Origin of the sequence: Paraburkholderia tropica (assembly GCF_014171495.1) — a bacterium.
Classification (GTDB): Bacteria; Pseudomonadota; Gammaproteobacteria; order Burkholderiales; family Burkholderiaceae; genus Paraburkholderia; species Paraburkholderia tropica.
The window spans coordinates 968,579-1,025,774 of record NZ_CP049135.1 but is presented as its reverse complement, the minus strand read 5'-3'; the positions used below and the strand labels follow the sequence as shown (position 1 = coordinate 1,025,774).

At 64.9% G+C, this 57,196-nt stretch carries 48 protein-coding genes, 2 tRNA genes, 4 rRNA genes and 1 pseudogene (2 of these 55 cut by a window edge); 36 read left to right on the top strand and 19 right to left on the bottom strand.

Going from position 1 to position 57,196, the window contains the following annotated elements:
- From G5S35_RS19405 to G5S35_RS19390, 4 genes are all read right to left on the bottom strand, one after another.
- A protein-coding gene (locus G5S35_RS19405) for a xanthine dehydrogenase family protein molybdopterin-binding subunit (RefSeq protein WP_183038869.1) crosses the window boundary here: on the bottom strand, positions 1-980 show its start. The gene continues 1,297 nt to the left of window position 1, outside the view; only the first 980 of its 2,277 coding nucleotides appear in the window; the start codon lies at positions 978-980; its stop codon lies off the left edge, out of view.
- The gene (locus G5S35_RS19400) at positions 977-1,978 is read right to left on the bottom strand and encodes an FAD binding domain-containing protein (RefSeq protein ID WP_110329657.1); all 1,002 of its coding nucleotides are present in this window, start codon (positions 1,976-1,978) and stop codon (positions 977-979) included. The genes G5S35_RS19405 and G5S35_RS19400 overlap by 4 nt, the downstream gene beginning before the upstream one ends.
- Positions 1,979-1,993: 15 nt before the next feature.
- A complete protein-coding gene (locus G5S35_RS19395) occupies positions 1,994-2,698 on the bottom strand; it encodes a (2Fe-2S)-binding protein (RefSeq protein WP_124261852.1) in 705 nt (234 codons plus the stop codon).
- A 370-nt stretch (positions 2,699-3,068) separates the two neighbouring features.
- Positions 3,069-4,109, bottom strand: coding sequence for an alpha/beta fold hydrolase (locus G5S35_RS19390; RefSeq protein WP_183038868.1), 1,041 nt, complete (start codon positions 4,107-4,109; stop codon positions 3,069-3,071).
- Between the two features lie 104 nt (positions 4,110-4,213).
- On the opposite strand from G5S35_RS19390, the gene G5S35_RS19385 reads away from it, so the two are divergent.
- Complete coding sequence (locus G5S35_RS19385) at positions 4,214-4,882, top strand: glutathione S-transferase family protein (protein ID WP_065063313.1); 669 nt, start codon at positions 4,214-4,216, stop codon at positions 4,880-4,882.
- Positions 4,883-5,060: 178 nt separating this feature from the next.
- Here the strand turns inward: G5S35_RS19385 and G5S35_RS19380 are convergent, their stop codons facing one another.
- Positions 5,061-6,353 (bottom strand): aspartate carbamoyltransferase, encoded by a 1,293-nt coding sequence (locus tag G5S35_RS19380; protein WP_065063311.1) that lies wholly within the window; start codon positions 6,351-6,353, stop codon positions 5,061-5,063.
- Between the two features lie 298 nt (positions 6,354-6,651).
- On the opposite strand from G5S35_RS19380, the gene G5S35_RS19375 reads away from it, so the two are divergent.
- The 5 genes from G5S35_RS19375 (at position 6,652) to dapA (ending at position 9,781) form a co-directional block, all read left to right on the top strand.
- A complete protein-coding gene (locus G5S35_RS19375) occupies positions 6,652-7,698 on the top strand; it encodes a M23 family metallopeptidase (protein WP_183038867.1) in 1,047 nt (348 codons plus the stop codon).
- Positions 7,691-8,110 (top strand): hypothetical protein, encoded by a 420-nt coding sequence (locus tag G5S35_RS19370; protein ID WP_065063307.1) that lies wholly within the window; start codon positions 7,691-7,693, stop codon positions 8,108-8,110. The genes G5S35_RS19375 and G5S35_RS19370 overlap by 8 nt, the downstream gene beginning before the upstream one ends.
- Positions 8,111-8,193: 83 nt before the next feature.
- A complete protein-coding gene (locus G5S35_RS19365; RefSeq protein ID WP_110329675.1) occupies positions 8,194-8,634 on the top strand; it encodes a bactofilin family protein in 441 nt (146 codons plus the stop codon).
- A 43-nt stretch (positions 8,635-8,677) separates the two neighbouring features.
- Complete coding sequence (locus G5S35_RS40030; protein WP_272904505.1) at positions 8,678-8,800, top strand: hypothetical protein; 123 nt, start codon at positions 8,678-8,680, stop codon at positions 8,798-8,800.
- 126 nt (positions 8,801-8,926) lie between these two features.
- Positions 8,927-9,781: a 4-hydroxy-tetrahydrodipicolinate synthase gene (dapA, locus tag G5S35_RS19360; protein WP_110329653.1), complete on the top strand. Its 855-nt coding sequence runs from the start codon at positions 8,927-8,929 to the stop codon at positions 9,779-9,781.
- 231 nt (positions 9,782-10,012) lie between these two features.
- On the opposite strand, the pseudogene G5S35_RS19355 reads toward dapA, so the two are convergent.
- The 4 genes and pseudogenes from G5S35_RS19355 to G5S35_RS19340 all read right to left on the bottom strand — a co-directional run.
- Positions 10,013-10,222, bottom strand: a pseudogene (locus G5S35_RS19355) (DUF2866 domain-containing protein); the annotation flags it as partial.
- A 301-nt stretch (positions 10,223-10,523) separates the two neighbouring features.
- Positions 10,524-10,721, bottom strand: coding sequence for a DUF3562 domain-containing protein (locus G5S35_RS19350; protein WP_065063299.1), 198 nt, complete (start codon positions 10,719-10,721; stop codon positions 10,524-10,526).
- A 261-nt stretch (positions 10,722-10,982) separates the two neighbouring features.
- Positions 10,983-12,044: an alkene reductase gene (locus G5S35_RS19345; protein ID WP_124261849.1), complete on the bottom strand. Its 1,062-nt coding sequence runs from the start codon at positions 12,042-12,044 to the stop codon at positions 10,983-10,985.
- 85 nt (positions 12,045-12,129) lie between these two features.
- A complete protein-coding gene (locus tag G5S35_RS19340) occupies positions 12,130-12,453 on the bottom strand; it encodes an ArsR/SmtB family transcription factor (protein ID WP_065063295.1) in 324 nt (107 codons plus the stop codon).
- 505 nt (positions 12,454-12,958) lie between these two features.
- On the opposite strand from G5S35_RS19340, the gene G5S35_RS19335 reads away from it, so the two are divergent.
- The 6 genes from G5S35_RS19335 to G5S35_RS19310 all read left to right on the top strand — a co-directional run bounded on the left by G5S35_RS19335 (position 12,959) and on the right by G5S35_RS19310 (position 18,712).
- Positions 12,959-14,491, top strand: a 16S ribosomal RNA gene (locus G5S35_RS19335).
- Positions 14,492-14,556: 65 nt separating this feature from the next.
- Positions 14,557-14,633 (top strand) — tRNA-Ile (locus tag G5S35_RS19330).
- Between the two features lie 38 nt (positions 14,634-14,671).
- Positions 14,672-14,747 (top strand) — tRNA-Ala (locus G5S35_RS19325).
- A gap of 306 nt (positions 14,748-15,053) precedes the next feature.
- Positions 15,054-17,933 (top strand): 23S ribosomal RNA (locus G5S35_RS19320).
- A gap of 196 nt (positions 17,934-18,129) precedes the next feature.
- Positions 18,130-18,243, top strand: a 5S ribosomal RNA gene (gene rrf, locus G5S35_RS19315).
- Together the 16S, 23S and 5S rRNA genes with 2 tRNA genes alongside form the textbook arrangement of a ribosomal RNA operon.
- A gap of 211 nt (positions 18,244-18,454) precedes the next feature.
- Positions 18,455-18,712 (top strand): hypothetical protein, encoded by a 258-nt coding sequence (locus G5S35_RS19310; RefSeq protein WP_065057738.1) that lies wholly within the window; start codon positions 18,455-18,457, stop codon positions 18,710-18,712.
- A 99-nt stretch (positions 18,713-18,811) separates the two neighbouring features.
- Here the strand turns inward: G5S35_RS19310 and G5S35_RS19305 are convergent, their stop codons facing one another.
- Positions 18,812-20,872, bottom strand: a complete 2,061-nt coding sequence (locus tag G5S35_RS19305; protein ID WP_176082067.1) for a glycoside hydrolase family 28 protein — start codon at positions 20,870-20,872, stop codon at positions 18,812-18,814.
- A 552-nt stretch (positions 20,873-21,424) separates the two neighbouring features.
- Between G5S35_RS19305 and G5S35_RS19300 the strand changes: the two genes are divergently transcribed.
- The 6 genes from G5S35_RS19300 (at position 21,425) to G5S35_RS19275 (ending at position 32,373) form a co-directional block, all read left to right on the top strand.
- Positions 21,425-23,314, top strand: coding sequence for a DUF2138 family protein (locus tag G5S35_RS19300; RefSeq protein WP_183038866.1), 1,890 nt, complete (start codon positions 21,425-21,427; stop codon positions 23,312-23,314).
- Positions 23,311-24,006, top strand: a complete 696-nt coding sequence (locus G5S35_RS19295) for a DUF1175 domain-containing protein (protein ID WP_065057741.1) — start codon at positions 23,311-23,313, stop codon at positions 24,004-24,006. The genes G5S35_RS19300 and G5S35_RS19295 overlap by 4 nt, the downstream gene beginning before the upstream one ends.
- A gap of 146 nt (positions 24,007-24,152) precedes the next feature.
- The gene (locus G5S35_RS19290; RefSeq protein ID WP_237181455.1) at positions 24,153-28,895 is read left to right on the top strand and encodes an alpha-2-macroglobulin family protein; all 4,743 of its coding nucleotides are present in this window, start codon (positions 24,153-24,155) and stop codon (positions 28,893-28,895) included.
- Positions 28,896-28,903: 8 nt separating this feature from the next.
- Positions 28,904-30,682 (top strand): DUF2300 domain-containing protein, encoded by a 1,779-nt coding sequence (locus G5S35_RS19285; protein ID WP_420874526.1) that lies wholly within the window; start codon positions 28,904-28,906, stop codon positions 30,680-30,682.
- Entirely contained in the window at positions 30,683-31,513 is an 831-nt protein-coding gene (locus tag G5S35_RS19280; protein ID WP_373681726.1) for a YfaP family protein, read from the top strand.
- Between the two features lie 53 nt (positions 31,514-31,566).
- Positions 31,567-32,373, top strand: coding sequence for a YfaP family protein (locus G5S35_RS19275; RefSeq protein ID WP_080180304.1), 807 nt, complete (start codon positions 31,567-31,569; stop codon positions 32,371-32,373).
- Between the two features lie 37 nt (positions 32,374-32,410).
- Here the strand turns inward: G5S35_RS19275 and G5S35_RS19270 are convergent, their stop codons facing one another.
- Positions 32,411-33,244, bottom strand: a complete 834-nt coding sequence (locus G5S35_RS19270) for an isocitrate lyase/PEP mutase family protein (protein WP_124262526.1) — start codon at positions 33,242-33,244, stop codon at positions 32,411-32,413.
- Positions 33,245-33,440: 196 nt separating this feature from the next.
- Between G5S35_RS19270 and G5S35_RS19265 the strand changes: the two genes are divergently transcribed.
- Positions 33,441-34,442, top strand: a complete 1,002-nt coding sequence (locus G5S35_RS19265) for a LacI family DNA-binding transcriptional regulator (protein ID WP_065057764.1) — start codon at positions 33,441-33,443, stop codon at positions 34,440-34,442.
- 153 nt (positions 34,443-34,595) lie between these two features.
- On the top strand, positions 34,596-36,380 hold the full coding sequence (locus G5S35_RS19260) for an IlvD/Edd family dehydratase (RefSeq protein WP_183038864.1): 1,785 nt from the start codon (positions 34,596-34,598) through the stop codon (positions 36,378-36,380).
- A gap of 31 nt (positions 36,381-36,411) precedes the next feature.
- On the opposite strand, the gene G5S35_RS19255 is transcribed toward G5S35_RS19260, so the two are convergent.
- Positions 36,412-37,158 carry an IclR family transcriptional regulator gene (locus G5S35_RS19255; protein ID WP_065057746.1) on the bottom strand — a complete coding sequence of 249 codons (747 nt, stop codon included), beginning with the start codon at positions 37,156-37,158 and terminating at the stop codon, positions 36,412-36,414.
- A gap of 118 nt (positions 37,159-37,276) precedes the next feature.
- Between G5S35_RS19255 and G5S35_RS19250 the strand changes: the two genes are divergently transcribed.
- Entirely contained in the window at positions 37,277-38,464 is a 1,188-nt protein-coding gene (locus tag G5S35_RS19250; RefSeq protein ID WP_183038863.1) for a fumarylacetoacetate hydrolase family protein, read from the top strand.
- A gap of 167 nt (positions 38,465-38,631) precedes the next feature.
- The gene (locus G5S35_RS19245) at positions 38,632-39,807 is read left to right on the top strand and encodes a pyridoxal phosphate-dependent aminotransferase (protein WP_065057748.1); all 1,176 of its coding nucleotides are present in this window, start codon (positions 38,632-38,634) and stop codon (positions 39,805-39,807) included.
- A gap of 40 nt (positions 39,808-39,847) precedes the next feature.
- Here the strand turns inward: G5S35_RS19245 and G5S35_RS19240 are convergent, their stop codons facing one another.
- Genes G5S35_RS19240 through G5S35_RS19230 form a run of 3 tightly spaced genes read right to left on the bottom strand, consistent with a single transcriptional unit; the run spans position 39,848 to position 41,022 of the window.
- Entirely contained in the window at positions 39,848-40,261 is a 414-nt protein-coding gene (locus G5S35_RS19240) for an NUDIX domain-containing protein (RefSeq protein ID WP_234775092.1), read from the bottom strand.
- Positions 40,262-40,281: 20 nt separating this feature from the next.
- Positions 40,282-40,515, bottom strand: coding sequence for a hypothetical protein (locus G5S35_RS19235; RefSeq protein WP_065057749.1), 234 nt, complete (start codon positions 40,513-40,515; stop codon positions 40,282-40,284).
- A gap of 42 nt (positions 40,516-40,557) precedes the next feature.
- Complete coding sequence (locus tag G5S35_RS19230; RefSeq protein WP_080180309.1) at positions 40,558-41,022, bottom strand: Lrp/AsnC family transcriptional regulator; 465 nt, start codon at positions 41,020-41,022, stop codon at positions 40,558-40,560.
- A 136-nt stretch (positions 41,023-41,158) separates the two neighbouring features.
- Here G5S35_RS19230 and G5S35_RS19225 point away from each other — a divergent pair, with 136 nt between their 5' ends.
- Complete coding sequence (locus tag G5S35_RS19225) at positions 41,159-41,785, top strand: LysE family translocator (RefSeq protein WP_065057751.1); 627 nt, start codon at positions 41,159-41,161, stop codon at positions 41,783-41,785.
- 44 nt (positions 41,786-41,829) lie between these two features.
- Here the strand turns inward: G5S35_RS19225 and G5S35_RS19220 are convergent, their stop codons facing one another.
- Positions 41,830-42,336 carry a DUF1993 domain-containing protein gene (locus tag G5S35_RS19220; protein ID WP_065057752.1) on the bottom strand — a complete coding sequence of 169 codons (507 nt, stop codon included), beginning with the start codon at positions 42,334-42,336 and terminating at the stop codon, positions 41,830-41,832.
- 102 nt (positions 42,337-42,438) lie between these two features.
- Positions 42,439-42,846 carry a hypothetical protein gene (locus G5S35_RS19215; protein WP_183038862.1) on the bottom strand — a complete coding sequence of 136 codons (408 nt, stop codon included), beginning with the start codon at positions 42,844-42,846 and terminating at the stop codon, positions 42,439-42,441.
- Positions 42,847-42,925: 79 nt separating this feature from the next.
- Here G5S35_RS19215 and G5S35_RS19210 point away from each other — a divergent pair, with 79 nt between their 5' ends.
- The 3 genes from G5S35_RS19210 (at position 42,926) to G5S35_RS19200 (ending at position 45,525) form a co-directional block, all read left to right on the top strand.
- Positions 42,926-43,429, top strand: coding sequence for a hypothetical protein (locus tag G5S35_RS19210; protein WP_065057766.1), 504 nt, complete (start codon positions 42,926-42,928; stop codon positions 43,427-43,429).
- Between the two features lie 359 nt (positions 43,430-43,788).
- A complete protein-coding gene (locus tag G5S35_RS19205) occupies positions 43,789-44,073 on the top strand; it encodes a hypothetical protein (RefSeq protein WP_065057753.1) in 285 nt (94 codons plus the stop codon).
- 261 nt (positions 44,074-44,334) lie between these two features.
- Positions 44,335-45,525 (top strand): L,D-transpeptidase, encoded by a 1,191-nt coding sequence (locus G5S35_RS19200; protein WP_080180310.1) that lies wholly within the window; start codon positions 44,335-44,337, stop codon positions 45,523-45,525.
- A 93-nt stretch (positions 45,526-45,618) separates the two neighbouring features.
- Here the strand turns inward: G5S35_RS19200 and G5S35_RS19195 are convergent, their stop codons facing one another.
- Entirely contained in the window at positions 45,619-46,524 is a 906-nt protein-coding gene (locus G5S35_RS19195) for a DMT family transporter (protein ID WP_080180311.1), read from the bottom strand.
- Positions 46,525-46,841: 317 nt separating this feature from the next.
- Positions 46,842-48,416, bottom strand: a complete 1,575-nt coding sequence (locus G5S35_RS19190; RefSeq protein ID WP_183038861.1) for an ABC1 kinase family protein — start codon at positions 48,414-48,416, stop codon at positions 46,842-46,844.
- 236 nt (positions 48,417-48,652) lie between these two features.
- Between G5S35_RS19190 and G5S35_RS19185 the strand changes: the two genes are divergently transcribed.
- The 10 genes from G5S35_RS19185 to G5S35_RS19140 form a co-directional block, all read left to right on the top strand.
- On the top strand, positions 48,653-49,408 hold the full coding sequence (locus G5S35_RS19185; RefSeq protein ID WP_065057756.1) for a DeoR/GlpR family DNA-binding transcription regulator: 756 nt from the start codon (positions 48,653-48,655) through the stop codon (positions 49,406-49,408).
- A gap of 292 nt (positions 49,409-49,700) precedes the next feature.
- Positions 49,701-49,910, top strand: coding sequence for a hypothetical protein (locus G5S35_RS19180; RefSeq protein WP_080180313.1), 210 nt, complete (start codon positions 49,701-49,703; stop codon positions 49,908-49,910).
- A gap of 1 nt (position 49,911) precedes the next feature.
- Positions 49,912-50,997, top strand: a complete 1,086-nt coding sequence (gene phnS, locus G5S35_RS19175; protein WP_080180314.1) for a 2-aminoethylphosphonate ABC transporter substrate-binding protein — start codon at positions 49,912-49,914, stop codon at positions 50,995-50,997.
- 102 nt (positions 50,998-51,099) lie between these two features.
- On the top strand, positions 51,100-52,179 hold the full coding sequence (gene phnT, locus G5S35_RS19170; RefSeq protein WP_110329961.1) for a 2-aminoethylphosphonate ABC transport system ATP-binding subunit PhnT: 1,080 nt from the start codon (positions 51,100-51,102) through the stop codon (positions 52,177-52,179).
- Positions 52,157-53,089, top strand: coding sequence for a 2-aminoethylphosphonate ABC transporter permease subunit (locus tag G5S35_RS19165; protein WP_065057759.1), 933 nt, complete (start codon positions 52,157-52,159; stop codon positions 53,087-53,089). Before phnT ends, G5S35_RS19165 begins: the two co-directional genes overlap by 23 nt.
- The gene (gene phnV / locus G5S35_RS19160; protein ID WP_080180319.1) at positions 53,079-53,954 is read left to right on the top strand and encodes a 2-aminoethylphosphonate ABC transport system, membrane component PhnV; all 876 of its coding nucleotides are present in this window, start codon (positions 53,079-53,081) and stop codon (positions 53,952-53,954) included. The genes G5S35_RS19165 and phnV overlap by 11 nt, the downstream gene beginning before the upstream one ends.
- Positions 53,955-54,135: 181 nt before the next feature.
- Positions 54,136-54,756: a GntR family transcriptional regulator gene (locus G5S35_RS19155; protein WP_237181453.1), complete on the top strand. Its 621-nt coding sequence runs from the start codon at positions 54,136-54,138 to the stop codon at positions 54,754-54,756.
- 84 nt (positions 54,757-54,840) lie between these two features.
- A complete protein-coding gene (locus G5S35_RS19150; protein WP_080180316.1) occupies positions 54,841-55,395 on the top strand; it encodes a phosphonate degradation HD-domain oxygenase in 555 nt (184 codons plus the stop codon).
- Positions 55,392-55,700, top strand: a complete 309-nt coding sequence (locus G5S35_RS19145) for a hypothetical protein (RefSeq protein ID WP_183038860.1) — start codon at positions 55,392-55,394, stop codon at positions 55,698-55,700. Before G5S35_RS19150 ends, G5S35_RS19145 begins: the two co-directional genes overlap by 4 nt.
- A gap of 172 nt (positions 55,701-55,872) precedes the next feature.
- Positions 55,873-57,196 (top strand): 16S ribosomal RNA (locus G5S35_RS19140) (it continues 209 nt past the right edge of the window).

Genomic DNA, 57,196 nt, shown 5'->3' with positions numbered 1-57,196 from the left:
CAGTCCTCGAACGTCGAGGTGTGCGAAAAGGTGTCGTGACGCAGGCCGGTCAACGTGCCGTCTTTGCGCGCCGCGATCGACAGATGCTGCTCGGTGTGCGGGCGCGAGCCGACCGGGCCGAACATCTGCGGACGCGCGAGCGCGAGACGCACGGGGCGTCCGGTCTGCTTCGCGGCCATCGCGCACAGACTCACATGCGACCACGACGAACCCTTGCAGCCGAAGCCGCCGCCGATGAACGGCGAGATCACGCGCACGTTCGCGGCGGGCACGCCGAACACGGCGGCGACGGCGGTGCTCGCGCCGGAGACGCCTTGCGTCGAGTCGTAAAGCGTGAGTTCGGGGCCGTCCCAGCGCGCCATCGTCGCGTGCGGTTCCATCGGATTGTGGAATTGCACCGGCGTCGTGTAGATGGCGTCGATGCGCACCGCGCCTTCGCGCAGTCCCGCTTCCGGATCGCCGCGCGACGAATCGGCGGGACGGCCCGGCGGCGAGGGCGGCGTGTGCGCCTCGCTTTTCGCGCGCGCGAAATCGAGCGTGCCGGGCGTGGCGGCGTAGACCGGCTTGACGTGCTGCGCGGCGTCGATGGCGCGCTCCAGCGTGTCGGCGACCACGACCGCGACCGGCTCGTTGCTGTAGCGCACGACGTTGTCTTGCAGCAGCGTGAGGCGGCGGCCCGCGGGCGGCGCGAGCGGCGTCTGGCCGTTGTTGGGCAGGCGCATCGCGTTTTGCCACGTCATCACCAGCAGCACGCCGGGCATCGCCTGCGCGCGGCGCGTGTCGATCGACGTGATCGTGCCGCTCGATATCGTGCTCGTCACGATCACCGCGTGCGCGAGCCGCGCCTCGGGAAAGTCCGACGCATAGCTCGCACTGCCCGTGACTTTGAGCATGCCGTCGATGCGATCGACGGGCTGGCCGATCAGCCGCTTCGTGTCGTGATTCGTGTCGTGATTCGCGTCCTGGTTCGTGTCGCTCATGCGAAGTCTCCCGTGGCGCCCGCCGCCAGCAAAGTCGCGCGGACGATCGCGCGCTGCGCCAGTTCGACCTTGAACGCATTGCCCGGCAGCGGCCGCGCCTGCGCGAGTTCGGCGGCGGCGGCCGCGCGTAACGTTGCGGTGTCGAGCGTGCGGCCAGTGAGATGCTGCTCGGCGACACTCGCGCGCCACGGCTTGTGCGCGACGCCGCCCAGCGCGAGGCGCACGCTGCGCACGGTCCGGCCGTCGAGTTGCAGCGCCGCCGCCACGGACACGAGCGCGAACGCGTAGCTCGCGCGGTCGCGCAGCTTCAGATAGTGCGCGTGATCGCTGAAGGCGGGCGGCGGCAGATCGACCGACGTGATCAGTTCGCCAGGCGCGAGCGTGGTGTCGAGATCGGGACGCTCGCCGGGCAGTCGATGAAACTGCGCGAAGGCAATCGCGCGCGCCCCGTTCGGACCGCGCACCTGCACGACGGCGTCGAGCGCCGCGAGCGCCACGCTCATATCGGACGGATTCACGGCCACGCATTGCGTGCTCGCGCCGAGGATCGCGTGCAGCCGGTTGAAGCCGCCGAGCGCCGCGCAGCCGCTACCGGGCGCGCGCTTGTTGCATTGGGCAAACGCAGTGTCGTAGAAGTAATCGCAGCGCGTGCGTTGCAGCAGATTGCCGCCGACCGTCGCCATGTTGCGCAATTGCGGCGACGCGCCCGCGAGCAGCGCTTGCGAGAGCAGCGGATAACGCGTGCGCACGAGCGTGTGATTGGCGGCGTCGCTGTTACGCACGAGCGCGCCGATGCGCAGGCCGCCATCGGGCAAGGCGTCGATCTGATCGAGCGGCGCGAGGCGCGTGATGTCGATCAGCGTGACGGGATGCGCGAGGCCGCCTTTCATCAGATCGAGCAGATTCGTGCCGCCGCCGATGAAGGCCGCGCCCGGTTGCTGCGCGGCGGCGATGGCGGCGTCGATGCTGGCGGCGCGCTGGTAGGAGAGAGCGTCCATGAGCGGCTCCGTGCGTCACGCGCCGGCGCTGTGCGCGTCGCGCACGGCGGCCACGATGTTCACGTACGCGCCGCAGCGGCACAGATTGCCGCTCATGCGCTCGCGGATTTCGGCGTCGCTCAGTTGCGCGGGGCGCGTGCGCACGTCGGCGGTCGCGGCGCTCGCGGTGCCCGCTGCGAATTCGCTGAGACACGCCGTCGCCGAACACAACTGCCCCGGCGTACAGAAGCCGCACTGCAACGCGTCGCGCTCGACAAAGGCGCGCTGGAGTGGACTCGGTTGCGTCGCGCTCGCGAGACCTTCGACCGTGGTGATGCGCTGGCCTTCGTGCATCACCGCGAGCGTCAGGCACGCGTTGATGCGGCGGCCTTCGACGAGCACGGTGCACGCGCCGCACTGGCCGCGATCGCAGCCTTTCTTCGTGCCGGTGAGACCGGCGTAATCGCGCAGGGCGTCGAGCAGCGTCACGCGCGGTTCGATATGCAGCGCGTACTCGCGGCCGTTGATGCTGAGTTGAACCGGTTGCGCGGGCACGACAGGCGGCGCGCTTGCGGTGTCGTTCGCGGGCGCGTTTGGCTGGGCGTGCAGATGCGGCGTCGCGCCGAGCGCGGCGGCTGCGGCGGCCGATTGCAGGAAGCGTCGGCGCGAGGTGTCGGCGGGCGGGGTGGGCGCGGGCGTGTCGGCGGCAGCGGGCGCGTCGTGAGAGCGATCGTGTGACATGGCGTTCGGCGGGCTCCATCAAGGATGGCAAGCGCACGCGAATCGCGATGCCGCGTGAGACGTCGCGCAGCGTGCGGACCTCGGTCTACGAAACAACGGCGGGAGCAAATTCAGTGCCGCGCGTGCGGCGGCGACACGGTGTCCAACCCGGCGGCCAACCTGGCGCACCGGCGGGATCAGACCTGCACGTTGCACGCGAGCGCGACGAAAGTAAAGCGCGGAAAAGCGAAAAACGCGTGACGATCCGGCTTCTGGCGCGGACCTGTCGTGCGGCTGACATCGGGCCGTCGCGAAGCTGGCGGCGCGGACAGCCGTCATCGAATTTGCCTTCCGCCCGATGCTTTTCGCGCGATGTCTTTCGCGCGATGCGTCAGACCACGCTGGCCGCGCCGGCCGCGACGCGCTGCGTGTCGCCGTCGTCCGGTTGGGCGGCGAGCCATGCCGCCACGGCGGCGATCGCCGGCTCGCGCGTGAACACGCCGAAGTGATTGATATCGGGAAGGATAGCGAAGTAAGTTTCAGGCGAAGCGCGCGCGACGAGTTCGCCGAGCAAGGGCGCATCGACGGCTTCGTCGTGCGCGCCGACCAGCACCGCCGATTGCGCGCCGAGCTTCGCCACATCGCGGTCGAAACGCGCGCGCGGATGGTACGCGCTATTGAGCCGATACGAATACGCGAGCGTTTCGCTGCCGTCGCGAAACCGCGCGGGCTTGTTGAAGGCGATCACCGGCAACGCATCGAAGCCATGCACGCCGAACAGGTTCAGCAGCGCGAGCCCGATGATCCGCCGCAAATGCAGGCTTGCCCAGCCGCTATTGGCCTTGAGCGAACGCGAGCGCGCAATGGCCGGACTCAGCGCAAGAAAGCGCGCGACCAGCGCGGCATGCGCGCCGCCCGCGAAACGAATCACGAGACCGCCGCCGCTCGAATGCCCGCCGAGCACGATCGGTCCGGACTCGCCGCGATTGCGCAGGTGCGTGACGAGATCGGCGAGATCGTCCTCGAACTGGCCGATATAGTCGATGTCGCCGCGCCGCGTGCCGGAAAGATAGTGACCGCGCAGATTCGGCAGCACGACGCGCGCGATGCCGCGCTGGCTCAGATGCGCCGCGAGCGCGTGATACGACGCGCCGTGATACGACGAGCCGTGCACGAAGATCAGCACCTGCGAGGCCGTGCTGTCGTAGAAGCGGAACGCGAGCGGCTCGCCGTCGCGCGCCGCGTAGCGCTGCACGGGCGGCAAGCTCGCGGCCGGCGGCGCGTCGAGCGATTCGAATCCGAATACATCCTCGGATTGCGCCGCCCTGGGCCCGGCGGACGCTACCATCACGAGCGCGGCGACGAGCGTCGCCAGTGCGATCGCCGCGACGATCGCCACGCCATCGATCAGCGTGAAAAGAACGGCATGCACGGTAGTCTCCTGTTCTGTTTTCCGTGCATGCTAGCAGTTAATCGCAATGATTCATTTCGCATACAAGGCGATGACGTTTCGCCGACAAAACTGGAGGAGTCCTGATGCTGACGGTTCACCACCTCGACAATTCGCGTTCGCAGCGCGTGCTCTGGATGCTCGAAGAACTGGGCGTCGAGTACGACATCGTGAAGTATCAGCGCGACAAGGAGACAATGCTCGCGCCGCCCGCGTTGCGCGCGGTGCATCCGCTCGGGAAATCGCCGGTCGTGACGGATGGCGAACACACGCTGGCCGAGTCGGGTGCGATCCTCGAATATCTGGTGGAGCAATATGGCGATGGCCGCTTCGTGCCCGCGCGCGGCACGCCGGCGCATTTGCGCTACCGTTACTGGATGCATTACGCGGAAGGGTCGGCGATGCCGCCGTTGCTGCTCGCGCTGGTCGCGCAGCGCATCGCGGGCGCGAAGGTGCCGTTCTTCGTGAAACCGGTCGTGCGCAAGGTGGCGGCCTCGCTGGAGAGCGGCTTTGTCGGGCCGCAGCTCGCGCTGCACTTCGGCTATATCGCGAAGGAACTCGACGCGACAGGCTGGTTCGCCGGCGACGCCTTCACGGCCGCCGACGTGCAGATGAGCTTTCCGCTCGAAGCCGGTGCGAAGCGCGCGGGCGCGCAAAAGCATCCGTCGATTCGCGCGTTTCTGGAGCGCATTCACGCGCGGCCCGCGTATCAGCGCGCGCTCGCGCGGGGCGGCGAGTACACGTTGTTTGGCTGAATCCGCGATTGAAATCCGCGATTGAAATTCGCGATTGAAGCGTGCGGCCGTGCGGCGTGGTGTGCATCGACGGATCATCGACTGATTGCGCCGTCGAACTCTCCACGCGCAAAAAAAGCCGGGAAGCAGCACGCTTCCCGGCTTTTTTCATGAGTCGCTGACGGCGCGACGCGCGCCTTCAGTCGATGCCGTGAAACGTGGCGTCGTCCGGGCCGAGGTATGCAGGCGGACGCCACACGGCGTCGCGCATCGAATGCTGCACGAGATTCTCGACGCCCAGCAGCACCGCGAAGATCGCCATGCGCACGGGAATGCCGTTGTCGGTCTGGCGGAAGATCGCGAGACGCGGATCGTGGTTCAGGTCGGTCGAGAGATCGTTCGCGCCCGGACGGCTGTCGCGCGGCAGCGGGTGCATCACGAGCGTTTCGGGGGTGCAGAAAGCGTCGAGCAGCGCCAGATTGATCTGGAAATCGGGCGTGTAGCCTTCGAAGGACTCGTCGGTGAAACGCTCCTTCTGGATGCGCGTGGCGTACACCACGTCCGCGCCGCGCAGACCTTCCTTAAGGTCGGTCGTCTGCTCGACCACGTGGCCGTTGGTCGAGATCTTGTCGACGATGTACTGCGGCATTTCGAGCATCGGCGGCGAAATGAGCGTGAACTTGATGCCGCGATAGAGCGCGAGCAGCTTCACGAGCGAGTGCACCGTGCGGCCGTATTTCAGGTCGCCGACGAGCGCGATGTGCGCGCCGTCGACGATCTTGCCCAGGCGCGAGAACTCGCGCTGGATCGTGTAGAGGTCGAGCAGCGCCTGACTCGGGTGCTCGCCGGGACCGTCGCCGCCGTTGATCACGGGGATGTTCACGGCGCGCGCGAATTCGGCCACCGAGCCCTGGTCGGGGTGGCGGATCACCATCGCGTCGACGTAGCCGGCCATCACGCGGCTCGTGTCGTAGATCGATTCGCCCTTGGCCATCGACGAGAACGTGAAGCCGGTCGTATCGCAGACCGAACCGCCCAGGCGGCAGAACGCGGCGCCGAAGCTCACGCGGGTGCGCGTGCTGGCCTCGAAGAACAGGTTGCCGAGCACCGCGCCTTCGAGCACGCGCGAGATTTTCCGGCGGCGCGCGATGGGCTGCATGATGTCGGCGACGCGGAACAGCGCTTCGACGGAGTCGCGCGAGAACTGGTCGACGGACAGCAGTTGCGGCTTGCCCTCGAATTGCATCTGGCTGGCCAGCGAGCGCGGATCTACGCTTTGCGTATAGCTTTCACGCGGCTCGCCGCCACCGACGATTTCCGAGACGAAACGCTCGACGATCTCGGGCATGGCACGCGATTCCTGCGATTCCTCGGGCAGCAACCACGTGTCGAGCGCGCGGCGCGTGACGCCGATGCGGCTCGCGAAGGCGTCGCGGGTCATGTTCAGGCGACGCATGGCGTCGCGGAGGAAGGCTTGTTGCGGAACGCTCATGCTGGCACCCGTGTTGGCTGGTTTATGTACGCGGTGCGTATATTAGTTCGGCGGGGCGAGAAGTCAAGCGATTTTCGCGGGGCAGGGCGTCGCGATTGTCGCGGCGACGTTCGGTTTGCCTGTTCAGGCGGACTTTTTATCGGGATGGGTATTTTTCAGACGCCACGATAATCGCCGTTTCGTTTTCAGGAAGGGCGGGCGCAGGCCGGCCCCGGCAGACTGAGATGGCTATTCGGATCGTGTTCATCGGCGTGAGGGCTTCACCTTTGTGGGCGAAATTGCGCTTGCGGGGGCGATCATGAAATTGCCGTGGTCCAGCTCCAACGACGAGCTTTCCCGTGGCGGCACCCGCTTCGTCACGCAGCGCGCCGCGCGCCGTACGCTGATCGCGACCGCCGGCGCCGCGGCGCTGGTCTCGCTGGCGGGCGGCATCGCCATCGGCCGGTTTAGCGGCGCCGCCGGGGCGGCCGCGCCGGGCCAGACGGGCGCCGCGCAGCATCACTATGTGGTGGGCGAGATCGGCCGGATGAACGCGTCGATCGCCTTGCTCGATCCGCGTATCGAGCGCCTCGCCGCGCAGCTCGCGCAGTTGCGCCAGTTCGACGAGCGTCTGCGCGCGCAGGCGCCGCGCGGCACGGCCACGGCGCCCGCCGCCGCGCACGAGCATTCCGGCGACGACGATGACGGCGAGGGCGGTCCCGCGCTCGCGCCGCGTCGCTGTGCGGAGTCGTCGGCGGCGCGCGCCAACACGCACGCGGTGGCCGGCGAGGTCGATTGCATGAGCGCGACGCTGAGCGCGCTCGAACACGCGGTCGCGCTTCACGAGGTCGCCTTGCAGGCGTATCCGGGCCGCAGGCCGACTGACGGCGGCCGCATGGGCTCGCCGTTCGGCAATCGCATCGATCCGTTCTCGAAACGGCTCAGCTTCCATCCGGGCGTCGATCTCGTCGCGCCCACCGGCACGCCGATTCTCGCCGCCGCGGGCGGCCGCGTGATTTTCGCGGGGCAGAAGGCGGGCTACGGCAACGCCGTGGAGATCGATCACGGCAACGGCTTCATCACGCGCTACGGCCACGCTTCGAAACTCGACGTGAAGGCGGGCGACGTCGTGCTGCCGGGCGAGCATATCGCCGACGTCGGTTCGACGGGGCGCTCGACCGGCCCGCATCTGCATTTCGAAGTCATCGTGCGCGGCGCGCAGGTCAATCCGTCCGATTACCTCGCGCTGTTCGGCGCCTATCGCGTGGGCGCGGCCAACGGCGCGGGTCAAAGTGCCAGCGCCGAGCGAGCCAATGCTGCCAATGGTGCCGAGGGCGCCGATCACGGCGGGCGGGCGAATGGCTGACGCGCGTCCCTCCGCGCGTGTGCGCACGGACGCGAAGCGCGCGTTCGAACTCCAGCCGGTGCGCTCGCGCGCGTCGCGCTGGGCGATAGCGATTGCGTGGACGGCGCTCGCGGGCGGCGCGGGCGCGGCGGCGTCGGCGTGGGCGCTGCGTGGCGGCGCGCCGGCCTGTCCCGTGATCGAGCCCGATGTGCTGCAAACCCAGCTCACGACCGCCCAGCTCGCGCTTGAGCAGGAGCGCGCGGCGCGGGCGGCTTTGCAGCAATCGGCGGACGCCGCGCAGGCGCAGGCGGCGAAAGTGCAGGCCGAACTGCTGTTTCTGCGCAGCCACGGCGCGGTTGGTGGCGCCAACGGCAACGGTAGCGGCAACGCCGGCAACCGCGCCAACGCCAACGGCGGCAGTCCCGCGCAGTAAGCGCTTGCGCCGGTTTCCCGAGTTTCGTGCCGTGAGCCGAGCCACGGCATCTTTTCAGCAACACAAACGCAACGGTGGTGTTCATGTTCAACAAGAAGAAGCCCCAGCCGGGCATCCAGCAGACCAAGCTCGCGACGCTGATCGCCGAGGATGTGCGCATCACGGGCAACCTCGAATTCGCCGACGGCTTGCGCCTCGACGGCCAGGTGACCGGCAACCTCAGCGGCAAGACGGGCGCGCAGACGCTGCTCGTGCTGAGCGAGCGCAGCGCGGTGCAGGGCAACGTGCATGGCTACGACATCGTCGTGAACGGGCGCATTGTCGGCGACGTCATCGCGGATCATTTCATCGAGCTGCAATCGAATGCGCACGTGGTCGGCAACATCTACTACCAGCAGTTGCAGATGGATTGCGGCGCGAGCGTGGACGGCAAGCTCACGAGGCGCGATCCGGCCGATGCACCGAATCTGCTGCTCGACTCGCCGATTGTCGATGTGGAAGTGCACGGCGAGGCGCGCCGCTAGATTGGCGGCGCGCGGGCGGACGATCTCGGTTACACTTCAGGCCATGTCACGTCAGCCGAATACCTTCGCCCAGCCTATCGCCGCCGCTACGCGCGCGGTGTTGGCGCGCGCGCAGGCCGCGTCGGTCAGCGTGAAAGCCAAAGCCAAAAAACAGCCGCTCATCTGACCGGAGCTTGCTGTTCCGTCGGATGTTGCGATGGAACAGCTTGCCGCCCCCGCCTTTCTCCAGGCCAGCCCGACTTCCCCGCACCGCTCGACGGACCTTCCACTCGGTCGCGTTCAAGGGAAAGTCATGTCTTCGTTTTCGGGTATCTGGATTCCGCTCGTCACGCCGTTCAACCAGGGAGCGGTCGATCACGAGGCGCTCGACGCGCTGGTGCGCCACTACGCGCATGCGGGCGTGGCGGGCTTCGTCGCGCTCGGCACGACCGGCGAGCCCGCCGCGCTCGACGATCGCGAGCAGGACGCCGTGCTCGCCACGGTGCTGGCCGCCGCCGGGATGCTGCCGGTCGTGGCGGGCGTGAGCGGCAATCACACGGCCTCGGTGCGCGAGCGTATCGAGGCGCTCAACGACGCGCCCATCGCGGGCGTGCTGGCGGCGGCGCCGTATTACATTCGGCCGTCGCAGGCAGGGGTGATCGGCCATTTCGCGGCGCTCGCCGACGCGAGCCGCAAGCCGGTGATCCTTTACGACATTCCCGCGCGCACCGGCGTGCGCCTCGAACTCGCGACGCTGCTCGAACTGGCGGGGCACGAGCGCATCGTCGCGGTGAAGGATTGCGGCGGCTCGCTCGACAAGACGCTCGCGCTGATTCTCGACGGCCGCCTGCAGGTGCTCTGCGGCGAGGACATCGAGATGTTCGGCGCACTCTGCGCGGGCGCGAGCGGGGCGATCGCGGCGTCGGCGCATCTGCTGCCGGCGCGTTTCGTGGCGATGGCGCAAGCCGTGCGCGAAGAACGTCTCGGCGATGCACGCGCACTCTGGCACGGCCTCGTGCCGCTCGTGCGCGCTGCGTTCGCGGAACCGAATCCGGGGCCGGTGAAGGCCGCGCTCGCGCAACGCGGATTGATCCGCAACGAACTGCGCGCGCCGATGACGGTCGTCAGCGCCGAACTGGAAGCGATGTTGGGAAGGATGGTGGCGTAACGCGTCGGCGGCTGGCGCGTCGCGCGATGGGTTCTGCGTGTGGGTTGTGCGTGTGCGTTTTGCGTGCGTGGAACGCGGGCGCAACGAAAAGCGGCGCGCCCCGGCTGGCGGGACGCGCGGTTTCGTCAGGCAGTATCAGCTCACCGCGCGTGCGCTCGCGCGGCTGCTGCGCGAGCGTCGGCGCGTGCGCGGACGCTCTGTATCGACGGGTTCGCCGTTGAGCAGAATGCGGCGACCCGGCACGTGTTCGGCGACCAGACGCGCGATTTCGAAGGCCGAGCTTTCCGCCGGCACGACCTGGCGGCGCGCGCCGTCGTCGAGCGGCGTGGTCCACTCGACGAGGCGATAAGCGCGGCCCCAGGGATGCTGCAGCGGCGTGGAGACGCGGCAAGAGGCGACGCGTCCGGGCGAGCCGTCGCGCAGCAGGGATTGCAGGTGCATCAGCACGTCGTCGTCTTCAACCATGACTTCGCTCCTCCTCGGCTTGCCGCATAAAAAAACGCCGCCGATGTTCCGGCGGCTCAACAGGGGTGAGCATATGGTTACAGTGAAGAATTAAACGAACCTTAAGAGTCAACGCGGAATAACGGCGGAGGCGCGGCGCGTAAAAAACGCGAGGCGAATGCGGCGATGTAAAAACGGTGCGCGAGCGAATACGCGCGGCGCCGCTTGAAAAGCGGTACTCGCGCGTACTTTTTCGGCGACGGCGGAAAGGGAAGCGGCGTGGGGTTGAAGTCGGCTATCAACCCGGCTTTGCGCTGTTTTGCCGCAGGGTCGCACGAACCTTGCGCGCGGCGAAGAGCGGCAGGTAGTCCTGAATACGGGCGTCGATGCGGTATTCGGCGAGCGCGTCGGCGTAAATGCGCGCGACGGTTTCCTCGGGCGTGTGGGTTTCCTCGGCAATGCTATGAACGATTTGCTCGGCGTCCACTTGGGGCATGACGAATCTCCGATCGGCGGTTGCGGTTGGATGGGCAGACAGGATTCGAATTCAAGGACAGTCTCGCGCGCGATGCCAATTGAAACGCGCTATCGGCGGCGATGCGCGGCGAATGGGGCGCGCGCCTGGTTCAGTTCTATCTTCAGTTTTATCGCGCGATGTTAATCGTCGATGAAAAAACCCCGGAAAGGCGGTGTACCTTTGCCGGGGCTTTTTTTCGTGCGCCGTTTTTGTGCGCGCGGGTGGCGTGCCGGAGCGCGCTTAAGCGACGTTATCGAGCGACGGGTAGTCCGTGTAGCCCGTTTCGCCGCGTGCATAGAACGTGGACGGCACCGGCGCATTGAGCGGCGCATTCGTCGCGAAGCGGCGCGGCAGATCCGGATTGGCGATGAAGAGCTGGCCCCACGCGATGGCGTCGGCCTCGCCTGCCGCAAGCACCTGTTGCGCCGATTCCAGCGTGAACTTCTCGTTCGCGATGAACGGGCCGCCGAATTCGGCCTTCAATTGCGGGCCGAGGCGGTTCTCGCCGAGCGATTCGCGCGCGAACAGGAACGCGAGCTTGCGCTTGCCCAACTCACGCGCGACATAGCCGAAGGTGGCCGCCGGGTCCGAATCGCCCATCGTGTGGGCATCGCCGCGCGGCGCGATGTGCATGCCCACGCGGTCGGCGCCCCAGATTTCGATGCACGCGTCGGTGACTTCGAGCAGCAGGCGCGCGCGGTTCTCGATCGAGCCGCCGTAGGCGTCGGTGCGCTGGTTGGTGCTGTCCTGCAGGAACTGGTCGAGCAGATAACCGTTCGCGCCGTGAATCTCGACGCCGTCGAAGCCCGCGGCCTTCGCGTTGATCGCGCCCTGGCGGAACGCGGCAACCACGCCGGGGATTTCGTCGATACCGAGTGCGCGCGGCGTCACGAACGGCCGCGGCGGGCGCACGAGGCTCACGTTGCCCTGCGCGGCGATGGCGCTGGGCGCGACGGGGAGGGCGCCGTCGAGGAACATCGGATCGGAGATGCGGCCGACGTGCCACAGTTGCAGGAAGATGCGCCCGCCCGCGGCGTGCACGGCCTCGGTCACGATCTTCCAGCCCTCGACCTGCTCCTGCGACCAGATGCCGGGCGTTTCGGCGTAACCGACGCCCTGCGGCGTCACCGAGGTCGCCTCGCTGATGATGAGGCCGGCCGAAGCGCGTTCGGCGTAGTACTTCGCCATCAATGCGTTCGGCAGGCGCACGTCGTTAGCGCGAGCGCGCGTGAGCGGCGCCATGATGATGCGGTTGGGCAGAGTGAGATCGCCGATCTGGATGGGGTCGAAAAGCGTTGCCATAGGTTCACCTCGTACCGCGAGCCAAAAAGCTGAGCGGATTAGCGGAAATATCGGAAATGAAACGGACGATTGCGCTGACGCGCCGTCACAACTGCTGGCTCATGTGGGCGAGGAACGCCTCGATGACCGGCTCGTTGCGCTTGAAGAACACCCATTGACCGACTTTCTTCGACGTCACGAGGCCGGCCTTCTGGAGCGCGGCCAGATGCGCCGAGACGGTCGACTGCGAGAGCGCGCAGTGCGCGTCGATCTTGCCCGCGCAGACGCCGTGATCGAGCGGAAGCTCCTGATCGGCGAAATGCACGTGCGGCTCCCGCAGGCACGCGAGGATCTCGCGACGTACGGGATTGGCCAGCGCCTTGTAGATGGCGTCGAGATCGAGCTGCGGGGTCGGTTGAGATTTCTTCATGGAAATTGCATCGTCACTATGCGAATCTTATATCGCATTTCTACGATATAGGCGAAGCCTGCGTTTGCAATAGGGTGACGGGCTTTTCTTTTTGCGGGGAGAGATGTGTGAGGAATGGCTGCGCAGACGCGCAGATCGTGCAGGCCGGTTGGGCTGTGCGCGCGTCGCGTTCGCGGTTCACAAAATGGGTATTTTCCGGCCCGAAAACTTTTTTCGCAAAAGCGCTTGACGGCATCCGGAATGACCCGCATAATTCGCCTCCTTCGCTGATCGCTGCGAACGAAAACGAAGCGATTGAGACGAAATTGTTCTTTAAAAATTTACAGCCGATAAGTGTGGGCGCTTGATAGGTGATGCGACCTGGCGGGTTCTTCGGAGCACGTCAGGAGAAGCAAAAGTATCAAGAGTCTCACACTAAAGTAAGTCAGGTTTTTGAAGTAATTCAGATACCTGTCAGCTTTGAGTGAGCGACCGGTTCGAGAGAACCGAAAACAGTAACAGGTTTAAACTGAAGAGTTTGATCCTGGCTCAGATTGAACGCTGGCGGCATGCCTTACACATGCAAGTCGAACGGCAGCACGGGTGCTTGCACCTGGTGGCGAGTGGCGAACGGGTGAGTAATACATCGGAACGTGTCCTGTAGTGGGGGATAGCCCGGCGAAAGCCGGATTAATACCGCATACGATCTACGGATGAAAGCGGGGGATCTTCGGACCTCGCGCTATAGGGGCGGCCGATGGCGGATTAGCTAGTTGGTGAGGTAAAGGCTCACCAAGGCGACGATCCGTAGCTGGTCTGAGAGGACGACCAGCCACACTGGGACTGAGACACGGCCCAGACTCCTACGGGAGGCAGCAGTGGGGAATTTTGGACAATGGGCGAAAGCCTGATCCAGCAATGCCGCGTGTGTGAAGAAGGCCTTCGGGTTGTAAAGCACTTTTGTCCGGAAAGAAATCCCTGGTCCTAATATGGCCGGGGGATGACGGTACCGGAAGAATAAGCACCGGCTAACTACGTGCCAGCAGCCGCGGTAATACGTAGGGTGCAAGCGTTAATCGGAATTACTGGGCGTAAAGCGTGCGCAGGCGGTGATGTAAGACCGATGTGAAATCCCCGGGCTCAACCTGGGAACTGCATTGGTGACTGCATCGCTTGAGTATGGCAGAGGGGGGTAGAATTCCACGTGTAGCAGTGAAATGCGTAGAGATGTGGAGGAATACCGATGGCGAAGGCAGCCCCCTGGGTCAATACTGACGCTCATGCACGAAAGCGTGGGGAGCAAACAGGATTAGATACCCTGGTAGTCCACGCCCTAAACGATGTCAACTGGTTGTCGGGTCTTCATTGACTTGGTAACGTAGCTAACGCGTGAAGTTGACCGCCTGGGGAGTACGGTCGCAAGATTAAAACTCAAAGGAATTGACGGGGACCCGCACAAGCGGTGGATGATGTGGATTAATTCGATGCAACGCGAAAAACCTTACCTACCCTTGACATGTACGGAATTCCGCTGAGAGGTGGAAGTGCCCGAAAGGGAGCCGTAACACAGGTGCTGCATGGCTGTCGTCAGCTCGTGTCGTGAGATGTTGGGTTAAGTCCCGCAACGAGCGCAACCCTTGTCCCTAGTTGCTACGCAAGAGCACTCCAGGGAGACTGCCGGTGACAAACCGGAGGAAGGTGGGGATGACGTCAAGTCCTCATGGCCCTTATGGGTAGGGCTTCACACGTCATACAATGGTCGGAACAGAGGGTTGCCAAGCCGCGAGGTGGAGCCAATCCCAGAAAACCGATCGTAGTCCGGATCGCAGTCTGCAACTCGACTGCGTGAAGCTGGAATCGCTAGTAATCGCGGATCAGCATGCCGCGGTGAATACGTTCCCGGGTCTTGTACACACCGCCCGTCACACCATGGGAGTGGGTTTTGCCAGAAGTGGCTAGTCTAACCGCAAGGAGGACGGTCACCACGGCAGGATTCATGACTGGGGTGAAGTCGTAACAAGGTAGCCGTATCGGAAGGTGCGGCTGGATCACCTCCTTTCCAGAGCTCACGCACTCGCGTATCAAAGCGCTCACACTTGTCGGCTGTAATAAAGACAGACTCAGGGGTCTGTAGCTCAGTCGGTTAGAGCACCGTCTTGATAAGGCGGGGGTCGATGGTTCGAATCCATCCAGACCCACCAACTGGTCTGACGGGCAGTTCCCTGAAGTATGCATGACTGGGGGATTAGCTCAGCTGGGAGAGCACCTGCTTTGCAAGCAGGGGGTCGTCGGTTCGATCCCGTCATCCTCCACCAATCCTCAATGCCTAGTGTCCGGTGAAACACAAGCCGGGTATTACGCATTGGCGATTGAGCCAGTCAGAGCGATGTGAGTAAAACCATGTCGGCTGTCGTTCTTTAACAATCAGGAAGAAGTAGTAAAGAGATTCATCTGAAAGCACTTAGAGATGGGTGCAAGTAAGTGAATCAGGGTTGTGATTGTATCAATGTATTTTTAAGTGATCGAAAGATTGCCTTGAAATACGGCGCAACACGAATACTCAACCTGTAGCGAGTGGATTGAGTGGTTCCTCCGGGGATCATGAGACACACCCGTTATAGGGTCAAGCGAACAAGTGCATGTGGTGGATGCCTTGGCGATCACAGGCGATGAAGGACGCGGTAGCCTGCGAAAAGCGGTGGGGAGCTGGCAAACAAGCTTTGATCCACCGATATCCGAATGGGGAAACCCACTCCGTATGGAGTATCCATGACTGAATACATAGGTCATGCGAAGCGAACGCGGCGAACTGAAACATCTAAGTAGCCGCAGGAAAAGAAATCAACCGAGATTCCCAAAGTAGTGGCGAGCGAAATGGGATCAGCCTGTACTCTTTATCTTCGTTGTTAGCCAAACGCTCTGGAAAGTGCGGCCATAGTGGGTGATAGCCCCGTAGGCGAAAACAGCGAGGAAGAACTAGGTGTACGACAAGTAGGGCGGGACACGTGAAATCCTGTCTGAAGATGGGGGGACCATCCTCCAAGGCTAAATACTCGTGATCGACCGATAGTGAACCAGTACCGTGAGGGAAAGGCGAAAAGAACCCCGGGAGGGGAGTGAAATAGATCCTGAAACCGCATGCATACAAACAGTCGGAGCCTCGCAAGGGGTGACGGCGTACCTTTTGTATAATGGGTCAGCGACTTACATTCAGTGGCAAGCTTAACCGAATAGGGCAGGCGTAGCGAAAGCGAGTCCGAACAGGGCGTTCAGTCGCTGGGTGTAGACCCGAAACCAGGTGATCTATCCATGGCCAGGTTGAAGGCACGGTAACACGTGCTGGAGGACCGAACCCACTAACGTTGAAAAGTTAGGGGATGAGCTGTGGATAGGGGTGAAAGGCTAAACAAACCTGGAAATAGCTGGTTCTCTCCGAAAACTATTTAGGTAGTGCCTCGTGTATCACCTTCGGGGGTAGAGCACTGTCATGGTTGATGGGTCCATTGCGGATTACGTCGCCATAGCAAACTCCGAATACCGAAGAGTGCAATCACGGGAGACAGACATCGGGTGCTAACGTCCGGTGTCAAGAGGGAAACAACCCAGACCGCCAGCTAAGGTCCCCAAATATGGCTAAGTGGGAAACGAAGTGGGAAGGCTAAAACAGTCAGGAGGTTGGCTTAGAAGCAGCCACCCTTTAAAGAAAGCGTAATAGCTCACTGATCGAGTCGTCCTGCGCGGAAGATGTAACGGGGCTAAGCCATATACCGAAGCTGCGGATGCACATTTATGTGCATGGTAGGAGAGCGTTCTGTAAGCCTGCGAAGGTGCGTTGAAAAGCGTGCTGGAGGTATCAGAAGTGCGAATGCTGACATGAGTAGCGATAAAGGGGGTGAAAGGCCCCCTCGCCGTAAGCCCAAGGTTTCCTACGCAACGTTCATCGGCGTAGGGTGAGTCGGCCCCTAAGGCGAGGCAGAAATGCGTAGCTGATGGGAAGCAGGTCAATATTCCTGCACCATTGTTGAATGCGATGGGGGGACGGATCGCGGAAGGTTGTCCGGGTGTTGGAAGTCCCGGTCCTTGCATTGGAGAAGGCGCTTTGGCAAATCCGGGCGCGGAATTCAAGGGTGCGAGGCCATGCTCTTCGGAGCAGAAGCAACTGGAAGTGGTTCCAAGAAAAGCCTCTAAGCTTCAGTTCAACAGTGACCGTACCGCAAACCGACACAGGTGGGCGAGATGAGTATTCTAAGGCGCTTGAGAGAACTCGGGAGAAGGAACTCGGCAAATTGGTACCGTAACTTCGGGATAAGGTACGCCCTTGTAGCTTGACTGGCCTGCGCCAGGAGGGTGAAGGGGTTGCAATAAACTGGTGGCTGCGACTGTTTAATAAAAACACAGCACTCTGCAAACACGAAAGTGGACGTATAGGGTGTGACGCCTGCCCGGTGCCGGAAGATTAAATGATGGGGTGCAAGCTCTTGATTGAAGTCCCGGTAAACGGCGGCCGTAACTATAACGGTCCTAAGGTAGCGAAATTCCTTGTCGGGTAAGTTCCGACCTGCACGAATGGCGTAACGATGGCCACACTGTCTCCTCCCGAGACTCAGCGAAGTTGAAGTGTTTGTGATGATGCAATCTCCCCGCGGCTAGACGGAAAGACCCCATGAACCTTTACTGTAGCTTTGCATTGGACTTTGAACCGGTTTGTGTAGGATAGGTGGGAGGCTGTGAAGTGTGGACGCTAGTCTGCATGGAGCCGTCCTTGAAATACCACCCTGATCTGTTTGAGGTTCTAACCTTGGTCCGTAATCCGGATCGGGGACAGTGCATGGTAGGCAGTTTGACTGGGGCGGTCTCCTCCCAAAGGGTAACGGAGGAGTACGAAGGTACGCTAGGTACGGTCGGAAATCGTGCTGATAGTGCAATGGCATAAGCGTGCTTGACTGCGAGACTGACAAGTCGAGCAGGTGCGAAAGCAGGTCATAGTGATCCGGTGGTTCTGTATGGAAGGGCCATCGCTCAACGGATAAAAGGTACTCTGGGGATAACAGGCTGATACCGCCCAAGAGTTCATATCGACGGCGGTGTTTGGCACCTCGATGTCGGCTCATCTCATCCTGGGGCTGTAGCCGGTCCCAAGGGTATGGCTGTTCGCCATTTAAAGAGGTACGTGAGCTGGGTTTAAAACGTCGTGAGACAGTTTGGTCCCTATCTGCCGTGGGCGCTGGATATTTGAAGGGACCTGCTCCTAGTACGAGAGGACCGGAGTGGACGAACCTCTGGTGTACCGGTTGTCACGCCAGTGGCATCGCCGGGTAGCTATGTTCGGAAGAGATAACCGCTGAAAGCATCTAAGCGGGAAACTCGCCTTGAGATGAGATATCCCCGGGGCTTCGAGCCCCTTGAAGGGTCGTTCAAGACCAGGACGTTGATAGGTCAGGTGTGGAAGCGCAGTAATGCGTTAAGCTAACTGATACTAATTGCCCGTAAGGCTTGATCCTATAACAGGTGTGTTTTGCGATGATCGTTAGTGCTTCAGCACTTACGGGCATCCCACCCCCGCAGGGGGCAAAGCGCACGGTTGAGAGATCAGTGTTGTGCCGATATAAACAACACAACCCGAATTCAGTAAAAACTCTTTACGCTTCTTCCAGATTGGCTGTGGCGCCCCCAAAGGCGACGCAGCAACCCGTCATGCCTGATGACCATAGCGAGTCGGTCCCACCCCTTCCCATCCCGAACAGGACCGTGAAACGACTCTACGCCGATGATAGTGCGGATTGCCCGTGTGAAAGTAGGTAATCGTCAGGCTTCTTATGCAGTACGTCCAGAACCCCGGCTTCTCCAGAAAGAGAGCCGGGGTTCTGGCGTTTGGGCGTGGGAAAAACACCAGCGCCAAAATCCGTCTCGTTCGCAAACCTCGCGGCTTAGCCAGTTTGCTGGCACGATGTTGCACTGCACATTATCATCGTCATACGAACGATGAACGTGCTGTCGATGTCGACAGCGAAGAGAGGGCATCATGGCCGACCTGCTGCTTGGCAATGTAGAAGAAAACATCGCCGACGAAGAGATCAACGCGTTTTTGCAGAAGTACGGTTTCCCGTCCTTCGATCATATTCAGCGCGTGACGGGCACCGGCGCGCATCCCGCCGCGCTGTTGCACTACGCGAGTGCCAGCGAGGAAATACTGCGGACATTGCAGCCTCGCGTGCATCACATCTTCTGGAATAATCGCACCATCACCGCGCAAATCATTCCCACGCGCGAAGTCGATTGAATCCCACTGAATCACTGCCGAATCTCAGCTCCGAATCCCAGCTAATTCGCATGCGCCCGACGCAATGCCGGGCGCAATACTGGCTGCAATCAATCGACGCTATCCCACCAGCGACGTGTTATACGTCGTTCCGCCGATTACGACGTTATTCAACGTAATCGCATTCACGTTGTTCACGTAGATCACCCCCGGATTCGTCGCCGATGTCGTGCCACTACAGACCGGCGTGCCGAGATTGCAGTTCGTGATCGTCACGCCGCTGATCGGCAGCACGGTCGGCGCGGGCGCCGGGCCGTTGTAGTCGGCGGCAACCGGCCCTTGCGCGACGATGGCCTGAAAGCACGAAGCCGTCGTGCCGCTCGAAGTCACGTTGCCCGCCGTCACATTGGAGATGTTGATGTTCTTGACCACCGGCGGGCTGATACGCACGGCATCGCCGGCTGGACTGTAATCGCAATCGAAGGTGATCAAACCGCCCTGCGAGGCCGCCGGATTCGATCCCGCCGAACTCGTGGTCCCCACCGGCACCGACGCGGTAATCGGACTGCCCGCAATCATATTGCTCGCGCCATAACCCTTGCCGACCAGCGTGACGCCGTTGGGCAGCGTCACGCCGTCGATCCACACATCCTGCACCGCGCCGCCACGATTCATATTGGTCTTGATACGAATCGCGATATTCAACGGATTGGTCGCCCAATTCTCATTGAGCATATTCAGATTGCGCGCATAGATGTTCTGGACTCCTGCGCTCATTTCGCTGCCGAGCGTGAGGCCGCCATGCCCGCTATTCATCGTGCAATTCTGGATCACGTGATATTGCGCGGGACCATATTCGATATCCAGCGCCTTGCCCGATTTGATGGCAATGCAGTCGTCGCCGGTATTGAACGTCACGCCATCGGCGAGCACGTAACTGCACGCATCCGGATCGAAGCCGTCGTTGTTCGGGCCGATGCTGTCCGCGAATACGCCCTGAATCACCACGTTCTTGCAATCGGTCGGATGATGCTGCCAGAACGGCGTGTTCTGCGTATGGTAGTTCTGCATCAGCACGTTGGTGCAGCCGATGAATTCCACCATGCATGGGCGCAGATAGTGCCCGTTGCCAAACACGCGCTGCGCGACCGTCACGCCCAGTTCGGCGAGCGCGGGCAGATAGTTCTGATCCTGCGCCCACGAGGTGCCCGTATCGAGCAGCGGCAGCAGGGTGGCGGCCTCGGGATTCGTCATCGCCGAACTGCTCAAGGTGGTGAGCGCGGCATTGTTCGGATTCACATAAGCCTGCGAAGGCGTCGACGAACTCGCGCAGCCATACGCGCCATTCGTGCCCTTGAAGGTCCACCAGCAAAACGACGGCGTCACGCCATTCGCCTGCGCGGGCGTCATCGATTGGCCGTTGAGAATCGAGCTGTCGCCTTCGCCGGTGAGGCCGATATTCTGCTGCTGATACGCGTAAATGGGCGAGCCGAAATTGAGGCAATCGTTGGCCTGCCAGCGCGTCCAGTAGAGATGGCCGTTCGCCGTGGCGTGCGGGCCATCGACGGCGTAATCAGCGGGATTCGGGCTGAAATAGATCGTGCAATTGGCGCTCAGATGAAAATTCACGTTGCTAAGCAGTACGATCGGTCCGCCGCAATACCAGTTGCCCGCGGGCACGACCACGCGGCCGCCGCCCGCTGCATTAGCCGCCACGATCGCCTGGTTGAATGCCGTGCGCGAATCGTACGCCGTACCCGTGATCGACGACGACACCATCTGGTCGGCGCCGGGGCTAGTCGGCGAGGCCGTCTGGCCGAGCCAGGGAATGGCCGGGCTCCAGGCTGTCGCGGCCACGACCTGCGTGGTGAGCGGCTGCGCGCCATAGTTCGTGACCAGATAATCGGTCGACGGGAACAGGGAGAGCGCCACGTGCTGGACTGCGTCGATGATCTGCTGCGCCGCGCCGCCGGTGCCCCAGATCGGATCGACCGATGCAGCCGTGCCGGTGTCCGCGGTGCTCGCTGCGGTCGTCGAGCCGCCGCAGCCGGGCAGCGTGCCCAGCAGGCTTGCGCCCGCCGTGGCGCCCGCGAAAGCCATGAAACTGCGGCGGGCGGGAGAGGCCGGTGCGCCGGATGCGCGCGCCGGGGCGAGGCCGTTTTCGTTGTTCTGCGTTGGCATGGGTCACGCCTCCTGTTTTGTCTCGCTAATGGACTTGGGTGTCTTCTCGTTGTGCTTGAGCCTCGATTCCGACGAGGTTGCCATCGCGGAATCGAGCAGGAATTGTTGTTAGACAAGATGCAAAGTGTCAAGCAACTATCTCCAGGGAATGACCCTGATCGGCTTTTTATGCGATGTTGATTGACGACCTCACGCGTAGCCCCGATGAACGTCGGGCGACCGCGCCGTGGCGCATCCGGGCAATACGGCGGCCGATGCGCATCTGTCCGTATGGGAAATTTCGAATCGCTAATGACGTACATCACAGTGAAATCGAAATCGATTAATCGCTGATTTCTTCTGCTTATTAAATCTGATAAGCGATACGCATAATCCGAATTGTCAAAAATCACAAATTCAACATGCTTTTAAAACAGCTTTCAGTTAATATTCGGCCTGCTGCATAAAGCCGTTTGTGGAAATAGGGAGACGCGCGGCGATTAATTCTCGCCGCCGAGGCTGGCGCAACGGCGCAGGACAAGACCATTATTCAATTTCAGGGCGATTGATCCCATGAAGTTAACGCGCAAAAAGATCGCCATAACGGCCGCGGTTTTAATCGTTGCGCTGGTCGCCATTCAGGCGATCTGGCGGCCATTCGGCGGTAAAGGGGCGTTTCGTTCACACGAAGTCGCGTTCGATATTCGTTATCCCGACGCCATCGTCGACAGCGTGGCGCTTTCCCGCCTGCCGCGCGACATGATTCGCGTGCCTTTGCTGCATAGCCTGCTCACACGCGATTTCGTCGACTACTACGAATCGAATTCCACGCGGCTTTCCGCCGAAGGCGCGGTGCGTCGTCTCGCGTTCGAACACGATCTCGATTGGCGCGATGAACTCATCAAGCGCGTATTCGACGAACCGTCGCGCGTATTGCTGTGGCGTTCGCCCGATGGCCGGCTCGGCTATTGGGTGATGACCATGCGCCGTAACGGCCTCGCGAAGCTGATGCAGGCCATGGCCAATGTCGCCGCGAGCGATACGCAATTGAGCCAGGCCGGCACGCTGTCCGGCGACGTGCCCGTTTACGCGCTCAAGCTCGCGGTCGGCCACACGCTGCTGTTCGCGGCGAAGGGCGACCGGCTTATCGTCATGTCGGAGCCGGGCATGCTGTTCGATGCGGATGGCAAGGCCATCGGCGAACGGTCGAAAGCGCTCGCGCAGATGCTCGACGACGGCGGCGCGGACGCGCTGCGCACCTATCGCCTCGACGACGCCTCGGCCGACGTGAGCGGCCATCGCGTGATCGTCTCGGTCAACTATCTCTCGTTTGGTTATCAGGCCTTTTTCTCGGGCATCAACGCGCTGCGCTTCGACTTCGCCGCCTCGCACGCGGCCGCCAAAAGCGCGCCCGCGAGCGATGCCAACGCCGATGCTGATACCAGCGGCGCATGGAGCACGGCCGCGCTGATCGATCCCGCGCATCTGCCGCAGCACTGGAACAGCGCCGACATCTGGCGCGCCTTGCCCGCGAACGCCGCGGCGTGCGCGAGCCTGCCGGTCGACTGGAACGACGCCGCCGATCTGCTCGGCAAACTGGGCGACGCCGAACAGGGCGCAGCGAAAATCCTGCGCGAGCAGTTCGCCGGTCCGGCGGGCGTGTGCTGGTACGCGAAGTCGACGCTCGTGGCGCCCGTGTTCGTCGCGCGCCTCAAACCGGAGGCCACGCAGGACGCCACGCAACTCGCCGCACTCAAGGGCGCGCTCGCGAGCGTGTTCGGCGACGCGATCGGCGCTTACGAAGCGAAGGCCGGCAACGAAGCGGGTTATCGCCGCTTGCCGGTGCAATCGCGCGACGTGTCCGCGGGCGTCACGCTTTGGACGCGCGCCGTGAGCGCACGTTCGGGCACGGCGCAAAGCGCGGGCTCGCCGTACGCGGCGCAGCTTTCCGCGCCGCGCTACTTCCCGGTGACGCTCGCGCTCGCCCACGGCTATGTGGTGTTTTCGCCCGATGCGCGTCTCGTCGACGACACGCTGGCCGTGCTCGACAAGCGTTATCCCGCGATCGCCGACACGATTGCGCCGCAGCGTCTGTCGAGCACGATGATGTCGGTGACGCCGTCCGCCGCCGCCGCGCTGGTCGAGCGCGAGGCGGGCCGCGCGCTGCCGGCCGATCAGGAAGCGATCTTCCGCAACGCCGCGCGCACGCATCTGCTGCCGAAGCTGCACGCGGTCGCGAGCTATCCTCCGCTCGCGCTGAGTCTGCCCGATTCGCTGCCGTCGTCGCTGGGCTGGGTGCCGGTCGAATGGCACTTCGAGCCGCGAGCAAGCACCGCACCGCGCGGCGACGCGGCGGCGGGGCGTCCGCTCGGCGCCGCGCAAAACGATGCCGGAAGTAGCGCAGACGAAGGCTCCGACAACGCCGCCGATCAACCGGCGCAACCCGGCACGAGCGGCGAATGACGAGCCGCCGCGAGTTCCTCGTGCGCTGCTCGACGGCGAGTGCGACGCTGCTGGCCGCCGCGCTCTCGCAGCCCGCGCACGCACTCATGCCGACTCAGGCCGCGCCCGATCCCGACGCGCTCACGCCCGAGCAGTCGGCCGTGTTCCGCGCGTGGTTCGTGCGCATCGTCGATCAGCAGATGCGCAGCGGGCCCACGCCGCGCTGGACGCAACGCGATTGCGCGGGACTCGTGCGCTTCGCCGCCATGGAAGCGCTGCGCGAGCACGACGCGCGCTGGCTCAAGGCGAACGGCATGAACAGCGTCGCCGACGCGAGCCGCCTGCCGCCCGAGCTGCAACTGAACGAGCAGCAACGCGCGCTCGCGAACCGCTGGACGCGCATCGACGGCAGCGTCGGCGCGTACGCATCGGCCATCGCGCTCGTGCAACGCAACAGCCGTTTCGTTTCGCGCGACGTCAATCAGGCGCTGCCGGGCGATCTGCTGTTCTTCGATCAAGGCGACGACCAGCATCTGATGATCTGGCTCGACCGCTACATCGCTTATCACACGGGCACCGTCACGCCGACCGACAACGGTCTGCGCGCCGTGGCCGTTTCCGACCTGATGCAATGGAAAGATTCCCGCTGGCAGCCGTTCGACGGCAATCCGAATTTCGTCGGTGTGTTTCGTTTCGCGTTTCTGACGCCATGAGTGCCGCCATGCAACGTCTGCTCGCCCGCGTGTTCGCACGCTCTGTGTTTTCCGGTCTTTTCGCGCGCGTTCGCGCTGCGAAATCGGGTGTGAAATCTAACGCGCGATGCGCGTCGCTGATCGCGTTGCTCGCCGTGTGTGTCGGCATGAGCGCGATGCCCGCCTGGGCCGACGACAGCGACGCTGCGAACGCCGCGCAACAGAATATCGACGCGAATCCCACGCTCGGCGCACCCACTTCCAGCGGCTACGACAGTCAGGTCGTGCGCGGCCAGCCGTTCTTCCTGCTGTCCGATGCGAGCTACGGCAGCAATCAGGTGGCGCAGGTGCGTCTGGAAGCGCCGGGCCGCGAATTCCAGTCGGAACTCGAAGCGTATGGCGGCGCGGATGTGGTCGTCTACAAGGTGCCGAAGCCGCTCGAATTCCTCAAGGCGCAGAAGAATCTGCATCGCCTGAATATCAAGCCGAATTATCAGGGCGAAGGCCTCGCGAATACGCTCGCGTATCTGTGGGATCGCTGGGTCAGCGACGCGCGCCGTGCATGGCAACGCGTGTTGTCGTTCGCGACGCGCACGAAGGTGACCGAAGCGAAGCCCGAATTCAAGCTCGGCGATCAGACCGGCGCGCCGACGCATTTCGAGCCGCAGTCGCATTTCGCGCCGCTGCGCGGCTACGATCTCGTCGCGCGCTTCCGCTATCCGATCTGGAATGCGAAGACCATTCAGCCGCCGAAGGGCGTGAATCTCGCGGGGAGCAGCAGCAATTTCATCGAGGCGTCGTCGGGCAACGTGATGATTCCGGTCGGCAAGCTGCCGCCGGGCCTTTATCTCGTCGAGGCGATCATCGGCAATTACCGCGCGCATACGCTGCTGTTCGTGTCCGATACGGTCGCGGTGGTGAAGGCCGCGTCGAGCGGCATGCTGGTGTGGACCGCGCGCCGCGACAACGGCAAGCCCGTGGCCAATACCGATGTGAGCTGGACCGACGGCGTGGGCGTGCTGCAAAGCGGCGCGACGGGCGCGGACGGCGCGCTCGTGCTCCAGCACGTTTCGCCGGAGCGCAGCTATGTGATCGGCAGCGATCCGCAAGGCGGCGTGTTCGTATCGGAAAACTTCTATTACGACAGCGAGATCTACAACACCAAGATCTACGCGGTCACCGACCGTCCGCTTTATCGCCCCGGCGACGCCGTGCATGTGAAGTTCATCGGCCGCACGTTCCAGAGCGCGAATCAGTCGACGCCCGCCGCGCCCGCGCAGCTCAAGCTCGACGTGCTCGATCCGAACGGCGCGCCCATCGCCACGCGCAACGTGGATTTCGCCTCGGAAACGGGCGGCGAAGCCACGTTCACGCTGCCGTCCACGGCGCAAGGCGGCGGCTACACGCTGCGCTTCGACTACAACGGCGACAGCTACGGCGGCGCGTTCCGCGTGGCTGAATACGTGAAGCCGCACTTCGACGTCAACCTCACGATGGACAAGCCGGACTACGCGACCGGCGACACGCCCAAGGGCAAGATTTCGCTGCGCTATCCGGATGGTAAGCCGGTGAAGAACGGCAAGGTGTCGGTGACGCTGCGCGCGCAGAAAGTGGCGATCGTCGACGGCGAATTGCGTTACGCCGGTCTCTTTCCGGTGAAGCTCGAACAGCAGGAACTGGAAACCGACAGCAACGGCGACGTCACGCTCACGCTGCCCGCCGCGAAGGATCCGAGCCGCTACGCTTTGACGCTGTTCGCGCAGGACGGCGCCGCGTATCGCGTGCGTGTGACGCGCGAAGTGCTGATCGCGCGCGGCGCGACGCCTTATCGCCTGACCACGGCGAAGTCGTTTTCGCAGCCGCACGAGCGGGTGACGTTCACGCTTGCGGCGCTCGCGAATTCCAACACCAACGCCAACGCCAACGCCAACGCCAACGCCAACGCCACCGCCACCGCCACCGCGCACAAGCCCGCGAAGTGGGAATGGCTGCGCCTCGAATCGCAGACCAAGGCGGAGGGCACGCTGCCCGCCGCCGGCGCCGAGGGCCGCGTGAGCTTCCCGCTCGAATTCGCCGAGCCCGGTTCGTACATGCTTTCCGTGAAGGACGACGCGGGCAATCTGCTCGCGGCGTCGAGCCATTGGGTCGCGGGCGACGGCCTCAAGGCGATTCCGGGCAGCGTCGAGATCGTGTTCGATCGTGACCGCTATCGCATCGGCGATACGGCGGAGGCGCTCATCACGTTCCCCTACGCCGTCGACGACGCATTGCTCACGCTCGAACGTGACAGCGTCGAAGCGCGCGCGCTGCTTTCGGCCGGCGCCGACTGGCTGAGCCTCACGCGCGTCGCGCCGACGCAATGGAAGGCGCGCATCAAGGTCGGTCCCGAGTTCGCGCCGAACATAACGTTCTCGGTGCTCTACGTGCACGACGGCGAATACGTGTTCCAGAACGCGGGCATCGTGGTCGCCAAGCCGTCGATCGACCTCGCGGTGAAGAGCGACAAACCGGTCTATGCGCCGGGCGAAACCGTCACGCTCGATCTCGGCAGCACGCTGGGCGGCAAGCCGCTGCCCGCGCATCTGACCGTGAGCGTGGTCGACGAAATGGTCTACGTACTGCAGCCGGAAATCGCACCAGATATCGTCGACTTCTTCTATCATCCGCGCCGTAATAACGTGCGCACGACCTCGAGTCTTTCGTTCATCACCTACGACCTCGCGGTGTCGGCGATGCGCGGCGCGCCTGGCGGTCCGCAGCGCGGTCAATACAACGAGCGCGGCGTGAAGGTGCTCGAACGCCCGCGTCGCGACGATATCGACACGGCCGCGTGGCAAGGCGATCTGCAAACCGACGCGAACGGTCACGCGCGCATGACGTTCAAGATGCCCGACGCGCTCGCGCGCTGGCGCATCACCGTGCGCGCGATTGCCGCCGATGGCACCGTGGGGCAGCGCACCGCGTACGTGCGCTCGGACAAGGCGCTCTATCTGAAGTGGAGCGGCCCCGCGAGTTTCCGCAGCGGCGATCAGCCGGTGATCGACATGCTCGCGTTCAATCAGGGCAACGCCGACGTCGACGCGCAATGGACCGTGAACGGCGCGGGGCTCGCGCTCGATCGCAAGGTCACGCTCAAGCCTGGCGCGAACTATCTGGCGCTGCCGCGCACGACGCTTACGCCGGGTCTCGTCGATGCGAGCCTGAGCGTGAACGGCAAGCCGGTCGATCGCCTGCAGACCTCGGTGAAGCTGGGCGCGCCGGGTTGGCTCGATCTGCGCGAGGTGCCGGTCACGCTCGACACGAATCCGAAACCGCTCGCGCTCGCACCCGACGCGCAGGACGTGCGCGTGCGTCTCGTCTCGAACGGCACGAGCCAGTTCGCACGCGTCGCCGACGATCTCATCGAGTATCCGTACGGTTGCGCCGAACAAACGTCGAGCCGCCTGATTCCGCTCGCGCTCGCACACGATGCGCTTGGTCGCGACGCCGATGGCGCGAGTCCGCAGAGCGCCACGCAGGGTATCGAAGCGCGTCTGCGCAATCAACGTCAGCGCCTCGCGCAACTCGCGGGCATCAACGGCGCGTTCGGCTGGTGGGGCGACACCACGGGCGGCAGCGCGTTCATCACGGCGTACGCGTATTACGCGGATTGGCTCGCGAGCCGCAGCGTCGGCATCACGCTGCCGGACAGCAACTGGCAGCACGCGCTCGACGTCTATCGCGACAACGGCGCGAAGGAGCCGCTGCTGCATCGCGCGCTCGCGCTCTGGCTGTTGCAGCAGATGGGGCAGCCGGTCGCGACGCCGGTCGCGGGCGTCGCGGGACAGCTTGCGCAACAGGCCTCGTCGATGTTCGATCAGGATGCCAAACGATCGGCGAACGCGGCCTATGCGCCCGAAGACAGCCTCGTGTTCGCCGCGCCCGATTCGGCGCGCGGTCTGCAGGCGGCCGTGGTGTTGACGGCCTACACGGCGCGCGTCACCAACGCGAGCTTGCCCGAAGGTTTCGACACGCTCGCCGCGCGCGCCCGCGCCTCGTTGATGGACAACCCGACGCCGCTGATCCAGAGTCTGCTGGCGATGGCCGGCGACGCGGGCACGCCGGTCGATGCGAACGCCGTACTTCAGCGTAGCAGCGCGACCTATCCGACCGTCGATCGCGCGCTCACGCTGCTGTGGCTGCGCAAGGCGATGGCCGGTTCGCGCGTCGGCGACACGCAGCAGCCGTTGCCGACGCTGCAAGGCAGCGGCTGGAGCCGCACGACCACGCCCACGGGCGCGAGCGTCTGGAACTGGACGGGCGCGGCGCTGCCGGTTTCGCTCGATGTCGGCGGCGCGCGGCCGGACGCGACGGCGCTCGTGTCGTATCGCAGCCGCGCGGCGCAGGCGAGCCGCTTGGCGGTGAAGCTTGAACGCACGCTGTATCGACTCGATCCGATCAAGCCGACGAGCGACGCTGAGAAAGAAGCGGGTCACTTCACGTTCGCCGCGCATCGCGTGAAATCGGGCGACGCGATCGACAGCAACGCGCTTTACGTCGACGAAGTCACGCTCACGCCGCAAGGCAACGGCGCGCTGCATTACGGTCTGCTCGACGTGCCGCTGCCGCCGGGCGGCTCGGTGGAAGCGACGAGCTGGGGCGTGAGCATCGATGGTCTGCCGGGTCCGGGCGAGGGCGGCAGCGGTCCGCAGCCGTTCGCGCGCGCGGCGACCTACGAAATGGGCGATCTCAGTTATCACCAGCCGGTGCCGTTGCTCGACAAGCCGGTTGCGCTGCGTCAGCTCGTGCGCTTCGCGTTGCCGGGCACGTTCACGCTGCCGCCCGCGCGCTACTTCCGCATGTATCAGCCCGAGCAGAAGGCGTACGAAGGCGGCCGCAGCGACCGTATGGTCACGCTGCGCGTCGAGTGAGGCGTCAGGTGAAAGCGCGTATCGTCGGCTGGAGCGCGGCACTCGCGCTCACGCTTGCGGCCTGTGCGCCGCAAGCGGCGCTGGCAGAGAACGTTGCGAACGCATCGAACGCCGCGAGCAAGACAAGCGATGCGAAGTCGAGCACGACGGCGAGCACGAGCGGATCGGCGCTGCGATTCGCATGGCAGCGCGACGGCACAGGCGCGCGCCTGTGGACGCTCGATCCCGCCAGCGACACCGCCGCGCAAGGCTCTGGCGAGCCGCTGCCGGCCACGCTCGAAACGCCGCTCGGCAGCGTCTGGAAACTGTTCGTCTACGCCTATCTCGTCGACCGCCGGATCGCCGCGCCCGATTACCAGTGCGACGGCCACGACCGCGAAGAGGTCTACTGCTGCATGACCGGCGGCCACATCGACCGCGATCGCGCGCTCGTGCAATCGTGCGGCCTGTTCTTCGAGCCGCGTCGTCTCGAACTCGATCCGGCGGGCTGGCGCCAGTACTGGCGCGCGCGCAAGGCGCCCGCGTGGCTGCTCGATCTTTACGCGCTGCGGCCCGACCGCCGCGTGCGCGTCAGCGAGCTGCTCGCCGCGCTCCAGGCCGTGCCTGCGCGGGCACGCGACGACACAGCGAGCACGCTCGTTTCGGTGGTGACGAGCGGACGCGGCGAAGGCACGGTCTCGCTCTACGGCAGTCTTCTGCGCGCGAAAACCTGGACGATGCCCGATCCGGCGAATCCGGGCGGCTACGAGGGCGGCGCGGCGGGTTGGCTCGCGGACGGCACGCCGGTCTGGCTCGGCGGACGCGGTGGCAGCGTGCGCGTTCTGGCGGCCGCCGCGCCGCGCATCGCGCCGCTGATCGCGCAAAGCGCGGTGCCGGACGATCGCGCGTGCGTGGTTGTCGACATGTTTTCCAGGTATCCGATCCGCAACGTGTTCGCGACGCGCGCGGGCGGACGCCCCGTGCAACCGGGCCTGCTCGACGGCGCATATAACGTGAGCTTCGAAAACGGCAACACGCTGCCGATCGAAAGCCACGGCGAACTGCTGCTCGATCGCGACGACACCGGCAAGCCGCGCATCGTCGGGCGCTTCGGCATGAACGACTACGTGGCGCGCGTGGTGGAGCGCGAAGGCGACACGGCGGAGCCGCAAGCGGCGCGCGCGCTGGCCGTGGCCGCGCGCAGCTATCTCGTGCAGCACGCGGGCCGCGACCGCGGCTGTTATCGCATCGACGACAGCAGCCGCACGCAACGCGTCTTGCCGCGTGCGCCGCGCGTCGCGTCGCGCAACGCCGCCGATTTCACCGACGGCCTGGTGCTCGCGGGCGTGCCCGTGCAGTTCCATCACGACAAGGCCGCGCCGGGTCTGATGAGCTGGCTCGACGCGCGCGCGGCGGCGCAACGCGGCCAGAGTTTCGACGCGATTCTCGCGCGCACGTGGCCCGAAGCCACGCTCACGTCGTTCGCGAGTCCGCTCGCGGGCGACTGCGAACCGGTGATGGGCGCGCGCGACTGGCTGCGTCGCGAAACGCCGAAATGGGACCGTCGGCTCGCGGGCGAAGCCGGCTATGAGGAGCCGGAGATTCCGGCGGTCTGCGAAGTGGTCTCGGGACGACCGTATGCGGATGCGGGCCGCAATCGCGTCTATATCCGCCGCCTGAGTTCCGACGACGATCGCATCGCGCTTGCGCACGAATATCTGCATCTCGCGTTCGCGCATCATCCGCGCGGGCAGGACGAGACGTTTATCGAGCAGACCGCGCGCAAGCTGATACTCACGGGAAGTTGAATGACGACGACATCGTTCGCGCGAACCTTTATGGCCGCTGTCGCGAGCGGCGCGCTGGCGCTCGCGGCCACGCACGCGCACGCCGACGAAACCGGCACGCTCGCGCGTCTGACCGGCGCGTTCAACGGCTGGCGTCACAGCGGCCTCACGAACGAAGGCGAGCAGTATGTGGCGGCGTATCCGCGCCCGCCCGTCGATCGCGGCGCGCAGCGCTTTCGCACGCTGATCGAAGGGCAGTTGAAGCACGTCGATCCGCACGCGCGCCGTCCGCCCACGCTGGTGGTGAACGGCAATCCCACGCCGCTTTATACCGATGAACAAGGCTTTTTCGCGCGTCCCTGGGCATTTGGCGCGGGCTCGAACAGCATCGAAATCATTTCCGCCGATGGCACGAAGCACCAGCGCATGCAGTTCTACGAAGCGGATCGCAACAAGCCGCAAGCGAAGCTGCGCGCGATCGTGACGTGGGACGATCCGCATGCGCAGGTCGATCTGCATGTGATTACGCCGGAGGGACTGCACGCGTTCTTCGCGAATCCCACGCTGGAAGACGGCAGCGGTTTCGACGTGGATTCCGTCGACGGCGCGGGGCCGGGGATCTTTTCGTCGGCGGCGCCCGAGCACGGCACCTGGCTTTTCTTCCTCAACTATTGGGGCAATTTCGATTCGACGGGCTACAACTTCGATCCCGGCGCGCACGATCGCGACGTGATCACTGCCACGCTCACGCTCGTCTTCAACGAGAACACGCCGAACGAGCGCCGCGAAACGCGCGTCGTGCCGCTGCGCAAGATCGGCGACCTCGTGCTCGTGAAAAGCGAGCGGCTGTGACCATACCTGAAGCGACGGCATCCATGATCGACACGACCCCTCAGCGAACTCCCATGAATTCGAACCGGCTCCATCGTCGTTTGACTCGCGGCTGGCAAGCGCTCGCCGCGCTCGCACTGGGCGCCGCCGCGTGCGCCGCGCAGGCCGACACCATCGACTTCAGCGCGCCGCTGAACGGCTGGCGCAATTCGGCCGGCGACGAAGCGCGTTATACGCAGGACGTGCACTATCCCGCGGTGGGCGTGAGCACGCCGGAAGGGCAGTCGGTCAATGCGTTGATCGCGGGGCATATCAAGGCCGCGCCCAAGGCGAAGTCGGGCACCTCGGTCGGCACGCTCGTCGTGAACGGCACGCCGATGCCGCAGCGCATCGAAGAGGACGGCAGTTTCTCGCGGCCGTTCGCGTTCGGCGCGGGCAGTAACAGCGTGGAAGTGCGCAGCGCGGACGGCACGAAAAAGCGCGTGCAGTTCTACGACGCGTATGCGGGCAAGACGCACGCGCGTCTGCGCATCGTGCTCGCGTGGGACACCGACGGCACCGACCTCGACCTGCACGTGGTGTCGCCGGACGGCGTCCATACGTTTTACGCCGACCGCGTTGCGCCGAACGGCGGCGCGCTCGACGTCGACGTGACGACGGGCTACGGTCCGGAGATCTATTCGAGCGCCGCGCCGCTGCACGGCACGTATCTCGTCTACGTGAATTACTACGGCAGCGGCAACAGCGGCAGCGACATGACGGTCGCGCAGATCACCATCATCACCAACGAAGATACGCCGAACGAAAAGAGCGAAACGATCCGCGTGCCGATGCGCGCGGCGGGCGAGCTTACGCTCGTCAAACGTTTCGTGATGCCGTGATTCGGTCGAATCACGGCAATTTCCATACCGTCGAAAATCAGTTCGGATCGCTGAATAAATCGTTGAGCTGATTGCCGGGCGCGTTATCGATGAAGCCGTCGAAGCGCCCTTCGAGCAAGGTCTGCGTGGCGCGCATGAAGCCGCCCCACGCCGAGCGCGCCAGCGCGCCGCCCACGCTCACCCGGCGCACGCCCATCTCCGCCAGATCCTGCAGCGTCCATTCCGACACCGAGCCGATCAGCACGTTCACGGGCTTCGGCGCGACCGCCGTCACGACCGCCACGATTTCCTCGCGCGTGCGAATGCCGGGCGCGTAGAGGCAATCGGCGCCCGCCTGCGCATAGGCCTTGAGACGCGCGACCGTATCCGCCAGATCGCGCTCGCCCGTGAGAAAGTTTTCGGCCCGGCCGACGAGCAGCGTGTCGCCGCCGCGTTCGTCGATGGCGCGGCGCGCGGCGCGAATGCGTTCGACAGCCACGTCGATCGCGAACAGCGGCGCGTCGGGGTGGCCCGTCGCATCTTCGATCGAGAGACCGGCCACGCCTGCGTCGACGGCAAGGCCGACGCTTTGCGCGACCTCCTCTGCGTCGCTGCCGAAGCCGTTTTCGAAGTCCGCGTTGATCGGCAGATCGGTGGTCGCAACCATCTCGCGCAGGTGCGCGATCACGGCGTCGCGCGGCAGCCCATTGTCGGCGTGCGCGCGCGACCACGCGAAGCCCGAACTCGTCGTGGCCAGCGCCTTGAAGCCGACGCTTTCCAGATAGCGGGCGCTGCCCGGATTCCACGGATTCGGCAGCAGAAAGCAGCCGGATTCGTGCAGGGCGCGAAAGGCGGCGCGCTTGTCCGCGATGCTGCGAGGCGAAGAGGGCATGACGTATCTCCAGGTTTGGACGCGCTGGCGCGTGGGCATCAGCGGCAAAAACGGAAACGCAACAGCAAGACGAAAGCGGACATTCGAAGCGATCCTCGAGGACGCCCGCGCCGCTGCCGCTATCATATGCGCTGTTTTCTCTTTGCTCAGCACGACGATGGCCAAAACGCCCGCCTCGAAAACCACGCCGCCGCGCATGTCCGATGTCGCTCAACTCGCGGGCGTATCGAAGATGACGGTTTCCCGCGTGCTGGCCGGGCGCAGCGCGTCGGAATCCACGCGCGCGCGCGTGCAGCGCGCCATCGACGAACTCGGTTATGTGGCCGATGCGGCGGCCGGCGCGCTGTCTTCGGGACGCTCGTCGTTCGTCGCGGTGCTGGTGCCGTCGCTGTCGAGCTCGAACTTCTCCGACACGGTGAGCGGCCTGACCGCCGTGCTCGAACCGCGCGGGCTCGAATTGCTGATCGGCGACACCGATTATTCATTCGATCGCGAAGAGCGTCTCGTGCGCCAGATGCTGCGGCATCAGCCGCGCTGCATCGCGCTTACCGGTTCGCAGCACACCGAGGCCACGCGCGCGCTGTTGCAGCGTTCGGGCGTGCCGGTGGTCGAAATGTGGGATTTGCCCGCCGAGCCGATCGACATGTCGGTAGGATTTTCCAACGTTGCCGCCGCGCGTGAGATGGTGCGCCATCTCGCGGGCAAGGGGTATCGGCGCATCGGCTTTCTGGGCGGCGCGAGTGAGCTGGACCGGCGCGGCCTCGACCGCCTGAAGGGCTATCAGATGGAGTTGAAGGCGCTCGGGCTCGGCGCGCCGCGCGCCGTGCGTCTCGGCGATTCGCCCATCACGATGAGTCACGGCGGCCCGGCGATGGCCGAACTGCTCGCACGCTGGCCCGACACGCAGGCGGTGATGTGCGTGAGCGACATGTCCGCGTTCGGCGCGATCATGGAGTGTCAGCGGCGCGGCATGCGGGTGCCGAAGGACATCGCCGTGGCCGGCTTCGGCAACTTTGAAATCGCGAGCTGCTGTCATCCGACCATCACCACGGTTTCCGTCGACGCTTATGGCATCGGGCAGCGCACCGGCGAAGCGATGCTCGGCGCGCTCGCCGCCGAGGAGAGCGAGCACGCGGGCGCGCGCCGCGCCGTGAAGACGCGCATCCACTACGCCGTCGTGCCGCGCGAAAGCGCCTGACTCCACCTGGTCTGGCCTGCCGTAATTGCCCTGGCTGCATCGCGCCGAAGCATCGTGCTAACATTGAAATGTTATCGGTAACACGGCATCGGAAAAACGACCGTGCGCTGCGTGCCGCCCGCACTCCGCCCGCACTCAATGGAGACAGACACCATGGCTCAGTCGCCTTCGCGCCGCCTGCGCAGTCAGGAGTGGTTCGACGATCCTGCGCACGCGGACATGACCGCGCTCTACGTCGAGCGCTTCATGAATTACGGCCTCACGCGCGAGGAGTTGCAGTCGGGCAGGCCGATCATCGGCATCGCGCAGACGGGCAGCGATCTCGCGCCGTGCAATCGCCATCACATTGCGCTGGCCGAACGCGTGAAGGCGGGCATTCGCGACGCGGGCGGCATTCCGATGGAGTTTCCCGTGCATCCGCTCGCGGAGCAGAGCCGCCGCCCGACGGCGGCGCTCGACCGCAATCTCGCGTATCTCGGACTCGTTGAAATCCTGCATGGCTTTCCGCTCGATGGCGTGGTGCTCACGACCGGCTGCGACAAGACCACGCCCGCGTGCCTGATGGCGGCGGCCACGGTCGATCTGCCCGCGATCGTGCTGTCGGGCGGCCCGATGCTCGACGGCTGGTACGAAGGCAAGCGCGTGGGTTCGGGCACCGTGATCTGGCACGCGCGCAATCTGCTGGCGACGGGCGAGATCGACTACGAAGGTTTCATGGCGCTCACCACGGCGTCGTCGCCGTCGATCGGCCACTGCAACACGATGGGCACCGCGCTGTCGATGAACTGTCTGGCCGAAGCGCTCGGCATGTCGCTGCCCGGTTGCGCGAGCATTCCCGCCGCGTATCGCGAGCGCGGGCAGATGGCGTACACCACGGGCAAGCGCGCCGTCGATCTCGTGCGCGAGGACGTGCGACCGTCGACGGTCATGACGCGCGCAGCGTTCGAAAACGCGATTGTCGTGGCGTCGGCGCTCGGTGCGTCGACGAATTGCCCGCCGCATCTGATCGCGATTGCGCGTCACATGGGCATCGATCTCACGCTCGAAGACTGGCAGCGTTTCGGCGAGCAGGTGCCGCTGCTCGCGAACACCATGCCGGCGGGCGAATATCTGGGCGAGAGTTTCCATCGCGCGGGCGGCGTGCCGACCGTGCTGCGCGAACTCGATCGCGCGGGGCTGCTGCATGGCGAGTGCCGGACGGTGTCGGGACGTACGATCGGCGAGATCGCGGACGGCGCTCAGGCCGCCGATTGCGACGTGATCCACACCAGCGAAGCGCCGCTCAAACACGGCGCGGGCTTTATCGTGCTCTCCGGCAATTTCTTCGACAGCGCGATCATGAAGATGTCGGTGGTCGGCGAGGCCTTCCGGCAGACCTATCTGAGCGAGCCGGGCGCGGAAAACGTCTTCGAGGCGCGCGCGATCGTGTTCGACGGACCCGAGGATTATCGGGCGCGCATCAACGATCCATCGCTGAAGATCGACGAGCGTTGCATGCTGGTGATTCGCGGTTGCGGCACGGTGGGTTATCCGGGCAGCGCCGAAGTCGTGAACATGGCGCCGCCCGCCGAACTTGTCAAACGCGGCGTGACGTCGTTGCCTTGCATGGGCGACGGGCGGCAGAGCGGTACATCGGCGAGTCCGTCGATCCTGAACATGTCGCCGGAAGCGGCGGTGGGCGGCGGTCTCTCGCTGCTGCGCACGGACGATCGCATCAAGGTCGATCTGAACGCGCGGCGTGTGGAACTCCTGATCGACGCGCAGGAACTCGAACGCCGCCGCGCCGACGCCGAATTTCACGCGCCGCCTTCGCAGACGCCCTGGCAGGAGCTGTATCGGCAGACGGTCGGCCAGCTTTCGACAGGCGGATGCCTCGAACCCGCCACCTTGTATCTGCGTGTGATTGCGGAGCGTGGCGAGCCGCGGCATTCGCACTGACGCGGCAGCGCGGGCGGCGAGACCGCAGTGCTCAGAGCGATTTGCCGATGCGATGCGCCATCTCGACGATGGCGATCGCCATGCGCTTTTCGCGGCGTGCGTCGAGGCGTTCGAGCGGCAGACTCGTGCTGACCGCGACGCGCTTGCCGAGCACCGTCACGCCGACGAACGCGGCGAAGCAGGCGAGTCCCGCCGTGACTTCTTCGCGCTCCTGCGCGAGTCCCGAACGGCGCACCGCCGCGAGCGCGTGCAGCAGATCCTGACGCCGCGTGACGGTGTGGCTCGTCACCGCGGCGAGCTGCTTCGGCAGCAGGCGGGTGACTTCGTCGTCCGGAAGACTGGCGAGCAGCGCCTTGCCGAGCGCGCAGCAATGCGCGGGCAGCCGCGAACCGAGATCCGACACGAGCCGCACGGGACGCGCTGCATCTTCGCGCGCGATATAAACCACCTCCGCGCCGTCGAGCACGGCGAGTTGCACCACTTCGTTGTGCGTCGCCACGAAGGTCGCGGCCTCGCGCCGGAACACTTCCTGCAACTGATCGTGGCGCACGTAGGCGCTGCCCAGTTCGAAAAGCGTCACGCCGATGATGTAACCGTCGGCGCGTTTTTCGATCCAGCGGCGGCGTTCGAGCGAGTCGAGCATCAAATACAGCGTGCTGCGCGACAGGCCGGTTTGCTCCGCGATGGCGGCCGCGCGCACGGGCGACGGCGCGTGCGCGAGCACGTCGAGGATGTCGTGAATGCGCTTGAACGCGGGCACTTCGTAAGCTGACGTCATGATGCGGTGGCAAAGGTCATCCAACAGGTTGGAAATACTAACACCAGGTTAGACATCGATCACGCGCGATCCTACGATCGATGCTCCTCAACGACATTTTCGATACAGGTTGCTCGTCATGGCCAATTTGTCAGTTTCGGATTTCCTGCCCGCCGATCTCGAACAGGCGCTGCTGGTCGGGCGCGTCTGGCGGCGCGACGGCGATCATGAAGGGCCGAGCGTCGTGGTCGTGCGCGACGGCCAGGTGTTCGACATCACGCGCACGGTGGCCACGACGGCGGACCTGTTCGATCGCGCCGATGCGGTCCAACTCGCGCGCACCGCGCCGGGCGCACTGCTGGGCGAGGTGACGGATCTGCTCGCGGCCAGTCTGCCGGGTGCGCCGAATGCCGACGCGCGGCTGCTCGCGCCGTGCGACGTGCAGGCGATCAAGGCGTGCGGCGTGACCTTCGCGGTGAGCCTGATCGAGCGCGTGATCGAGGAACAGGCGGGCGGCGACCGCGCCAAAGCCGCCGACGTGCGCGCGACCATCGCCGACCTGATCGGCAGCGATCTTTCGCAGATCGAGCCGGGCTCGGACGCGGCCATGCGGCTGAAAGCGGAGTTGCAGCGGCGCGGCGCGTGGTCGCAATATCTCGAAGTCGGAATTGGTACGGATGCCGAAGTATTTTCCAAATCGCAGCCGATGTCGGCGGTGGGGTTCGGCGCGGAGGTTGGCTTGCTGCGCGCGTCGGTCTGGAACAATCCCGAGCCGGAAATCGTGCTGGCGGTGAATGCGCGCGGCGAGATCGTGGGCGCGACGCTCGGCAACGACGTGAATCTGCGCGATATCGAAGGCCGTTCGGCGCTGCTGCTCGGCAAGTGCAAGGACAATAACGCGTCGTGTGCGATCGGTCCGTTCGTGCGCCTGTTCGACGAGCACTTCACGCTCGATTCGGTGCGCGCGGCGAGCGTGGCGCTGCGCGTCGAGGGCGACGACGACGGTTTCGTGCTCGACGGCGTGAGCCACATGAAGGAAATCAGCCGCGATCCGCAGCAACTCGTCGAGCAGACTTGCGGCAGGCATCATCAATATCCCGACGGCTTCATGCTGTTTCTCGGCACGATGTTCTCGCCGATCCAGGACCGCGATGCGCCGGGCTCGGGCTTCACGCATCATCTCGGCGATATCGTGACGATTTCGACGCCGCCACTCGGCGCGCTCGTCAACACGGTGAAGCTCAGCGACGAAATCGCGCCGTGGACGTTCGGCGTGCGCGCGCTGTACGCGAATCTCGCGGCGCGCGGCATTGCGCCCGCGAACTGATTTTGTCGTCGGCATAGCGGAAAACGCCGCGCGCATTTTTTCCGCGTGGCGATTCCTTGGTATCGTTGTGCTCGCGCCGGCAAGCGGCGCGCAGAACACACAACGCATACGAGACGGCGGCGGCGCGCAGGGGCGCGCGGCCGCTTCGTCGCAGGGAGTCGCGGACGATGAAGTTTTCGAATCTGGTCGAGCGGTTGCAGGGCCGGCGCACGTCGGCTTGGGAAATCCATCATGCCGCGCAGCAGGCGGTCGGGCGCGGCGAGGACGTGATCATTCTGAGCGTCGGCGATCCTGACTTCGCCACGCCGGCTCCTATCGTCGAGCGCGCCGTCGCGGCGCTGCGCGAAGGCGATACGCACTACACGTCGATCATGGGTCGCGAGCCCTTGCGCGAAGCCATCGCGCGCATGCAGCGCGAGTCGGGTGCGCGCGAGGTTGGCCCGCAAAACGTGATGCTTTGCGCGGGCGCGCAGAACGGGTTGTTCGCGTCGTCGCTCTGTTTATGCGAGGCGGGTGACGAAGTGCTCGTGCCCGAGCCGATGTATCTGACCTACGAGGCGGCGATCCGCGCGTCGGGCGCGACGCTCGTGCCGGTTCCCGTCGATCCCGAACGCGGTTTTCATCTCGATTGCGATGCGCTGGAAGCCGCCGTCACGCCGCGCACGCGGGCGATTTTCTTCGCCACGCCGTGCAATCCGACCGGCGCGGTGATGCCGCGCGACCATCTCGAACGCATCGCGCAACTCGCGCAGCGCCACGATCTCTGGGTGGTTTCCGACGAGGTGTACGCCGATCTCACGTTCGAGCGCGAGCATGTGAGCATCGCCACGCTCGACGGCATGGCGGAGCGGACCGTCACGCTCGGCAGTCTGTCGAAATCGCATGCAATGCCGGGCTGGCGGCTGGGTTGGGTGATCGCGCCCGAAACGCTGATCGGCCATCTCGGCCGTCTCGCGCTCTGCATGTTCTATGGGCTGCCGGGCTTCATCCAGCAGGCGGCGCTCACGGCGCTGGAGGAGCGCGCGCACGTGGTGGCGGAGATGCGCGCGATTTATCGGCGCAGGCGCGATCTCGTGTACGCGCATTTGAGCGGCGTGCCCGGCCTGCGCTGTCTGTTGCCGGAGGCGGGCATGTTCATGATGATCGACGTGCGCGGCACCGGCCTCGATCCGCACGCATTCACGTGGCAGTTGTTCGAGGCGCAGAAGGTGTCGCTGCTCGATGCGAGCGCGTTCGGCGATACCGCGAGCGGCTATGTGCGGCTCGGTTTCGTGGTCGACGATGCGCGGCTCGTCGAAGGCTGCGAGCGGATCGCGGCCTTCGTGCGGCAGTTGGGCGCTTGATTACGTCAGCGCTTGAGCGTTTGAACCTGGCAGCGCGGCGTTAGCGCGCTTCGAAGTACAGCCGCGTCGGTTCGAAGAGGTTGGGCGGCAGCGTGTCGCGCGTGAACCAGGCCCAGCGCGCGCACTTCTCCGGTTCGGCGACGACCGGCGTGCCGTCGGCCTCGCCTTCGACGAACAGCGTGACGTGGCGCACGCGGCCCGTTTCGAGCCAGCCGCTCGCCCACTGCGTGCCGCGTGCCGCCCGCAGTTCAAGGCCGGTCTCTTCGAGCAGTTCGCGCGCCGCGGCGTCGAGCGGATCTTCGCCGGTTTCGACCTTGCCGCCAGGGAATCCCCAGGTATCGAAGCCCCAGCGGCTTTGCCGAAGTCCGAGCAGCCATGCGCCGTCGCGCTGGACGACGACACCGGCGCCCAGCACCGTGACGACCGGCATCGCCGGCTTGGCGTCTTGCGTCATGCGTTCATGCCTGTGTGCTATTAGCGATTGCCGTCGAGCAGGTCGTTCAGCAGTTCGTCGAAGGCCGCCTGGGCGTCTTCGAGTTCTTGCAGCGCGGCGTCGAACGCCGTCAACGCGAATTGCGACGGACGGCCTTCGCCCTCGGGCGGAAACTGCGTTTGCAAGGCGTTGAAGGCCGTTTTCACGCGCTGGGTGGCGGTCAGCACGCGGTCCATCGCGGCGGATTCTTCGGCTCGCGCCTGTTCTGGGGTCATCGATAGCTCCGGTTCGAAAAGTAAAAGAGGGGCGTCAGGCATTCAGGGCAGGGGCAAGCTGCCCTCGGACTTCACTTCGCGCATCGACAGCGCCGATTCGACCGAGGTCACGCCCGGCAACGAACGCAGTTCGTCGCGCATGAAGGTGCCGTAGTCGTCGAGGTCGCGCGCGACGATCATCAAAATATAGTCCGCCGTGCCGGCGACGTTGTGACACGACAGTATCCGTTCGATCGCGCAGACTTCGCGCTCGAAACGGTCCGCGAGCGCGCGGTCGTGCACGGCGAAGCGCACCGACACGTAGGCGACCACGCCGTAGCCGAGCGCGCGGCGCGAGAGCATCGCGCGATAACGCTCGATGTAACCGTCCTGTTCGAGCCGCTTGAGACGGCGCGCGCAGGGCGTCTCGCTCAGACCGACGGTTTCGGCGAGCCGCGCGTTCGGCATTCTGCCGTCCGTTTGCAGCGCGCGCAGGATCGCGCGGTCCAGTTTGTCGAGGTCGCTCATGGCGAGTGGTGCCTTCCAGTGATGGATGGGTGAATTTTAGGGTAATCCACCCATCTATATGAATTTTCTCGACGATTACGCCAGAAATCACTCCATCGTTGGCGGCATCATAGAGCCTCTTTCAAGCGAGGCCATCATGATTTCCGCCCATTTGCTGCTCATGTTCATTGCTGCTCTGATCGTGGTCTGCGCGCTGCCCGGCGCGGACATGGCGCTCGTGATGCAGACCAGCATGAGCCGGGGCGCGCGCCGCGGCTTCGCGGCGGCCTGCGGGCTGGGTCTCGCGCGCGCCACGCACGTGACGCTCTCCGCCTGCGGCCTCGCGGCGCTGCTGCGCAACGCGCCGTGGCTTTATGAGGCGGTGCGCTACGCGGGGGCGCTGTACCTCACGTATATCGCGGTGCAGATTTTCCGCGCGCCGGTGTTCGCGCTGCCGGACGAGGCGGGCGGAACGGCCGCGCGGCCGATGCGCGCCGATTTCCTCAAGGGTCTGCTGACCAATCTGCTCAATCCGAAGGCGCTGCTGTTCTGCTCGGTGCTGCTGCCGCAGTTCCTTCGTCCGGAAGCCGGTTCCGTCTGGCTGCAGGTGCTCGAACTGGGCGTCGTGCTGGTGATCGTGTGCGCGATCTTCGACGTGATCTATGCGCTGGGCGCGGCGCGCATCGCCGTGTTGCTGCGCAAGCATCCGCTCGCGCAAACCGTGCAGAAGTGGGCGTTTTCTTCGGCCCTGATCGGTTTCGCGTTGCGCCTCTCGCTCGACTGATCGAGCGAAAAGCGCCTGCGGACGCTTGCCTGCGGACGCTCGCCTTAGCGGCCGCCGAGATAGTCGAGTTTGCCGATTTCGACGCCGTTGTGACGCAGGATGTCGTACGCGGTCGTCACGTGGAAGAAGAAGTTGGGCAGCACGAACGTGAGCAGATAGCTCAGGCCCGTGAACTCGATCGGGCCCGAACGCATCTTGAGCGTGATGGCCTTGTCTTCGCTGCCGTCGATCTGTTCGGGCTTGAACGTGTTCAGGTAGTCGATGGTCTTCTGGATGCGTGCGTGCAATTCGTCGAACGTCACTTCCACGTCGTCGAACTTCGGCGCTTCCACGCCCGCGAGACGGGCGGCGCAGCCCTTGGCCGTGTCGGTGGCGATATGAATCTGGCGCAGCAGCGGCAGCATGTCGGGGAACAGTCGCGCGCCGGTGAGCACCGTGGGGTCGATCTGCTTTTCCGCCGCGTGCGCCTGTGCCTTGCCGATGATCGTCTGCAGGTTGGCGAGGCCGCGCGTGAGCACGGGCACCGAAGCTTGATACAGGGTGATGGACATGGGGATTCCTCGTTTCTTCGCGTAATGGCGTTGCTTGATGTGGCTCGGTTGCGTTGCTTCGACGATGCCGCCTGAGCCGGGCCGAAGCCAGACGGCGAGTCATTATGCGCTATCGGGTATGACGCCGCCATCGACCGAACGGCCAGGCTTGCGCGATGACCCGGCAGGCATGAAAGTCAGTCTCGATGCCGCTTGAACGGCGCGCGGAAATGCGTCCGGCTTCGTCGCAATTGATTGGTTATGCGAACTAAAAAACGTCATTGAATTCGCAGACTTGGCGCGCCTCGCCGGTTTGGCCGGATCACTCGGCGGCGCCTCGCCGCGCGCCGTCGTGGTGAATCGGCGAAATATTGGGCCTTGCGGGTTTTCTATCGTTCGTAAAAAAGGGTTGTGGTGACGATTCACCACCTGAAAATTCGAATGTGTTTTAATTACCCGGCATTGACCATCCAATGCGCATCTTACGGCAGCGTAGATGCGCTGAACCATGAACGCAGAATTGGCAGACATATCTCGAGCCGTGCGTCGCATGGCGACGGGCGGCGCCCGTTGTGCGCACGCGCGACGCTCGCGCAACTGGACGCGTGCAGTGCACGGCCTGGTGCTGGCGGCTGCGGCAGGCGGCCTGCTCGGCAGCGCGCCCGCGCGCGCCCAGGACCCGCGTCTGCTCGACGCCCGGGTGACGCAGGACTCCGTCTCGGACACGATCTGCCGGACGGGTTACGCCGACAGCGTCGCGCCCCCGTTCGATCAGGCGATGGCGCTCAAGGCCCGCCTGCTCACGGCGCGCGGCATCGACGCCGAAGACGGCGTGACGTACGCACTCGACCGGCGCGTGCCGATCCTGCTGGGCGGTTCGCCAGACGCGTCCGCCAATTTCGATTTGCTGCCCTGGGGCGGCCACGCGGGCGAGCGCCGCAAGTCCTTGCTGACCGTGCGCCTCAAGCGCTGCGTCTGCGCGGGGCGCATCACGCTCTCCGAGGCGCAGGCGGCCATCGCGGGCAACTGGTCCCATCAGTACGATCAACTCACGCGCATGCAATGCGGCGCGGACGGCGACACGACGTCCGCGAGCCGCGACGACGCGCCTTGACCCTGCTTTCCCGATATCCCCGGCGATTTGCGCGGTGCGGTGGGGCGCGGTGCGGCGGTCATCTCATGCGGGCGCGCCGGATGACTCGAGGCCGTACACGGGCACGCCCATTGCGAAATATGGTCTGACGGATCGACGGTGCGCCGATTGACAATATGACGCAGCGCACACGTCGCCGAATGGGACTATCCTGACTGTGATCAATAAAAGGAGAGAGCAAAATGTTTGCGTCCAGCCTGTTGCTGCTTGCTGTTGCGGCCCTGCTTGGTCAGGCGGTTTGGACTCGCGCGAAGGCTCGTCCGAGCCTGCAACCCGTGCGCGTGCGCACGGATCGTACGCGCCGCCCCTGGTAAACCATCATGCACCTGACCGTCTGGAATGTGCCCGAGACCTGTAGCGAACAGGATGTGCGCGATTTTTTCGAGCGCGAACTCGGGCATTACGCCAAGAGCGTGACGGTGTACGACGCGGGTACGCCCAACGCGCACGCCGATCTCGAACTCGACTCCGAAGTGCCGTATGTCGGCGAAACCGTCGCGCGCGAGTTGCAAAGCCGCCGGCTCGCCGGTGTTGCGTTGCGCGTGAGCGCTGCGCCCTTTGAGAGCGAAGCCGACGACGAGCACCGCCGCCAGGCCGCGCCTTGATGTGGCAATGAACCGATCTCGCGCGTTGGCGTTCTTCGCTGCGCTATAGTCGGTCTTCTTCCTGTATTTCCGCACAAACGTCGCCGTATGGCGACGTTTTTGTTTGTGTCGCGGCTCAAGCGCTGAACAGTATGTCGCACCTGCGGCGGCTCGTGCCCTTTGTCTGGTTTAATGACGGGCGAAGCGGCTGCGGCACCGGAATTGCGGTGCCATGCCAGTTGCATCTACTTCAGTCAAAACGCATAAAGAGCCGGGTTCTCGATGAAATTCATACTGTCGCGCTGCGTGTCGGCGCGTCGTGCATGGCGCCTGGCCGTTTGCGCGGGTTGGGCGGGTTGGACGGTGGCGAGCGCCTGGGCGGCCGGTCCCGCCGCGGCCTCGGGGCCGCGCGTAACGTCGGGCGCGGTTCAGGCCGCACCCGCTTCCGCACCGCATTCCACTGCGCCCACGGCGGCGGCTTCCATGGCGCCTGCCGCGAGTGCCTTGATGGCTGCGAGCGCCGCGCATGCGGCGTCGGGTGCGCATGTCGCCGCAGCGAGCGCCGCAAGTGCGGCCAGCGCGGCTTCGGCGGCGAACGCGGCGGCCAGCGCGACTGCGAACGCGTCCGCGCCCGAGGCCGCCGGTCCCGCGCCGCTTGTCTTGCCCGAGCATCCGAAGCTCACGCCGGAGCAGGCCGCCGATGAAACCCGCCGCGCGCTCGCCTTGCGCGACGACTTTGCGCGCGAGGTGAAGCGCCGCCTGCGCGTGCCGCTTGCCGACCAGCGCGCTTATGGCCAGCGCCTGCAGGACGCCCTCGACGAAAAGGACCTCGGCGCGCTGGCGGGCGAATACGTCATCCTCGTTGATCGCAATGCGAACGTGCAGGCATTGTTCGTTTATTTTCGCGCCATGCCCGACGATCCCTGGCAGATGATCGGTGCGTCGCCGGTCGCGACCGGCCGTCCGGGCGAGTTCGATCACTTTCTCACGCCGCTTGGTGTGTTCAATCACACGCCGTCGAACATGGACTTCCGCGCGGAAGGCACGATGAACCAGAACGGCATTCGCGGCTACGGCGCGCGCGACATGCGCATCTACGATCTGGGCTGGGTCGATGGCGAGCGCGGCTGGGGCAAGGGCGGCGTGTCGCCGATGCGCTTCCAGATGCACGCGACCGATCCCGACCGCCTCGAGCCGCTGCTCGGCATCCGCCACTCGAAGGGCTGCGTGCGGATTCCGTCGACGCTGAATCGCTTTATCGACCATCACGGCATCATCGACGCCGAATATCAGGCGCTCGTCGAGTCGGGCAAGTCGCTCTGGGTGCTGCACTCGGACCGTCAGATCACGCCGTGGGCGGGGCGCTTTATCGTCGTGATCGATTCGGCGCGCAAGAAGCGGCCTGCCTGGGCGCCCGCGCCGGGCAGCAAGGCGCACGCGCAGGTGCCGAAGGGCGGCGATACGGCGGATTGAGGCGCTGAGGCGTCCGCCTGGGGACACGCGCGGCGCTGCGTCTTGCGGGCCGCGCGTGGTGTTGTCGGCCAGCGCTGACGTCACACGACGACGTCAGCCGCGTCGCGCGATCAGCACGCCCGCGAGCGCCACGCCGAAGCCCGCGATCTGGATCGGCGCGAGCGTTTCGCGGAACAGCAGCCAGCTTTCCAGCGCGGCGAGCGGCGGCGCGAGATAGAGCAGCGCCGTGGCGCGCGCGGCATCGCCGTGCCGCACCATCCAGACCAGCAGCGTCACGCCCGCGCCGGACAGCATCGCGATCCCCCACGCGAGCGATATCCACAAGGTCGCCGAGCCGATCCAGCGATGCTCGCCGAGCGCGAGCGCCAGCAGCGCCGCGACGATCGCCGCGCCCGCGTTCTGCACGGCGCTCGCGCTGCGGATATCGGCTTGGGCGAGCGACGTCTTCTGATAGAGCGTGCCCGCCGTGATCGCACCGACCGCGAGCACGGCGACAACCACCACCAGCAGCGGATTCGCGTGCGCGCCGGACAGATCGGCGTTGGCATTGGCGCTCACGCTGGCGTGCTGGAAGGCCGCGCTGAGCTTCGGCATCAGCACGAGCACGACGCCCGCGAGACCGAGCGACATGCCTTGCCAGCGCCGCGTCGAGATCCGCTCGCCGAACAGCGGCGCGGCGAGCGTGGCGGTCAGCAGCGGCTGCAGCGCGCCGAGCAGCGCCATCACGCCCGCGCTCAGCCCTTGCGCGACGGCCCAGTAACCCGCGCCCAGATACACGCCCTGCAGCAGCGCGCCCGCGAACAGATGCTTGCCGATTTCGCGTCCGCGCGGCCAGGGCGCGCGCATCGCCAGCGCGATGCAGGCGAACAGCGCGGCCGTGCCCGCGAAGCGCGCGAGCAGGAACAGGTTGGGATCGGCGTAGGGCGCAATGGCGCGGGCGACGACGAAACCCGTCGACCACAAGGCGACGAAGAGGGCGGGAGCGAGCGAAGCGAGCATCGGTGAAGGGAGCGGGGAGCGCCGCGGGCGGCGCGTCGGGGTTCGAAAGGCCCGGAGTATCGCGCGGTGCGGCAGCGGCGGTCTTGTTCAGGACTGCATTGGTGGTTTTCGCGCGACGCGTGGCGAGTGGGTTTGAATCGCAACTAACAGCCAAGGGTCTGCACGGCGCGGCGGGGCAGAGCCGTTAGCGCGGGCGCTGATTCCGCGGCAAGCGACGTTTGAATGCGCGATCAGAGTGAACGAGAGTGAACGCGAAGGAGCGCGTGGGAACGCGTCAGCGTGTGCGTCCGGACGCGCTTCCGGCAATCCGCAAGAAACTAGAAAGAAACCAGCGTCGCAGCCACGCCGATGAACACGCCGCTCACGGCACACGCAATCAACAGCGCGCGCGTGCGCCGATGTTCACGGCGCAGCGACTCCAGAATCCCCGCTGATGTCCCTGCGTGCGCACCGGGCTGTCCATGCGCGACGTTCGCGTGCCGGTTCATGAAGTGATAAACAAGCTGCGGCACGCGCGGCGCGATCTGCGCGAGATGCGGCAGTTCCTGGGAAAGCCGCTTGATCCAGCCGTGATGGCCGAGATCGCGCCTCGCGATATCGCCGAGCGTCGTTTTGGCGATGCTCCACGCATCGACATCCGGATGCATCGTGCGCGCAAGCGTCTCGGCCTCGCCGAAGGCGCGCTGCGCGGCGGCAAGACGCGGCGACACCTCGCCGCCAAACGGCTGCACCGCATGCAGCAGATGATGAAACAGCGCACCCGCGCTGCGCTCGCTCGAATCGTCGGCGAAATGCGCTTCGCTGCGTGTGCGCAGTTCGGCTTCGATACGCTCGGTGCGCGCGTGCGCCGGCACGTGGCCCGCGTGGTGATGCAGTTCCGCGAGCCGCGCGTAGTCCTGTTCGAACAGCGCTGTCGCGCCATGCACGAAGAACTCGCGTTCGGGCGACGACAGGCTCGTCATCAGCGCGGCGCTGGCGAAGATCAGGCGTCCGCGCGTCTCGGGCTCGACGCTCACGGCGACGCGGCGCGCATCGAGCGCCGCATGAAAGAAGCCGTGCTCGAACGCCTGTTGCGTGACCACTTCGATCAGATGCGCGGCCACGCTCGCCGCGTTGATGCGATGCTCGGCGAGACCGATCACATCGGTTGCGCGCACCGTGTCGATATGCTGGACCACGAGCGTCTGCGCGGTGCACAGGTCCCAGATCACGTCGGGGACGAGCACGCGCGTGTCGTCGGCGAGATGGTGGCCGCTCTGGCTCAGGTTCGCGGCCTGGGCGCGCAGATCGAAGCGGCGTTGCAGATCCTCGCGCAGCGTTTGCGCGAGTGCGCGCAGTTGCAGCCGTCGCGCGCCGCTCGAGAGCCGTTCGAGCCAGCGCGCGACGCCGCACAGCAGCGCGGCGTCGTCGTCGACCTGCACGGTTTGCTGCGTGCGCAGCAGGCGCACCGTCACCAGCTGATGGCCGTTGATCGGCTGCGCGAGACGCGCGACGTGCGTCTGCTCGCACCAGCCGTTGTGGCATGGCGTGGGATCGATCCAGGCGAGCTGCGTCTGCACCGGCTTGCCGAAGGCGCGTTGCAGGGCCGCGTCGAGTTCGGCGCCGGTCAGCGGATCCTCGAAATGCTCGATGGCGTCGATCGCGTCGTGCAACGTGATGGTGGCGAGTTCGGGACGCGCGCTGAGCGTCTGCGCGAAGGCGCCCGCGATCGGCGCGAGCTTCGCCAGCACGCCGGACAGACGCGCGGCGAGGCGCTCGTCCTCGCGCATGCGCGCGGCAAGCGAGAGGATCCAGTGCAACTTGTGATGCTCGGGCGCCGCGAGCCAGATCAGTCTGATGCCGTAGCGCAGCGCGCAAAACAGGAGACGCAGTTGGCGAAGTCGTGCAAGCATGAAATCGGCTATCGACGAAACAGGGACCGTCCGGCGTCCGGACGGCCACACGAGATTAGCAGGGATGGCCGCGCGATGGCAGTGCCGGTTTTGCCAGGTGCGACGACATGGGCGAGGCGAGCGATGCGCCATGCGTGACGGATCGCGCCGGTGCGGCCCGGCCCGTCGCCGCACGGCCCCGTAATACAATACGGCGGCCTTTTCAGATTTCCACGCGCGCCGCGCGTCCCACCCAGATGCTCGCAGAACAACGTCACCAATACATCCTTACGCAAGTGAACCGGAACGGGGCGCTCTCGGTGGCGGATCTCGTGCGCGAGCTGCGCGTGTCGCGTGAAACCATCCGCCGCGATCTCAACACGCTCGCGGGCCGCGGACTGCTCGTCACCACACACGGCGGCGCGTTGTCGAGCGATCGCAGCGAGCCGGATCTCGATGTGCGCGAGGCCGCCAATGCCAGCGCCAAACGCGCGATCGGCGAGCGCGCAGCAGAGTTCGTGCCCGACGGCGCGTCCGTCATCATCGATTCGGGCAGTACGACGCATGCGCTCGCACGCGCGCTCACGGATCGCCATCGCCTCACGGTCTACACCAACGACTGGCGCATCGCGCTGCTGCTGGGTCGCCGCAACGAAAACCGCGTGACGCTGCTCGGCGGCGAACTGTCCGATCACGAAGAAGCCACCTTCGGCCTCGATACCGTGCAGCAGCTCTCGCAATATCACGCCGATTACGCCTTCGTCGGCGCGGGCGGCATCACGGCCGACGGCTGGCTCACCGATTACTCGCGCATGGTCTCCGAGGTGCGCAGCCGCATGCTGCTGGCGGCTGCCTGTGCGATCGTGGTCGCGGACCACTCGAAGTTCGGCCGCATGACGCCCGTGCGCATCAACGGCTTCGAACGCGCGCGCTACGTCATCACCGAACTCGCGCCGGACAAGACCGTCGCGCGCGCGATCGAAGCGCGCGGACCCGAACTCGTCATCGCCTGAACGCCGCCGCGTTTTCCTGTCCCGGCGCTTTCCTCGCCGCCCGTTTTTCCGCCTTGCCGCTGCGCCCCGTCTGACGCCGCGCGGTGCGCGCCACATCGCCTTTTCCGCCCTTCGATGGTGAGATTCACGCACTCGCGTGGGGATTCCGCACATCCGCCGATATGGGGATTTTTGGCGAATTGTGGAATTTTTTGACAAACGCCACAATCGTCATGGCCCTGTCACGAAAACCTGTGATTCTTGCCGGGCCCGTTCAGACGGGGCCGGCGCGCGACAGGGACGACCTCCCGGCGTGCTGTTCGGCCCGACGCACCGGAGCGGCGACGACGGATTGCAGACAATCTGCAATCCGCGCGGCGCACCGGTCGGGCAGGGCAGGCGGCGCAGTCCGCCGACGCTCGAGCGGATTGATTGCACGAACGATCATCCGGTCGACGACACGATCAACGACACATACGCATCGGGTATCCCCGAGCCACTGGTTTTTGCCTTCGGAGAGTGACATGAACCACAGGAATTCCCCTCGCGCCGGTTTTGCACGCAAGGCGCTGCCGATGCTGGTCGCCGCGACGTTGCTCCAGGGCGCCGCGATGAGCGCCCATGCCGCCGGCGCAGTCGTGCTGTACACGGCCGACGGCCTGGAAAATCTCTACCGCGACGTGCTGCCCGCTTTCGAGAAGCAGGAAGGCGTGAAGGTCAACATCGTGACGGCGGGCAGCGGCGAAGTTGTGAACCGCGCCAACGTCGAAAAGGATTCGCCCAAGGCCGACGTGATCGTCACGCTGCCGCCGTTCATCCAGCAGGCGCAGCAAAGCGGCCTGCTGCAGCCGTACCAGAGCGTGAACTACAAGAACGTGCCGGCCATCGCCAAGGCGACGGACGGTTCGTGGGCGACGTTCGTGAACAACTACTTCTCGTTCGCGATCAACCCCGACGTCGTCAAGAACCAGCCGAAGACCTTCGCCGACCTGCTGCATCCGGACTACTCAGGCAAGGTTGCGTACTCGAATCCGGCCACGGCCGGCGACGGCATGGCCGTGATCATCCTCACGACCTCGCTGATGGGCGAAGACAAGGCGTTCGACTATCTGAAGAAGCTCGAACAGAGCGCCAAGTTCCACACGAAGGGCACGGGCTACCTCGACGTGCTGCTCTCGCGTAACGAAATCTCGGTGGCCAACGGCGACCTGCAGATGGATCTCGACGACGCGGCCAACGGCGGTCTCTCGCTCAAGCCGATCTTCCTCGCCGCCGACGCGAACGGCCATCCGACCACGTTCCAGCTGCCGTACGCGATCGGCCTGATCAAGAACGGTCCGAACCAGGCGGAAGGCAAAAAGCTGATCGACTATCTGATGTCGACGGACGTGCAAGCGAAGGTGCCGGACATCTTCGGCATTCCGGGCCGCACGGACGTGGCGCTGTCGGGCAAGAACGGCGCGGCCGTCAAGCAGGCGATCGAGGGCGTCAAGCTGATTCCGGTCGACTGGAACCAGGTCATGGCGAAGAAGGCCGACTGGACCACGCGCTGGAAGAACGATGTGATCGGCTCGTCGGGCAAGCAGATCGAAGTCGTCAAGCCGAAGTGAGCAGGCTCGTTGCGCGCGGCCGCCTCGCGTGGCCGCGCGCGCCTGCATCGAGTCATACGTGGAGATGAACCGGTGAATACCGCAACCCTGGCGTCGGCCGAGATGGCCCGCGCGATGCCGGATGTGTCCGGTCTAAGCGATACGGCGGGCGCGCACGGCGCGGCCGGCGTGCAGATCGATCGTCTGAGCGTGCGGTTCGGCGCGCGCACGGTGCTGAACGACCTTTCGCTCACGATCCGGCGCGGCGAACTGCTGACCGTGCTGGGCCGCAGCGGCTGCGGCAAGACCACCTTGCTGCGCTTCATCGCGGGTTTTATCGAAGCCGACGGGCTGGCGGGCACGCTGACCGTCGCCGGCCGCGATCTGACGCATGTGCCGCCGCATCAGCGCAATCTCGGGCTGCTGTTCCAGAGCTATGCGCTGTTCCCGCATCTGTCGGTGTTCGAGAACGTCGCGTTCGGGCTGAAGGCGCGCCGCGTGCCGTCGCGCGAGATCGCGCGCCGCGTGGCCGACGCGCTCAAGCTCGTGCAACTCGGCGATCAGGGCCACGTGATGCCCGCGCAACTCTCGGGCGGCATGCAGCAGCGCGTGGCGCTGGCGCGCGCGCTCGTGATCGAGCCGGACGTGCTACTGCTCGACGAACCGCTTTCGGCGCTCGACGCCAATCTGCGCGCGTCGGTGCGCAGCGAACTCAAGGCGCTGCACGAGCGTCTGCCCGACCTGACGATCGTCTGTGTGACGCACGATCAGGACGACGCGCTGGTGCTCTCCGACCGCACGCTGCTGATGCGTGACGGCCGCATCGCGCAGCTCGGCACGCCGCAGGAACTCTACGACACGCCGAACGACGCCTACGTCGCGCGTTATCTGGGCGCGGCGAACCTGCTGCCGCCGGGCGTGGCGTTCCCGGTCGGCGACGCGCGTCACGACGTGCGCGACAAGCTCGCCTGCCTGCGTCCCGAAAGCCTGCGCATCGTGCCGCTCGGCGAAGGGCAGTTGCACGGCACGATCGAATCGGTCGAATGGTATGGCTCGGTGCTGTCCGTGCCGGTGCTGCTCGACGCGATGCCGAACGAACCGGTGCTCGTCACCCTGCAGCGCGGCCACGGCATCACGCCGGAAAAAGGCATGCGCGTCTCCCTGCGTTACGAGGCTGACGATGTCGTCCTTATCAACCCCTGATTCGAGTGCGGCCGCCGCCGCGCCGTTCGACCTGCCGGGTGCTCAGGCGCACACGGCCGCCGTGCGCCGCCGCGAGCGCCGCGCGCAGTGGCACATCGCGTTTCTGCTGGTGTTCGTGCTCGGGCCGCTGGTGGTCTATCCGCTCGTGCGTCTCGTGCTGCTGAGCCTCACGGGCGCGCACGGTCTCGGCTTCGGCGCTTACGCGAGCTTCTTCGGCAATCCCGATTCGCGCGGCGTGATCGGCACGACGCTGTGGATCCTGTTCCTGAGCGCAGGCCTCGCCTCGCTGCTCGGCGTGGCGATCGCGGCGATGTTGTTCTTCAAGCCGTTTCCGGGCGCGCAGCTCGTCACGCGTTTTCTCGAACTGTTCGTGGCGTTCCCGTCGTTTCTCGTCGCGTTCACGCTGATCTTTCTGTACGGCTCGCAGGGCTCGGTGAGCATCGGCTTGCAGCGCCTGTTCCATCTGCAGTCGCCGCCGCTCGACTTTCTGTTCGGCATTGGCGGCGTGGTGCTCGCGGAAGTCGTGTTCTATGCGCCCTTCGTGGTGCGTCCGACGCTCGCCGCGTTCTCGCTGCTCGACATGCGGCTGATCGAAGCCGCGCGCAGTCTCGGCGCGAACAACCGCATGGTCGCCGCGCGCGTGATCCTGCCGCTCGCGTGGCCGGGCATCGCCGCCGGCACGATCCTGTGTTTTCTGCTGACGTTCAACGAGTTCGGCATTCTGCTCGTGCTCGGCAGCGCGCATCTCGTCACGCTGCCCGTCGCGATCTATAGCTCGGCAACCGTCGATCTCGACCTGCCGACCGCCGCCGCGGGCGCGGTCGTGATGCTGGCGATGTCGCTGTCACTGTATGCGCTGTACCGGCGCGTGAATCGACGCAGTCATGGAGGCGCGCGCAATGTCAACTAATCCGGTTAGCGAAGGCGCGAGCGTCGCGCTGCCGCCGAAGCATCGACGCGCGCGGCCTGTCGAACGCAGTTTCGCGTCGCGCCTCGCGGGCGGCCTGCTGGTCGCGTTCGCCGCGCTGCTGTGCTTCTGGCTGTTCGTGTTGCCGGTGATCGTCGTCGCGCTGTCGAGCGTGGCGTCGCACTGGTCGGGCACGATCCTGCCCGACGGCTACAGCACGCGCTGGTTCGAGCGGCTCGGTTCGACCGATTTCGATGCGCTCGTCACGAGTCTCGAAGTGGGCTTCGGCGTGGCCGTGCTCGGCACGGCGCTCGGCTTGTGGCTCGCACTGGCGCTCGAAGGGCGCGATCGCAAGGGGCTTGGGGCCGTTGTCGATACGCTCGCGATGGTGCCTAACGGCGTGCCGAGCGTGGTGCTCGGTCTTGCGGTGCTGATCGCGTATCACAAGGCGCCCGTGGATCTGTCGAGTTCGGCGGCCATCGTGGTGTTCGTGCAGCTCGCGCTGGTGTTGCCGTTCTGTTATCGCTGCGCGTCGGCGGCGCTGCGTCCCGAGCTGACGGTGCTGCGCGAAGCGGCCGCGAGTCTCGGCGCGCCGCCGGCGATGGTGCTGCGCCGCGTGGTGCTGCCGCAGCTCGTGCCGGCGATCCGCGCGAGTCTCGCGCTGGGTTTTGCGCTCTCGCTCGGCGAACTGGGCGCGACGCTCACGGTGTATCCGCCGGGATTCCAGACGGTGCCGATCGTCGTGGTTGGTGCGGTCGAGCGCGGGTATTACCTGCCGGCGTCGGCGTTGTCGCTGATCTTGCTGATCGTGTCGCTGGCGGCGCTGCTGCTGATCGCGGCGCGCGTGCCGCGCCGCCGCGCGGCTTGACGCGAGGGATGCGATGGATGCGCTGTGGCTCGACGCGCCCGACAGGCACAGCGGACGCGATGCAAGGGAACGACGCGAAGTGGGTGACGAGGACGAGGCGAGCGTGTCGAAAGACAGACGCGATGAGGCGCAGGCGGAGTGGGGCGGCGGCGCTCAGACGCGATCGTCGTCCCGATCCGCGGTGACGACGCCGCTCGCGCTGCTGCGCCAGCACTCGCTGACCGATCTCGTGCGCGACGAGATCGAGCGCTGTATTGCGGCGGGGCAGCTCGAACCGGGCGCGAAGCTCGTCGAGGCCGATTGGGCGGCGCGCCTGCAGGTGTCGCGCGGACCGGTGCGCGAGGCGTTTCGCGCGCTTGAACAGGCCGGCCTCGTGCGCAATGAGAAACATCGCGGCGTGTTCGTGCGCCGCGTCTCGGGCGCGGAGGCGGGCGAACTCGCGGCGCTGTGTACGGTGCTCGAGGAAGCGGCGTGCCGCGCGCTGGCGGCGCGTATCGACGCGGCTCAGGTCGCCGATCTGCGCGCGCGGCTCGATCGCATGCGCGACACGCTGGCCCGCACCGACGACGCACTCTATGCGCAAGCGCGCGAGGCGTTCCGCGATGCACTGGTGGCCGCGGCGGGCAACGCGAAATTGCACGAGGCGTATCGGCGCGCGGTGCGCGAATGGCGGCTGTCGCCACGCGATGCGTTGACGGACGCGGCGCGCGAGCGCTCCTATGCGCGGCATCGGGCGATCCTCAATGCGCTTGCGTCGCGCGACGCCGAGGAAGCAGCCGCGTTGATGCGCGCGCAGGACTAGTTGTTATGTGTGTATGGAAGGCGATGGCGGCGCCGGTGTCGTCATCGTCGAGATCGAGGTTGGCGTGAAAAGAGGTGGAGAAGCATGGCACTGAGTCTGGACGATATCCGCAGCCTGTTCGAATCGCACGGCGAGCAGGCGTATAGCGGCGAGCCGGTGACGCAGCTCGAGCACGCGCTGCAGAGCGGTGCGCTGGCCGAGGAGGCGGGCGCGAACGAGGAACTGGTGGCGGCGGCCTTTCTGCACGACCTCGGGCATCTGCTGAATCATCAGGGCGAAACGCCGACCGAACGCGGCATCGACGACCTGCATCAATACTATGCGCTGCCCTTCCTGCGCCCGGTGCTGCCTGATGCGGTGCTGGAGCCGATCAAGCTGCACGTCGATGCGAAGCGCTATCTGTGCGCGACGGACGGCGCGTATTTCCGTTGCCTCTCGCCGGACTCGGTGCGCAGCCTGCAGCTGCAAGGCGGCATTTTCGATGTGGCGGCGGCACGCGAGTTCGCCGCGCGCCCTTACGCCGACGATGCGGTGCGCCTGCGCCGCTGGGACGATCTCGCCAAGGTGGCGGGAAAGCCGACGCCCGATCTCGATCACTATCTACGTATCGTCGAACGCGTGATGGCGCGCCACGCATGACATACCAAAAAATCCGCTTGCAATGTGTCATGCGTGTGACTAGAATTCGCCTCCTTCGCAATTCGATGTCACTGACACCGCAGCGCGAAGCCCGCGACGAAACGAGCGGGTTCGCAGGATCAGCAAGCTTTTTAAGCGGCGACGTAAAAAAAGATGTTGACGAAACGAAAAAGAGACTTCATAATCTCGTTTCTCTGCTGCTGACGCAGCAACGCAGCAAACGCCGGGTAGTACAGCGCACTACGGTGCGGCAGTCGAACCGGGCAGTTTGGGCGACGCGATCTTTAAAAATTTACAGCCGATAAGTGTGGGCGCTTGATAGGTGATGCGACCTGACTAGTTCTTCGGAGCCGGTCAGGAGAAGCAAAAGTATCAAGAGTCTCACACTAAAGTAAGTCAGGTTTTTGAAGTAATTCAGATACCTGTCAGCTTTGAGTGAGCGACCGGTTCGAGAGAACCGAAAACAGTAACAGGTTTAAACTGAAGAGTTTGATCCTGGCTCAGATTGAACGCTGGCGGCATGCCTTACACATGCAAGTCGAACGGCAGCACGGGTGCTTGCACCTGGTGGCGAGTGGCGAACGGGTGAGTAATACATCGGAACGTGTCCTGTAGTGGGGGATAGCCCGGCGAAAGCCGGATTAATACCGCATACGATCTACGGATGAAAGCGGGGGATCTTCGGACCTCGCGCTATAGGGGCGGCCGATGGCGGATTAGCTAGTTGGTGAGGTAAAGGCTCACCAAGGCGACGATCCGTAGCTGGTCTGAGAGGACGACCAGCCACACTGGGACTGAGACACGGCCCAGACTCCTACGGGAGGCAGCAGTGGGGAATTTTGGACAATGGGCGAAAGCCTGATCCAGCAATGCCGCGTGTGTGAAGAAGGCCTTCGGGTTGTAAAGCACTTTTGTCCGGAAAGAAATCCCTGGTCCTAATATGGCCGGGGGATGACGGTACCGGAAGAATAAGCACCGGCTAACTACGTGCCAGCAGCCGCGGTAATACGTAGGGTGCAAGCGTTAATCGGAATTACTGGGCGTAAAGCGTGCGCAGGCGGTGATGTAAGACCGATGTGAAATCCCCGGGCTCAACCTGGGAACTGCATTGGTGACTGCATCGCTTGAGTATGGCAGAGGGGGGTAGAATTCCACGTGTAGCAGTGAAATGCGTAGAGATGTGGAGGAATACCGATGGCGAAGGCAGCCCCCTGGGTCAATACTGACGCTCATGCACGAAAGCGTGGGGAGCAAACAGGATTAGATACCCTGGTAGTCCACGCCCTAAACGATGTCAACTGGTTGTCGGGTCTTCATTGACTTGGTAACGTAGCTAACGCGTGAAGTTGACCGCCTGGGGAGTACGGTCGCAAGATTAAAACTCAAAGGAATTGACGGGGACCCGCACAAGCGGTGGATGATGTGGATTAATTCGATGCAACGCGAAAAACCTTACCTACCCTTGACATGTACGGAATTCCGCTGAGAGGTGGAAGTGCCCGAAAGGGAGCCGTAACACAGGTGCTGCATGGCTGTCGTCAGCTCGTGTCGTGAGATGTTGGGTTAAGTCCCGCAACGAGCGCAACCCTTGTCCCTAGTTGCTACGCAAGAGCACTCCAGGGAGACTGCCGGTGACAAACCGGAGGAAGGTGGGGATGACGTCAAGTCCTCATGGCCCTTATGGGTAGGGCTTCACACGTCATACAATGGTCGGAACAGAGGGTTGCCAAGCCGCGAGGTGGAGCCAATCCCAGAAAACCGATCGTAGTCCGGATCGCAGTCTGCAACTCGACTGCGTGAA

Bases quoted from the DNA above. Each gene is read 5' to 3' on its own strand.
- G5S35_RS19400 (WP_110329657.1), bottom strand. From the start codon at position 1,978: ATGGACGCTCTCTCCTACCAGCGCGCCGCCAGCATCGACGCCGCCATC.
- G5S35_RS19395 (WP_124261852.1), bottom strand. From the start codon at position 2,698: ATGTCACACGATCGCTCTCACGACGCGCCCGCTGCCGCCGACACGCCC.
- G5S35_RS19385 (WP_065063313.1), top strand. From the start codon at position 4,214: ATGCTGACGGTTCACCACCTCGACAATTCGCGTTCGCAGCGCGTGCTC.
- G5S35_RS19380 (WP_065063311.1), bottom strand. From the start codon at position 6,353: ATGAGCGTTCCGCAACAAGCCTTCCTCCGCGACGCCATGCGTCGCCTG.
- G5S35_RS19375 (WP_183038867.1), top strand. From the start codon at position 6,652: ATGAAATTGCCGTGGTCCAGCTCCAACGACGAGCTTTCCCGTGGCGGC.
- G5S35_RS19370 (WP_065063307.1), top strand. From the start codon at position 7,691: ATGGCTGACGCGCGTCCCTCCGCGCGTGTGCGCACGGACGCGAAGCGC.
- G5S35_RS19365 (WP_110329675.1), top strand. From the start codon at position 8,194: ATGTTCAACAAGAAGAAGCCCCAGCCGGGCATCCAGCAGACCAAGCTC.
- G5S35_RS40030 (WP_272904505.1), top strand. From the start codon at position 8,678: ATGTCACGTCAGCCGAATACCTTCGCCCAGCCTATCGCCGCCGCTACG.
- dapA (WP_110329653.1), top strand. From the start codon at position 8,927: ATGTCTTCGTTTTCGGGTATCTGGATTCCGCTCGTCACGCCGTTCAAC.
- G5S35_RS19350 (WP_065063299.1), bottom strand. From the start codon at position 10,721: ATGCCCCAAGTGGACGCCGAGCAAATCGTTCATAGCATTGCCGAGGAA.
- G5S35_RS19345 (WP_124261849.1), bottom strand. From the start codon at position 12,044: ATGGCAACGCTTTTCGACCCCATCCAGATCGGCGATCTCACTCTGCCC.
- G5S35_RS19340 (WP_065063295.1), bottom strand. From the start codon at position 12,453: ATGAAGAAATCTCAACCGACCCCGCAGCTCGATCTCGACGCCATCTAC.
- G5S35_RS19310 (WP_065057738.1), top strand. From the start codon at position 18,455: ATGGCCGACCTGCTGCTTGGCAATGTAGAAGAAAACATCGCCGACGAA.
- G5S35_RS19305 (WP_176082067.1), bottom strand. From the start codon at position 20,872: ATGCCAACGCAGAACAACGAAAACGGCCTCGCCCCGGCGCGCGCATCC.
- G5S35_RS19300 (WP_183038866.1), top strand. From the start codon at position 21,425: ATGAAGTTAACGCGCAAAAAGATCGCCATAACGGCCGCGGTTTTAATC.
- G5S35_RS19295 (WP_065057741.1), top strand. From the start codon at position 23,311: ATGACGAGCCGCCGCGAGTTCCTCGTGCGCTGCTCGACGGCGAGTGCG.
- G5S35_RS19290 (WP_237181455.1), top strand. From the start codon at position 24,153: ATGAGCGCGATGCCCGCCTGGGCCGACGACAGCGACGCTGCGAACGCC.
- G5S35_RS19280 (WP_373681726.1), top strand. From the start codon at position 30,683: ATGACGACGACATCGTTCGCGCGAACCTTTATGGCCGCTGTCGCGAGC.
- G5S35_RS19275 (WP_080180304.1), top strand. From the start codon at position 31,567: ATGAATTCGAACCGGCTCCATCGTCGTTTGACTCGCGGCTGGCAAGCG.
- G5S35_RS19270 (WP_124262526.1), bottom strand. From the start codon at position 33,244: ATGCCCTCTTCGCCTCGCAGCATCGCGGACAAGCGCGCCGCCTTTCGC.
- G5S35_RS19265 (WP_065057764.1), top strand. From the start codon at position 33,441: ATGTCCGATGTCGCTCAACTCGCGGGCGTATCGAAGATGACGGTTTCC.
- G5S35_RS19260 (WP_183038864.1), top strand. From the start codon at position 34,596: ATGGCTCAGTCGCCTTCGCGCCGCCTGCGCAGTCAGGAGTGGTTCGAC.
- G5S35_RS19255 (WP_065057746.1), bottom strand. From the start codon at position 37,158: ATGACGTCAGCTTACGAAGTGCCCGCGTTCAAGCGCATTCACGACATC.
- G5S35_RS19250 (WP_183038863.1), top strand. From the start codon at position 37,277: ATGGCCAATTTGTCAGTTTCGGATTTCCTGCCCGCCGATCTCGAACAG.
- G5S35_RS19245 (WP_065057748.1), top strand. From the start codon at position 38,632: ATGAAGTTTTCGAATCTGGTCGAGCGGTTGCAGGGCCGGCGCACGTCG.
- G5S35_RS19240 (WP_234775092.1), bottom strand. From the start codon at position 40,261: ATGACGCAAGACGCCAAGCCGGCGATGCCGGTCGTCACGGTGCTGGGC.
- G5S35_RS19235 (WP_065057749.1), bottom strand. From the start codon at position 40,515: ATGACCCCAGAACAGGCGCGAGCCGAAGAATCCGCCGCGATGGACCGC.
- G5S35_RS19230 (WP_080180309.1), bottom strand. From the start codon at position 41,022: ATGAGCGACCTCGACAAACTGGACCGCGCGATCCTGCGCGCGCTGCAA.
- G5S35_RS19225 (WP_065057751.1), top strand. From the start codon at position 41,159: ATGATTTCCGCCCATTTGCTGCTCATGTTCATTGCTGCTCTGATCGTG.
- G5S35_RS19220 (WP_065057752.1), bottom strand. From the start codon at position 42,336: ATGTCCATCACCCTGTATCAAGCTTCGGTGCCCGTGCTCACGCGCGGC.
- G5S35_RS19215 (WP_183038862.1), bottom strand. From the start codon at position 42,846: ATGTCTGCCAATTCTGCGTTCATGGTTCAGCGCATCTACGCTGCCGTA.
- G5S35_RS19205 (WP_065057753.1), top strand. From the start codon at position 43,789: ATGCACCTGACCGTCTGGAATGTGCCCGAGACCTGTAGCGAACAGGAT.
- G5S35_RS19200 (WP_080180310.1), top strand. From the start codon at position 44,335: ATGAAATTCATACTGTCGCGCTGCGTGTCGGCGCGTCGTGCATGGCGC.
- G5S35_RS19195 (WP_080180311.1), bottom strand. From the start codon at position 46,524: ATGCTCGCTTCGCTCGCTCCCGCCCTCTTCGTCGCCTTGTGGTCGACG.
- G5S35_RS19190 (WP_183038861.1), bottom strand. From the start codon at position 48,416: ATGCTTGCACGACTTCGCCAACTGCGTCTCCTGTTTTGCGCGCTGCGC.
- G5S35_RS19185 (WP_065057756.1), top strand. From the start codon at position 48,653: ATGCTCGCAGAACAACGTCACCAATACATCCTTACGCAAGTGAACCGG.
- phnS (WP_080180314.1), top strand. From the start codon at position 49,912: ATGAACCACAGGAATTCCCCTCGCGCCGGTTTTGCACGCAAGGCGCTG.
- phnT (WP_110329961.1), top strand. From the start codon at position 51,100: ATGGCCCGCGCGATGCCGGATGTGTCCGGTCTAAGCGATACGGCGGGC.
- G5S35_RS19165 (WP_065057759.1), top strand. From the start codon at position 52,157: ATGTCGTCCTTATCAACCCCTGATTCGAGTGCGGCCGCCGCCGCGCCG.
- phnV (WP_080180319.1), top strand. From the start codon at position 53,079: ATGTCAACTAATCCGGTTAGCGAAGGCGCGAGCGTCGCGCTGCCGCCG.
- G5S35_RS19150 (WP_080180316.1), top strand. From the start codon at position 54,841: ATGGCACTGAGTCTGGACGATATCCGCAGCCTGTTCGAATCGCACGGC.
- G5S35_RS19145 (WP_183038860.1), top strand. From the start codon at position 55,392: ATGACATACCAAAAAATCCGCTTGCAATGTGTCATGCGTGTGACTAGA.